This window comes from Alloacidobacterium sp. (assembly GCF_035631355.1).
Classification (GTDB): Bacteria; Acidobacteriota; Terriglobia; order Terriglobales; family Acidobacteriaceae; genus Alloacidobacterium.
Genome location: NZ_DASQIX010000068.1, coordinates 1 through 57,671, shown reverse-complemented (window position 1 = coordinate 57,671; position 57,671 = coordinate 1). Strand labels below are relative to the sequence as shown.

The window sequence follows — 57,671 nt, the reverse complement described above, 5'->3', positions numbered from 1 at the left end:
ACTTCAACCGCTCCCTTGAGCGCCGTTGTCTTCGCATTTCGCTCCGTCACGGTCACAGGTTGGCCGTGCGCCAGGTAGTGGCCGATGACATTCGGATCGGCCCAATTCAGCGGCCACCCATCGTCGATGGCGACGACGGTGTATATGCCGGGAATGACGTCGAGCAGGGCAAAGCTTCCATCCGAGTCGGATTGATCGCGGCGGAAAAGGTGGCAGTTGTTGGCCGGGTCTTGCGGCACGAGCACGATCATCGCACCGGGGGCGGGCTTACCGTCTTTCTTCGCGAAACCCGTCACTTCTAGATTTGGATCGGCATAGACGGTCGCGGCAATCATCACAGGATTGCTGCCGATGGTAATGCGGTCGCCATCAACCTGCGCTCCGGTTGCAGCGAGCTTCGCGACGAAGAAGCGTTTGCCGCTGATCAGTCCCTCCAGACGGTATTTGCCTGGACGGATATTGGCCAACTCGAAGTCTCCATCTTTGTTTACGAGAGAGCCGTTCCCGCCCTGTTCATCGGAAGGTGTCAGGGAGACGACAGTGTTCGGCGGCAGCGATTCGCCGGAAGCCATCGCCAGCTTGCCGGTGACGTTCGCAGTCTGCAGTCCTGTGCCGGCGTCCACACTCTGGTCGGAGGTGACATCGACAGTGGTGAGCCGCTCAGCTGGCGAGGTGGGACCAGCATTGACATGAATTTGGTATTCTCCCGGCGCGACGCTGATTTCAGTGAGTCCTGGCGCAATAAAACGGCTGCTAGTGTCGGCATATTCCGGCATACCGAACACCTCTCTGGAGACGCCGGGCATTGGCGTCCCTTGACGAGGGTCATCGGGCACAGGCATGTGAACGAGCAGATGAATCGCGGGCTGTGGGTGAAGTGCGAAGTTGATCTGTACCCGGTCGCCACCTTTTAGCGGGATGGGAGTGGCGTCGTCTGGGTTGGTGACATCGGCGTAGAAGGTGATTGGGTAGACCAGATCGAGCGGTGAGTGTTGGATGTCTTTTGCAGCAGCTTCCGGCGTTCCTGAGAACCGTACCATGCCTGGGCCATTGTCCGCGTACCACGGGTGTCCCGTTGCGGCGATGAAGTAATCGCCCGGCGGCAGGTTTGGGAACTCATAAGCGCCGTTGTCGTCGGTATTTGTGGCGCCTGCCATCTGAATTTTCTCGATGCCGCTGTTGTTGGTCTGGCGGTAGAGGGAGACACGGGCATTCTCCACCGGATCGCCTGAGTCTTCGGAAACAACGCCGGAGATGACGGCATCGGGAACCAATCGCAGGACGAGGTTTTCAGAGTTGAGTCCTTCACCAGTGACAATGGCAGTCGAATACTGGTAATGCTCGTCATATGAGGCGGAAATAAATCCGCGACGCGAGCCTGTCAGGGCATATTTCGCGGCGGGAAGATGGTCGAAGGTAAATTTCCCGTCGGGGCCGGTCTGCATGGCTTGAACAGTGGCGAAATTGCGCGGAAGAGCAATGGACACGCTGGCACGATCGAGCGGTTCGCCGGTGGCGGAATTCACAATGGTTCCCGTGATGCGATAAGGGCCGTCGCTTTTCTGTTGGGCCGTCAGGCGTGGACTGCCGGTATAGAACAAAGCAGCGGCACATGCGGCGAGAGCTACACAGACGTGAAGCATTCCAGATGGCCTGAACCGCATCATGGTTGCGTAGACTCCGCCGAGGTCACATCAAGATCAATGCTGGCTGTGCCGTTCGGCTCCAGCGTAACTGTCTGCCCTCTGTCTGCGTACTCCTGCAATGCTTTGGGGTTGTGATATTCAAGATCGACCGGATGATCTAGGGCGAAGACGCGGTATGTTCCGGGCTGAAGGTTGGGTATATTCACTGTCTGCTGCAAAGGTATGGATTCCTGCACTCCGGATGATGTAGCAAACTGCGGAACCAAATAGAGATAACCAAGTGGAGCTTGAACAGGAGCTTGCAATAGGAAGTTTTCAGATGGCGATGTTGATTCCATCGGCTGAGGTGATCCGTTCTTCACGCGCACCGACAGTGTCGCCATGTCGTTGCGCAGCACGATGTCGATAGGCGCTGCCGCGCCACCCGGTCCAATGACCAGCGAATCGCGGGCGAGGTCGGTTTCTCCGGAGGTGATCGACGCGACATAGCCTTGATTTGCATAGGCCTGGACCCAGTATCTTCCCGGCAGAGCATTTTCCAGGAGCCATGAAGAGTCGTCGCTGCCCGGTTCGTGGCGGATATTCACGCCGTCAGATTCGTCGCCTGCCACAGAGAAGAACATCAGGTTGACGTCGCGGGAAAACTCAACCTGCTTGCCATTCTCGATTTCGATTATTTGTGGTGGGCTGTTGGTTGACGCGAATTCTTTGTGGATGGTCACGGGTATGGGATGGATTGGCAGGACCGCTAAACTGCCCATCCGTACTGGCGTATTTCGCACTGTGATTGGCTGGCTCATGAAACCCGGCGTGGGTGGATAAGTCTGGATGGAAACGGTATAACTTCCGCTCGGAAGCCATGCGCGGAACTGCTGTTGCCGCGAATCGTAGAACATCGATACGTCGTTCAAGCGGCCGTTTTCATTGGATATCTGCATCGAATATCCTTGGGGATTTGCAACCGGAATGGTTACAGAATAAAAAGGCACGCGCGTCAGGGACAGTTCAGCATTCAACTGTTGTCCGGGGCTGATTTTTAAAAATCCCGCCGCGTTATCACCTCCTTCCTGCGGATAGGAGGCAGAAGGAAATCCCCATCGCACTGGGGCTTGTGATGAAGCGACGTCGGGATCAATGGAAGCGACCGTATTGAGCTTGTAATCACCCGGCTGAAGATTTCCAAACCGGAACGTTCCTTCACTATTTGTTACTTTCATTCCAAAAGGTTGCCAGCGCGCTCGGCCTTCCTGTATGGTGCGGCGCATCAGTTGAACGCGGATATTGCTGCCCGAGTCAGAGGAAGGCAATATGATATGACCTTCAATCACTCCAGCCGGCTCAAGTTGGAGGACATGGTCGGGAACGTTTGGCTCAACTGCGATAGGCAGGTCTAGGTCGCGACCAGAGCCGAGGGCGAAAAATCCGGGACGGCGGGCCTGCAACATACTTCTTCCTGCAGGAATGTTGGCGAAGTCGAAGCGGCCTTCGTTATCAGTTAGCAATGAGCTGGAATTTGCTCCGGCAAGGGTGACCAGGACGCGGGCAATTGGCTCATGTGTGACGCTGTTGAGGACTGTGCCGCGGACGTCGAAAGTTTGCGGGCTGCTGGTTTCCTGTGCCTGGGGGAGGCTGGCAGGAATGATGAGCAGCGCGGCGCACAACACAGAAACTGTTCGCGAGTGAGCCATGCTGATCACAGAGTAGGCTGGAACCGATTCAGGCGCTGTCGTTATTTTATGAAAAAGCAAACGGCGTCAGAAGCTGTTCTTCAGACGGTAAGAAAGTGAAAAGGGTAGACAAAGGTCGCAGATTCGCGGCCAGTGAGGGAAAGCAGATCTTCGTCGCCTTCCCACCCCAACTCGCAAACATCGCGCGAGTCGGGGACCCGGATCGGCTTCTTAGGATGACAGCGCTTCGTTTCTACTCGACGTGATAGTTCGGAGCCTCGCGTGTGATGATGACATCGTGGACATGGCTTTCACGCAGGCCAGCGTTCGAGATGCGCACGAAGCGGGACTTCGTTTGCAGGTCTTCAATGGTGGCGCAGCCCAGATAGCCCATTCCGGAGCGCAGCCCGCCGACAAGCTGGTAGACCATCGCCTCAAGCGGTCCGCGATGGGGCACGCGGCCTTCAATGCCTTCAGGGACGAACTTGGCAAGACGATTCTGTCCATTGCGTTCGCGTGCGACAACGCCTTCCGTGCGTGTTGGCGCTTCTTCGAAATCGCGGCTGCTCTGGAAGTAGCGCTCGCCGGAGCCTTGCGCCATAGCAGAGAGCGACCCCATGCCGCGATAGGCCTTGAATGAACGGCCCTGATAGAGGATGGTTTCGCCGGGGCTTTCATCCACTCCGGCAAAAAGCGAGCCGATCATAACGCTGCTCGCGCCTGCTGCAATGGCTTTGGCCACGTCGCCGGAATACTTGATGCCGCCGTCGGCGATGATGGGAATATTGTGCTCGCGACCTGCGCGGTAAGCTTCGCTGATGGCGGTAATCTGCGGCATGCCCGCGCCCGTGACCATGCGCGTGGTGCAGATGGAACCGGGACCAATTCCAACTTTGACGGAGTCTGCGCCAGCGTCGATGAGCGCTTTTGCGCCTTCATAAGTAGCGATATTGCCGGCGAGCAGCTCCACATCCGGGAAGCGCATTTTCACTTCGCGCACGGCTTCGAGAACGCGGGAAGAGTGGCCGTGGGCCGAGTCGATGGAAAGAACATCGACGCGATTCTGGACCAGGGCGGCGGCGCGCTCCAGGTAGTCGCCGGTAGCGCCAATCGCGGCTCCCACGCGCAGACGGCCCTGAGTATCTTTCGACGCGTTGGGGTATTTCAGCTTTTTCTGAATATCTTTTACGGTAATCAGGCCCTTGAGCTCGTACTGGTCGTTAACGACCAGGAGCTTTTCAACACGATGCTGATGGAGAATCAGCTCGGCTTCTTCCAGCGTTGTGCCGACGGGGACGGTGATGAGATTATTCTTCGTCATCACGTCGCCGATGGGGACATCAGTGCGGGTCTCAAAGCGTAGATCGCGGTTGGTGAGGATGCCGACCAGTTTTTTGTTCTTGGTTACCGGCACGCCGGAAATTTTGTATTTCCGCATGACATCGAGCGCATCAGAGATGAGCTGGTCCGGAGTCATGGTCACCGGATCGACGATCATGCCGCTTTCCGACCGCTTCACCTTGTCCACTTCACTCGCCTGCTGCTCAATGGTCAGATTGCGGTGAACGATGCCAATGCCGCCCTGCTGGGCCATAGCGATGGCCAGACGCGATTCTGTCACGGTGTCCATGGCGGCGCTTAAGAGCGGCGTATTCAATAAGATGCGGCTGGTAAGCCGGGTCTGCGTGCTGACCAGGGCAGGGACAACTTCACTATAGGCGGGTACCAGCAAAACGTCGTCGAACGTTAAGGCTTCGGGGACGGGATGTTCAATCATTGTGTTCCGTAGGTGCGAAGGCTGCTTCGCGGGCTAAAGGCCAGTCTACTGTGGCGTTTCGTTTGAGTTCATTCGATTGTAGAGGGGTTGGGCCTGTACCGCAATCTCGCGGAACCCAGGCGCGGCTGCGTTCGTATCGATGTTTAACGGTATTCATGGGAGTTCCTATGGCATTTCGTGGCGGTCTTCCGGCAGTTCGTAGAGCGGCATGCGTACTGGCTCTAGTGGTTCTAGGAGCGGGTACGGCATTATGCGCTGATGACAAGCAAAGCGGTAATAAGGACTGCGACGGAAGGCCGCTGACTGCTGCTGACCGCGAATTCCAGCAGCAGCCTGGAGATGTGCTTGAGCCCCAACATCTTGAGATCGTCCGGCCCTTCAGCGGAACCGGCAGGCTTGACGTGAACGTTTGCGATGCACGACTGATTGTTCGCGTGAAGCCGGACGCCAAAGACCTGAAAGTCTCAGTCGATCTCGGAGACAAGTCCAAGACGTCTGCATTGGGCTTCGTTCATGTCCTGAAAGTTGCTCCGGACAATGGCGTGCTTCTTTTGAAGTTTCCTGAAGATGCCCATGCAGTTGTGACCTTGACTATCCCGATGAGCAAGGGACTGGAGAGTGAATTCAATCTTGGCAAAGGTGATTTGAATTTCGACGCTATCGGCAGCGCTGGCCAGCGGGAAATCAATGTGGGCTACGGACACGCAAAGCTGCTGGTCGAGGGCGATAAGAGCTACTCCGATATGCAGGTGAACATCGGTATGGGATCGCTCCACGACCACAGGCCCGGGGGACATGATGGGCACTTTGTCGTGAGCAGGAACTATAGCGGCAGCGGTGACGGTTCACTACAGGTGAATGTCGGGATGGGCAGCCTGGACATTGCTCAGGAATAGGAGGCACTTATGTTTTCCAAGGCGTTATGGGCGGGCATTGCTCTAATTTGCGTGAGTGCGGCGTATGCGCAGGATGCTTCCTCGCGGCAGAAACTTGAATTGCCGAAGCCGAACCCTCTGGTTATCAGCAAAACTCTTCCGGCAAACGGCACGCTGGTGATGGAGATGAATGTCGGCGAGGTTCGCGTTGTTCGTAGTGATGATCAGAAAACGATCCGGCTCACGATTGAGCCGGAGGCATTCTACGATGATGCGACGGTGCAGTCATGGGTGAGGCGATTTGATGTAGCAGGTGACCGCGCTTCCATCGACTTGAACTTGCCGAAGCACCAGAACAACCATGAAGGGGCGCGCATCACGATTGCACTTCCAGCGCAGACGGACCTGAAGCTGGAACTCGGCGTCGGCGATTTGTCGGTGAAGGGCATCGAAGGCAACAAGGACCTGCATGTTGGCATTGGGCAGCTTACTGTTGGTGTGTCCGACGGCGCAAAGTACAACGACATCCGCACCGGAACGAAGATTGGCGATGCTGAGGACGCTGTCTCTCATCAACATTCGGGCGGGTTCTTTCCAAAAACGCAGCACACTTCGCTGCAAGGAATCTATAAGCTGCGTGCGACGGTGGGCATTGGTCAGGTGGATGTGGTGCAGGACTGAGCTGGCTTAGGCGTCCGCCGCTTTGCTGGCAATCGCTTCCAGTTGCAACAGATGGTTTACATCGTGACCGGCCATGGTTTCTACGATGGTCTGAAAGGTCATGGTTCCGCGTTCCGGGTGGGTGACTGCTTTCGCGCGGTCTTCAGGCTTCGTATTTCGGATAAGAGCAAGGTTCCAGCGGCGGAGGGAAGAAAAGACAGCGAGCGCTGACGGAGCGTCATAGGCCGCATAGGTTGCGGCCCATATCTCTTGATCAAAAGGCTGGATGACGTGGTTATCTTCCGCTAATGTCTGCCGCAACCGGTAAGCGAAGGTAATTTCGCAATCCGCCAGATGGGTGAAGATTTCGCGGGCGTTCCACTTCCCCGGAGCGGAAGATTTTTCAATGCCGGCGGGGCCAAGCCTGGTAAAAAGTGTGCCAAGCCTGGCGGGAGTTTCAGCGATGATTTCCTGCGCATCGCGACCGCCGAGGAATTTTTCGTAGGGATTCAGCACGAGCGATCACCCGAAGAGAACTACACCTTTGTAGCATAATCCTTTTCGGCTTATATCCGGCAATTAGAGCGGTAGCGATTACGGGCCGTTTGTAGTTTTCGGATGGCATCTTCTTCAAGCAAGCGTGGACAGCCAAGTTCGTGAGCGGCAAGGCACACCTGGGCGAAATGCTCTGTCGTTTCCAGTTTCATGAAAGCATCCAGCAGGTCTTTGCCATAGGTGACGAGGCCGTGGTTGGCCATCAGGATGGCGTCGTGATCGAGGAGGTAGGGTCTAAGGCTGTCGCCCACTTCATTGGTTCCCGTAGTTGCATATTCGGCGAGGGGGATTTTCCCCAAGGTCATGATGAGTTCAGCGCAGAGCGGCATATCGAGTGCCATGCCGCACGAAGCAAATGCTGTGGCAATAGGCGGATGCGCGTGAACGACGGCCTGGACATCAGGGCGCGACTCGTAGACAGCCAGGTGCATGCCGATTTCACTGGTAACGTTGCGCGTACCCGCGAGCAGCTTACCGTCGAGGTCCACGACGACCATATCCGATGGGCGCAGCAGATATTTGCTGCAGCCTGTAGGGGTGGAGAGAATGCGCTCGCTGTCGAGGCGAACCGAGAGGTTTCCCGAGGTTCCCGGTGCGAAACCGAGCCGATACATCCATTTGGAATAACGCGTAAGCTGGCGTCGCACCTCGCGATCGGGCCGTTCGATATTAACAACGTTCGCCGCCGATGCAGAGCGGACCGGCGCAAGAGGTTCTGTCAGAGTGATTACCGGCTGCGACGTCATGCGAATGCGACCTCCCTCTGTAGGCTTCTGTATCTACTGACGTATTTCCCTAGACGTTCTGACAGATGAAACGGTTTTCTAAAAGCAATGCCCAGGTCAAATCCGCGACCAGAGAGTGGATCTGTACCAAGCTGAACATAGATAACGCCGATAGCGCGTTCTGGCAAGTTATTTTCGAGTCTCTTCACGAAATCCCCAAAATTTTGCGGAAAATCATTTCCGTTTTGGATTTGGACTGGCAGGCTGTCCCCCGATAGGAGGGAATGGAAGACTCTCTAGCAGCGCTGGACGCAGCCTGCTTCGCAGGGGGGCAAAAGGCCCGGGACAGGAAAATCCGCAGGCGGCGCCGGCTTGTCTGAATGCCGCGATTTTGGGGACAATATGCCGACGAGCCAGAAGGCAAAGAAGGCAAAAGTGGATATCAGGAAAAGGATGACTTGGAGGGCCTTGAGCGTGGTTTCCGGAGGATCAACCCAAGGCGCGATGCAGAGGGTGAGCACACAGATAAGACACAGCAATACCACAACGACTTTTATGGCACGCCCCATTCTGCAAAAATCGTAGATGGATTTCTTACGGTTGGCAACCGTTGAGGCAGGATTGGACCCATTATTGAGATCATTTATTTGCCGCCAGATTTTGGCAATCCTCATTGCTTAGGAGATGTATTTGGGTTATTCGCACGTTGATGAATTTCTGCAAGGGTCTTATCAACCTGTCCCCTGAGTCGTCTTCATCATCGGTTCGTATATATCGACCACTTGCAAGCCGCGCCCGTACCTTCTCGCACCATTGCCGGCCATTTTGTCATCGTGGCTATATGACAGAGCGAGCGATATCCCGGCACTCCGCTAACCGAGTTGGACGTCCGAATCTGCGACCATGTAGCCTGAATCGCACCCATCGTTCTATGTTGATTCGCAATAGTCTTAGGCTCGGGATTGCCGAATCATTTGCTGGCGGATTGGATGGATATCAAACAACCGCAATTCAACACAAAGAGGTTGCTATCCGATTCATTGCAATCTCCCTTAGACAGTACTGCCACCATATGATAGCGAACGCAGTGCTTTTATTACCTGATCTTCAGTTGCCTTTTGGCGGGGCTGAGAATTTGGCCCAGAATGCCGTTTGAAATCGCGCGCTGACAGGAGTATCCTGAAATAGCAGACGAGTTTGTCCGTGCCTGTTCGTGAGTCAGCCGGGGCGCGGAGGAATGAGTGGGCGAAAGCCCACTTTTCTTTTGCTGCAAACTCAATTCAACGCATGGCATTGCTTCTGGACCAAATTCGCGCCACGGCGCAGCGGGTTGCCGCTTCGCACGGTCTTGATGTGATTGAAATTGAGCACCAGGGCGGCGGCAAACATCGCATTTTACGTGTGTTTATTGAGAAGAACGCCGAGCAACGAGCGAAGCTGGCCGAGGCCACTAAGGCTCGGAATCCGGAAGAGAGTTTTCTCCCGTCGGACGTGGAAATCGACCAACTGGCGGGCATCACGCATGAGGATTGCCAGCAATTCAGCCAGGATTTCGGTACGGTTCTAGATGTGGAAGACTTGGTTCCGGGGGCGGAATATACACTGGAGGTTTCCTCACCCGGCCTGGACCGCAAGCTGTACGGCGAGCATGATTACCGGCGTTTCAGAGGCAGCATGGTGAAGCTGCAGACCTTTGAGCCGGTTGCGGGCAACCGTCATTGGCATGGCAAGCTCACAGAAGTAAATGGGCGTGGCGTTGTGCTGGATTTGTCCGCAATGAAGCAAAAGGGCAGGAAGAAAAAGGACGCGGCGAGCGAGACGGTCGAAATCGAGTTCTCCAATATAGAAAAGGGGAACCTCGTTCCGGAGTTCTGAAAATTTGTAATCTGCCATCCTTTCGCAAGTGCTCGAAAGGATGGGGTACCCAAGGGTTTGGAAGAGAGAGCAGCATGGCAAGTGTGTTGTATCAAAGCATTGAGGCGCTGAGCCGCGACAAAGGCATTGACCCGGGCATCGTTGTGTCCGCGGTGGAAGACGCGATTGCGCTGGCAACGCGCAAGTATTACAAGACGCAGGAAAACATGCGCGCCGAGCTCGATAAAGAGACGGGCGAAATTCGCGCATATATCTACAAAACCGTCGTCGAAGCGCCAGAGCAGATTGAAGACCCGGTGAACCAGATCGCCCTTGGCGAGGCGCGCGAGCTTGCGCCCGAGGTCGAGATTGGCGGCGAGATTCGCTATTACAAGCCGACCGACGTGCTTGGACGCATTGCCGCGCAGATGGCCAAGCAGGTCATCTTCCAGAAGGTGCGCGAGGCCGAACGCGACACGGTTTTCCAGGAATATAACCATCGCGTCGGCGAGGTCCTTAACGCGACGGTCAAGCGTCTGGAACCGCAGGACGTGATCTTCGACCTGGGCAAGGCGGAAGCGCGGATGCCCAAGCGCGAACAGTCGCGGCTGGAGCAGTTTGCCGTGGGCGAGCGCGTTCGCGTCGTGCTGCTGCGCGTGGATCGCGCGGCCAAGGGGCCGCAGGTGATTGTCTCGCGGGCCGCGCCGGAGCTGGTGCAGAACCTCTTTCAGAGCGAAGTGCCGGAGATTTACGACGGCACGGTGATGATTAAAGCCATAGCCCGCGAAGCGGGTGAGCGCACCAAGATCGCCGTCACGTCGCGCGACAAGGATGTTGATCCGGTCGGCGCGTGCGTGGGCATGAAGGGCATGCGCGTGCAGTCGATTATCCGCGAGTTGCGCGGGGAAAAGATTGACATCATCGAGTTCAGCGAAGAGGTCACAACCTTTGCAGAGAAGGCGCTGCAACCGGCGAAGGTAAGCCGTGTCAGCATTACTGATCTGGGCGAAAAACAGTTGGAAGTCATCGTCGATGACACGCAGTTATCGCTGGCCATCGGCAAGAAGGGCCAGAATGTACGGCTTGCCGCCAAACTGCTGGCCTGGAAGATCGACATCAAGAGCGAGGAAGAGAAGCGCCAGGAAGTGGAGCAGCAGATGCAGGCCATGTCTGGCGGTCCGACTACACCCATCGAGCAGGTTGGCGAGCTGGGTGAGGCCATTATCCAGAAATTGGTTGCGGCTGGAGTGACGACAGTGGAAGCGCTGGCCGATATGACGCCGGAACAGCTCGAAGAGATTCCCGGCATCGGGGAGAAGACACTGGAGAAAATCAGCTCTGCTGTTCGCCACTATTTCGGACAGTATGAGGAAGGCGAAGAGCGCCCGGGGCCTGCTATGCCAGAGCTCGCTGAAGCAGAGCACATTGCGGACGCTCAGGCAGAGGAAGAGATTGCCGCGCTGGAGCAGGACCTGACTCAGACCGGTGAAGAGCGGCCCTCAGAAGATGGTTCCGGCCTCATCACTGATGAATTGGCGGAAGAACGGCTGGCTGAAGTAACAGAAGAAGGTCCTGCGCTGGCAGACGAAGGCGCAGAGTCTCTGGAGCCAGGACGGGAAGACACCAGTGAAGTGCTGGCCGAGCATCATCCCAATACGGAAATCGCGCGCGCCGAAGCAGTTGTCGAAGGCAATGTGGACGAGCCGAAAGATGAGGCGGTCGAAGGCAAAAAGGTTGATGAGGGCGGCGCATAAGATGCGCTGCCATGAGATATGCAGGTCTGAGATGATGGGCGCGAGGCGCGTTATTTCAGGCGATAATACAAACAGGATTGACTTCCACAGGCATGAGGTTGCTATGAACAGCTGAGCGCTTGGGACGTAGAAACGCAAAAAGGGACGGATGAGCAAAGTTCGAATCAACGATCTGGCACGCGAGCTGGAAGTAAAGAGCAAGGCCATTCTCGACGTGCTTACAGATGTCGGCGTGACCGAGAAAAAGACGCACTCCAGTTCGCTGGAGGCGGATGAAGCCGAGCGTGTGCGCGCACATTTCAACCGCGGCGGCAAGACCGCAGGCGCATCATCACAGGCGCGGGCTGAAGCCGAGCCAAAGCCGAAGATTGACTGGTCGCGCGTTTCCAAGCCCGGCGATGTGCTGAAGGCAATCCAGGAACGCAAAGAGCAGGAAGCGCTTGCCGCCAGCCGTCCCGCGCCGCAGCCTTCCGCAGTGAAGCCTGCTGTTGCTCCTGCTGCTCCTGCTGCTCCGAAGCAGCCTACTCCGCAGGCGCCGGTAGCTCCTCCCGTGGAAGCAGCCAAACCGGCTCCGCGCAGAATTGTTCCTCAGCCCCGGCCTGCGCCGGCGGTGGTGGCGCCCCCTCCACAGACTCCAGCCATCGCAGCCAAGCCCCCGGCTGGTCCGGTTGTAGCGAAGCCTCCGGTTGTTCCGCCTGAAACCAAACCGGCGGTTGTCGCTGCTCCGCCTGCTGTCGCGTCTGTAGCCGCCAAGCCGGTAACGCCGACTGTGGCTGTTCCTGCGCCGGTGAGTGCTCCGGCTCCTGTGGCTGCTGCTCCGTCTGCGCCTGTCGCCACATCTGAGACAGTCGAACCGCCGGCTCCAGCAACCGCAGCGGCTCCTCAAGCTGACACAGCCGCATCTTCAGCGCCAGCCCGCCGCGTGATTATGCCGCAGACGGGTCCGCGCCCGGTATACACGGCGCCGCCGCCGTCACCTGCGCCGACAGGGCAGACTCAGGGTGGTTTGCAGCGCGGCCGTCCAATCTTTGATCGCCGCCCCGGTGGCGCTCCCGGACAGCGTCCGCAGGGTGGTCCTCCGGGACAGTTCCCCGGCGGCCGCCGACCCATGCACCCCACGCGCACTCAGCCTGGAGGCCCTCCGGGAGCAGCGCGCCCCGGCTTTGGGCAGCGGCCCGGCTTCGGAGGTCCGCGTCCTGGCTTCGGTCAGCGTCCGGGAATGGGCGCGCCCGGACTCGTTCCGCCTCCGGGTGAAGCGCCGCGTCCGCAGCGGCCTGGCGGCCAGCAGCGTCGTGGCCGTCAGCAATATCCAAAGACCAAAGAAGGCCCGATGAAGGGCTTTGCGCCGCCGTCGCGTTTTGGCGGCGCGCAGGTTCCCGCCGAGCCAATGCCGATCACGCGTACTATCACTGTGACGGAAGGCATTAGCGTCAAGGACCTGGCGGAAAAACTGGAAGTGCGCGGCAAGGACCTTATTGCTACCCTTCTCATGCGCGGTGTCTTTGTCACCGTCAATCAGTCCCTCGATGCGGAACTGGTGAAGGATGTGGCGCGTCAGTTTGGCGCAGACACGCAATTCATTACCTTTGAAGACCAGATGGCCAATGAAGCCATCGAGAGCATGTTGCAGCAGGAGAACCCGGACGAGCTAGAAGTCTCGCGGCCTCCGGTGGTTACGGTAATGGGCCATGTCGATCATGGAAAGACCTCCCTGCTCGATGCTATCCGCGAGACCGATGTTGCTGGTGGCGAAGCTGGAGGTATCACGCAGCACATTGGTGCTTACAAGGTCCGTATCGGCAAGCAGGACTCGCCAGCGTTCGGACGCGAGATTGTCTTCCTCGATACTCCAGGCCACGAAGCCTTTACCCGTATGCGCGCTCGCGGCGCCAAAGTTACTGACATCGTTGTCATTGTTGTTGCCGCCGATGACGGGGTGATGCCGCAAACGCTCGAAGCCATCGACCATGCCAAGGCTGCGAACGTGCCCATGATCGTAGCGGTGAACAAGATCGACAAGCCGGAAGCGCAGCCCGACCGTGTGAAGAAACAGCTTGGAGATCGTGGGCTTGTTCCGGAAGACTGGGGCGGCTCGACGGTCTTCGTCGATGTGTCCGCGAAGAAGCGGCAGAACCTCGACCTGCTGCTCGAAATGATCTGCCTCGTGGCTGATCTCGGAAATCTGAAAGCGACGCCGGGGCGCTCGGCTGTGGGCACGGTCATCGAAGCGAAACTCGACCGCGGACGCGGTGCTGTCGCCTCCGTCCTTGTGCAGAACGGCACGCTCAAGAACCAGGACAGCTTCATCGTCGGCAATACGTTCGGCAAAATCCGCGCCATGTTTGACGATCGCGGACGAGCTATTGAAGAAGCAGGGCCATCGACACCGGTTGAAATTCTTGGTTTAGAAAGCATGCCGGATGCAGGCGATACCTTCCTCGTCGTCAGCGACCGCGACAAGGCCAAGAACATCGCGCAGTACCGCAAGATGAAGGAGCGCGAAGCGCAGCTCGCGAAGTCATCGCGCGTTTCGCTTGAAGGACTGGCCGAGCAGATCAAGCAGGCCGGGGTCAAGGAATTGCCCCTCATCCTCAAGGGCGACGTGCAGGGATCGGTCGAAGTGCTGGCCGATTCGCTGCAGAAGATGTCCACCGAAAAGGTGCGCATCAAGGTCATCCGTTCTGGTGTCGGCGCAATCACGGAAAGCGATGTGCTGCTGGCCTCGGCATCGAACGCTATCATCATCGGTTTCAACGTGCGTCCGGAGCGCAAGGCTGCCGATCTGGCCGAGCAGGAAGACGTCGAGATTCGGCTGCACTCGATCATCTATGAGTTGCAGGACGAGATTCGCAAAGCCATGCTTGGGCTGCTGGAGCCAGTCTTCAAGGAGAACTACCTTGGCCGCGCCGAAGTGCTCAATGTCTTCAAGATTCCGAAGGTGGGCACCATCGCAGGCTGCCGCGTCCTCGACGGCGTGCTGCGGCGGGACGCCGACGTCCGCCTGATGCGCGATGGCGAACAGGTTTACAAAGGCAAATTGTCATCACTCAAGCGCTTCAAGGATGACGCCAAGGAAGTCACCAACGGCATGGAGTGCGGCGTCGGACTGTCGAACTTCAACGATGTGAAGGTTGGCGATACGATCGAAGCGTTTGTTACCGAGAAGGTCGCGGCGGAACTTACAGCCAGCTAACGTCTCAACCTGAGAAAAGCTCGTGGGTCATCCACGCGCTTTTTCTGTCCCTATTCAGTCTGAGCTGATTCGCAATACGCGGCATAATAGCGCGGGCCGGTGGCCATCAGGCTCTCAATCTCCTCTACTGCCTGAATACCGCCCCTCGCCCCGGATGCCATGCAGTTCAAAGCGGCGGCGGCGCAGGCGAAATCGAGTTGCCGATCAAGCGGCCAGTCTTGAAGCAAGCCGTAGATGAATCCGGCGTGAAAGATGTCTCCGGCCCCGGTGGTATCGACTGCCGGAACGCAGAAGGCGGGCGTGTGATGAAACTGCCTGCCATCCCAGGCAAGAACGCCGTCCGGCCCTAGAGTTGCGGCGGTAAGCTGGCATCCGTAGCGGCGCTGCATGCGGCGCAGCGCTTTTTCGAGGTCGACCTCGCCGGTGAGCTTGCAGGGAAAATCCCTGCTCACGATGAGGTAATCAATGTTCTCAAGAAGCTCCTCGACGCCGGGATACGGTTCATCAAGATCAGCGACGACGGGAACTCCTGCGGTGCGCGCCCATCGCGATGCCAGAGTTGCCGCAGCAGTGTCATGGCCATCGACATGAAGCGCCCTTGCATTCACGATCCATTCGCGATTCAGCTCACTGGGCTGAAGGACGAGCCGCTCATCACGGCGACAAAGCACGGTACGTTCGCCAGCACCGTCAACGAGAATCAAAGATTGCGGGCTCGCGCCTCCCGCGACCGTAATGAGCTGGGCTTCAACTCCAGCGCTCTGGAAGGCTTTGTGATGAAGCCTGGCTGCGTCATCGTCGCCGAGCTTGCCGACATAGCGCGTCCGCAGACCCCAGTGCTGGCACGCAACCACTGTGGTCGCGACCTGTCCGCCGGGCGCCACGGTTGCGTCTCGATACTCAACTTTGGAGCCGAGAGCAGGATAGATGGCGAGGGGGATCAGCGTGTCTGTGGCGTTCAGTCCTACGCCGACAAGGTCAACCTTCGACACTTTCGTCATAGTTTCAATGTAAATGATGTGTGAATGCGAGATGCCTGGCTGTTTAGGTGAGAAGCCAAATCCTTATATGACATCAAGGAGCCAATACAAGACAAACGATTGTTTGCAGCCATAAGCCTTGACATCTCTTCGGCATTTTTGGCCCAATGGGTTGGGTTTATTTTGTTGGAAATCAGATAACTTGTCGCACATAGGAAAAAACGGTAATGAAAAAGGCCGTCATACTTGGAGTTGCTCTGCTTGGATTTGCGCTTCCTCTAAGAGGAGCGTCGTACTATCCGCTTCGCCTCGATGATCCGAAGGCCATCTATCTGACCAAAGAGCAGTTCCACGCCATCGGAGACGGCAAGGCTGACGATAGCGCCGCCATCCAGGCCGCAATCGATAAAGCAGAAGGTGAACACGGCGAAGGCATCGTCTTTATTCCTGAGGGACGTTACCGCATCACGCGCACCATCTATGTATGGCCGGGAGTGCGTGTGATTGGCTACGGCGCGAACCGCCCAGTGTTTGTGCTGGCGGACAACACCCCCGGCTATCAGCAAGGCATCGGCTACATGGTTTTCTTCACTGGAGGACGGCCCGGCGGGACGCATTGGAGAGAGCGTGCCGGCAGTGGTCCGCGTCCGGTCATGGAAGGGACAGTGCCGCCCAGTAACAATATCATCGATGCAAATCCGGGAACGTTCTACTCCGCAATGAACAATGTCGATTTCGAAATCGGAAACGGAAACCCTGCGGCGGTTGGGATCCGCTTCCATGTGGCGCAGCATTGCTTCCTCACGCATATCGATTTCCACATCGGCTCCGGGCTTGCAGCACTCAAGGACATCGGCAACGAGGCGGAAGACCTGCACTTCTACGGCGGAGATTACGGGATCATCACGCAAAAGCCTTCGCCGGGCTGGCAGTTCACGCTGCTCGATTCGACTTTTGAAGACCAGAGGAAGGCGGCCATCCGCGAGCACGAAGCTGGACTCACGCTGATTCATGACACATTTCGCAACGTCACGGAGGCGATCTCCATCGATCCGGATTATGCGGAAGAGCTATGGGCGAAAGACGTGCGCTTTGAGAACATCAGCGGTCCGGCCATCACCATCAGCAAAGTCAATAACCCGCGCACCGAGATCAATCTTGAAAAGATTGCCTGCCGTAAGGTTCCCGTTTTTGCCCTGTTGCGAGAAACGCAAAAGAAGGTTGCCGCTCCCGGCGAGAGCTACATGGTTAAGTCGTTCTCTCACGGTTTAACGATGAGCGCTCCGGGCGTGGATGGCAAGATTCAGACAAATTTCGATGCTGACGCAGTGAAAGAGCTGCCGCCCTTTGGATATAACGCAGTCCGTTCATTGCCGCCTGCAAATACATGGACAAACCTGAAATCGCTGGGCGCAAAAGGCGATGGCGTGACCGACGACACCGCCGCAGTGCAAAGGGCGATTGCCGAGCATCGCGTGATTTACATTCCCATGGGCCGATACGTCGTCAGCGATACGATCAGGCTTCGTCCTGACACCGTGCTTTTCGGGCTGCATCCGAGCATGACGCAGTTTGATCTGCTCGACTGCACGCCTGCCTTTCAGGGCCCGGGCACGCCGAAAGCGCTGCTGGAAACGCCGCAAGGCGGGCACAACATCGTCACTGGAATCGGCCTTTATACCAACGGTATTAACAGCCGCGCTGTGGGAGCGCTGTGGATGGCGGGCGCGGATTCCCTGATGGACGATGTGCGCTTCCTCGGCGGTCACGGAACCAATGCCGCGGACGGCACACGCATCAATCCTTATAACAACACGCATACTGCCGATCCGGACATTCGCCGCCGGTGGGATGGGCAATACCCAAGCCTGTGGATTACAAATGGCGGCGGTGGAACGTTCGCTGACATCTGGACGCCGAGCACGTTCGCACAGGCCGGACTCTACATCTCGAATACAACCACGCCTGGACATGTGTACGAGCTTTCCAGCGAGCACCACGTTCGTAACGAGGTCAAGCTCGACCGGGTGGAGAATTGGGAACTCGACGCCATCCAGACCGAGGAAGAGCGCGGCGAGAGCGGCTTTGCGCTGCCGCTCGAAATCTCAAGATCGAAGAACATCACGATTGCCAATTATCACGGCTATCGAGTCGTGAGCAGCTATCAGCCGTTTCCTTATGCAATCAAGATATCGGAATCGCATGACATCCGCTTCCGCAACGTGCATGTGGACAGCGACAGCAAGGCCGGCTTCGATAATTCTGTTGTCGACTCAACGAAACACGCTGAAGTGCGGGCATACGAATTTGCATCGCTGAACGTGCCGGAGCAATACACTCCACAGAAGCAGAGTCCACTTCCGCCGACGCTTGCTTCGGGCGCGCAATTGGAGCGGCTGGCGACCGGATTCTTCAACATCTCCGGGGCGGCTGTTGATCCTGATGGCCAACTCTATTTCGTAGATGCGCACTGGCAGCGGATCTACAAGTGGTCGCCGGAGACGCGCGAAGCGGTCGTGGTGCGCGACAATCCGCTGGATCCGGTGAACCTGGGATTTGATAAAGCGGGAGACCTTCTGGTGGTGTCCTATGCGGGGAAAGGGACGGTATATTCCTTCCGCCCAGGTACGCCGATGGACCAGGCAACGTTCCTCAAGCCTGAGCCGGCCACGGCGCGTCCTAGCATGGCGCCGCTGCTGCCAGTAGACGTATGGAGCGCGCGCAGCGTTCCCGGCGACAGGCCATATCAGTATGTATCGCCCGACGGCACCGTATTCATTCCGGCGGGCGAGGACTTCGTGCAGGGCCAACTTTACTATGGGACGAAGATGGCCGATATTCTTCGCGCATTCAGCTTGGGGAAAGCTGTGCCGGGAAATCCGTTTTATGTGAGCGACGAGTCGGATGAAAAAACCTACAAGGGAAATGTAACTGACAAAGGCACAATTACCGGTTTGCAACTCTTTGCCGAACGGGGTGGCGAGAGCGTTACGCAAGACCGCGGAGGGAACGTATATCTTGCGGCTGGACAAGTGCTCGTCTACAGCGCGAAAGGCGAACTGCTGGGCCAGATCGATGTGCCTGAGCGGCCTATCGATGTCGTATTTGGTGGACGCGACCGCAAGACGCTCTATATCCTGACGCACACGTCACTCTATTCCGTGAAGACGGGAGTTCCGGGTTTGTAGCACGCCATGGCGAAAAAGAAAACCAGCAACAACGGAGCTGCGGAGCCAGTCACGCTCAAGGTGCTTGCGGCCCATCTCAAGCTTGATCCGGCCACGGTTTCGGTCGTGCTCAACAACGTGCCCGGCCGCTCGATTCCCGAGGCCACGCGGGAGCGCATCCGCTCGGCGGCGCGGAAGTTCAACTATCAGCCCAGCTTCGTCGCGCGGTCGCTGCGCAACCGGCGCACCATGACCATCGGCATTCTGGTTCCGGTGCTCGCTGATGGGTACCACACCGAGGTGATGAGCGGCATAGGTGACCATCTCCTGGAAGAGGGCTACTTCTACTTCATCGCGCACCATCGGCACCGTCCTGACCTGATCGAGCAATATCCGCGCATGCTGGTGGGCCGCGGCGCCGAGGGGATCATCGCCATCGATACGCATCTTGATCACAAGCTTTCGGTTCCGGCCATTGCCGTTGCCGGTCATCGCCGAATCAACAGCGTGACCAATGTTGTGCTCGATCACAACATCGCTGCGGAGATGGCAATCAGGCATCTGTATGATCTGGGCCATCGTGCGATAGCCTTTATGCGCGGGCAGCCCTACAGCTCAGATTCGGAAGTACGGTGGCAGGGCATAGTCAAGGTAGCGCGCGAGCTTGGTCTGCCAATCCATCCGGAACTGACGATTCAGCTCACCAAAGACCTGACCACGCCCGAGCTCGGCTATCCTGTAGTCCAGCAATTGCTGGCGCATCATCGTAAATTTACCGCCATGGTCTGCTTTAATGACATGGCGGCGATTGGCGCGATCCGCGCACTGCACGATGCCCAGCTACGCGTGCCCGAAGATATCTCCATCATCGGTTTCGATGATGTGCCGCAGGCTGCGTTTCAGACGCCGAGCCTCACCACTATCCGCCAGCCCCTGCACGAAATGGGCAAGCTTGCGGCGCAACTGCTGCTGGAACGGCTGCGCTCGCCGGGCGATGTTCCGCAGGAGGTCGCGGTCAAGCCGCGTCTTATCGTCCGCGAGACCACCTGCCCTCCACGGCAAGTGGGCAGCAAAGAATCTATCAGAACGAGAAAAGAAGCTGTCCAGATCTAGGTCGCTTATATTTCGAAGCTCTTCTTCCCGATGGCAAGGATCCATCCTTTGCCGGTTTCCAACGTGACTTGCACGTTCGTGTAGCCGGCCTCGACCAATAGATCGCGATGTTCACAGGGAGTCAGCAATTTCATGCCTGTCTTTGGAAGGTATTTTTCGACGAGCCTTGCTGTGGTGGTATTGGCCCCTTTGTAGACTTCGGCAATGATGGCAAGCGAACCTCCCGGTTTCAGAGTGCGGAGCAATTCCCTTAGATCGCCAGGCAAATCCTGCCACCAGAAATGTGTCTCGACAGCGACAACAAGATCGAAAGTGGCCGACGCAAACGGCAATTGTGATACAGATCCCTCACGGATATCCACGCGGCCTTTCTTGATCCAATCCCTGTTTGTCTTAGCGGCGAAGGCGACACTGGCCGTCGAGTAATCAAGGCCATAGACCTTACCCTCCGTCACGATCGCAGCCAGCTTGCTCACCGTTCGCCCACCGCCGCAACCAATGTCCAGAATCGTAAAGTTCTTTTCGATAGGAACTTGCGAAAGACCCCAATCAGTCACGCCTGAATGCCGGGAATTCATGTTTCGCAGAACGAGCCGGCCAAGCCAACCTGTGGGTTTTTGGCATTGAGTTACGCGAGGTTTTGTGCTTTGAGCCAGCTTCATGATTCGTTGACGTTGAATATTACCATTGAGCATTGTCGTTATCAGAGCGTACGGTGCTCCTAACTCAACGATTGCGGGCATACTACACATGAATTCACAGCGAAAAATCCAGGCGCTTTTGCTGGCTATGATCTGCCTCGTTTGCAAACCTGTCTATAGTCAGCACGCCGGGTTAGTACCGCCACTCCACACGGAAGGCCATCAGATTCTGGATGCGTCAGAAAATCCAGTGCGGCTTACTTCCGTGAATTGGTACGGCTTCGATCAAAAAGAATATGTGGCAGGCGGGCTGGATCACGCTCCGCTGGCGACTATTGTCGAGCAAATTCGGCAGATCGGTGTGAACTCGGTGCGCTTGCCCTGGGCGAATGAAACGCTGGAACGCAATCCGCTGGTGCCTGACTACGCAGTTGCCGCAAACCCGCAGTTCAAAGGCAAGCACGCGATGGAAGTGATGGACGCAGTGATTGCGGCGTTGGAACATGCACACGTCATGGTCATTCTCGACAATCATGTCAGCAGGGCTGACTGGTGTTGCAGTGAATCGGACGGCAACGGGCTCTGGTACAACCATGAGTACCCGGAGGCGAACTGGCTTGCAGACTGGCAGACGATTGCGAAACGATATCGAAATCAAAAGTGGGTTGTAGGCGCAGATTTGCGCAACGAACTGCGCAATGGCGCAGCATGGGGCGGTACGGATCCCAAGCTCGACTGGCATGCGGCGGCAGAGCGCGGCGGCAGAGCTGTATTGGCTGCTAATCCGCGGCTGCTGGTCATTGTGGAAGGCCCCGAATATTCCACCAACTTCGCCGGATTCGACAAGCTCCCGGTAAATCTGCCGGTGCCGTACAGGCTCGTCTACTCGCCTCACGCCTACTATGCGGCAGAACAAACCCCATCCAGCTTTGAGGAGCTAAAGGAAGTCTACGAGGCGCGCGCGACGTTTCTACTGCACACCGAGCCCGGAGTACCCCTTTGGGTTGGGGAGTTCGGCACCTGTCAGACGCTGGACTGTGGCGCGGAGGCTGATTGGTTTAGGCAGTTTGTCCGCTTACTGAAAGAAAATCCGCAGATATCGTGGAGTTATTGGCCACTGAATGGGACGCAATCGACGGGCGTGAGCAGGAAGTACGATGCGATTGAAAGTTTTGGTCTGTTATCGGCCGACTACAAACACATAGCAGCGCCAAAGATTGTCGAACTCTTGCGCACGATTGAAGGGCAGCCACCCCGCTAGTGAACCGAAGCAAACCTGCTCCGGTCATCCCGAATCAGGAGACGGCTCTGGAATGGCGCATTAACTTAGTATGACAAAGCCCACGTACTACCAAGCGAGCGTTGTGACCGAATCAGGCGGCAGAGAGATGGTCATCGACTGGTCACGGAGCGCGCACTGGACGCTTTGTTCGCGGCCTGTGTTGGTGAGGACGAGGACATGGCTACCGTCGGGGTTCTCAACGGCGACATGGTCGATGTCCTTGAGGTCTCCCCATGAGGCAATGACACGCGCGCCGCGCTGGATCGCTTTTGAGTAGTGAGCGAAGGCCCAGTATTGACCGCTGCGCGTAAACTCCTGCGTCTTAGAGTTGATGGTAACTACGCCTCCGCAGGAAAACGGGCCGATATTTGGCTCGCCATGCTCGTCCAGCACCAGATTCCAGCTCACAATGCACCGCGCCCAATTGCGCAGGATACCGGTGAAAGTACTCGACCACTTTGCCCAGTTTGTCGCGTAGTCAGGTTCGGTGATGTCTGGGCCGCCCTCAGTCCAGTAGGCATTTTTTGCGGGAAACATGTCATGCACGCGCGTCATTGCGGACGGCGGACCGTAATAACCGTGCCATGCCACTCCATCGACATATTTGTAGACGTCGGGATCGCTAAGCTCATCGACAGCGCGGCCCCAGAGGTTGTAATTGTGGTCGAGAATCCAGATTTTTGTGTCGGGCACGGATTTTTCCAGCGCCGGCCCGAGATAGCCCTTCACAAAATTCATCTCGTATTCCTGACCCCACAGCGCCTGCGGCATGCGGCCGTCCTGGTCGGTATCGACTTCGTTCTGCACGGTGACGGCATTGATCTTGACGCCATCCGCGGCGTAGCCGTCAAGGAACTTCACAAAGTATTGCGCATAAGCATCGAAGTAGTGACTGCGCATGTTGCCGCCCAGCAGGGAGTTGCTGGCTTTCATCCAGCCAGGAGGGCTCCACGGCGATGAGAAGTAGAACAACTCAGGATTGGTTTGTCGCGCTTCCTTGAGCAGCGGAAGGATGTACTTGCGGTCGTGCTCGATGCTGAAATGGGTGAGCGACGGATCGGGCGAGGGAGTGTCGTCGTAGCTGTAGGCGTTCAGCGAATAGTCGCTGGAACCGATGGTAGTGCGCGCGACGGAGAAACGCAGGCCGGATGGGCCAAAACATTCGTCCAGCAATGACTTGCGTTTCGCGGCGTCGAGTTGTTCCAGCAGGTAGCAGGATGAGTCAGTAAGCGCCGCGCCAAAGCCCAACACTTGTTGAAAGTGCTGGTCCGGGTCGAGCCGAATGCTCATGGCAGAGATGGTCTCGCCGGTGCGCCACGCAGGGGCCTCGATGGGCGCATAGCGCTGCTGTCCGGTGGTGCGCCATGCCTTCAGCGGAGAGTCGGGCGCGGCCCATGCGGCGAGTGGACGCGAGGCAGCCGATGAGGCGGCGAGGGCGGCAAGCTTCAGGAAATCGCGGCGGTTTGTATTATCCATGATTCATCAATGGGTTGTGAAACGGCACGGGCTAACTTCGTTTGCGTGTAATCGCAAGGCAAAGGTTTGTCTAAACGCTACACGAGAAGAATTCGCTTGACAACTGTATTCATGAGTTGCTTTCATCGTCACGCTCCAGAGTTTTGGAGATTTTGCGTCCCTAAACAAACGGTTGTCTTTTGCGTGGTGGAAGGGGCGTTTGGAAGCGTTACTTAGATACGACCGGCACAATCCACGTGGAATAGGCAGAGGCAATTCGCAATTCTGCTCACCGCAATGGAAACAGTTGATCGCTACGGTCGCGCGCACACAATGGGGTTCAACCCTAAACGGGCCGCGTCTTCAGTGAAGCGGAGACAGGCCAAGCAGATGAATCATTTCAGGAGGCAATATGTGGAAATTCATTCGCGGCAGCCTCGTTATTGCTTTGACGCTGTCGAGCGCAGCAGTCGTTGCGCAGAACACAAACTCCGGTGACATTCGCGGGACCGTGACAGATGCCTCAGGCGCTGTCATTCCGAACGCCACCGTTAAGGTCGAGGATGTCGACAAGGGAATAACGCACATCTACACAACTGATGGAGCCGGTCTTTACGACACTGGCTCGATCGTTCCGGACAATTATCTGATCACGATTACGGCATCAGGCTTTCAGACTTATGTCCGCGGTCCCATCACGCTGCACGTAGAGACGGTTACTGTGAACGCATCGCTGGCTGTGGGAGCGGCCACCCAGGAAGTAGTCGTCAAGACCGATGTTCCACTGTTGAAGACTGAAACCGGCGCGCAAACGAACACGCTTGAATCTCAACAACTGCTTCAGTTGCCGCAAGTAGGCGCGGACTGGCAGAATTTCGTGCAGTTGCTGCCTGGCGCTTCCAGCGTAAATTACCGGACAGGCCAGACAGCATCGATCAACGGCAATCTACCCTACAACACGGTGCTGGCTGATGGCGCGACAACCACGTTGCCGATGAGCCAGAACTCTGACGTAATGGTGCTGGAGACGGTCGCTGAAGTGAAGATCGACACATCGGCGTTCTCGGCGGAATACGGTATCGGCGGCGCGACCTTTAACCAGATCAGCAAGGGCGGCAGCAATCAATTCCACGGTGCGGGCTATGAGTACTTCCAGAACAATGCCTTAAACGCCGCCAACTATGCCTTCGGCGCGAAGACCACGGTCGGGCTAGTCCGTTACAACAATTTCGGCTTCTCGATTGGCGGTCCGATTCTGAAGGACAAACTGTTCTTTTACTTCAACTACGACAAGACGATAAACCCTGGAAGCGCCAACACCGGGTTCGAGAACGTCCCAACGGCAGCATTGCTCAGTGGCGACTTCACGGGTTTCCCCACCATCTATGATCCAACGACGCAGACCGTCGACGCGAATGGCATTGTCCATCGCAGATCCTTCGCAGATGAGTACGGCAATGGCAACAAGATTCCCGCGAACATGATTGATCCAGTCGCCGCTGCAATCGGAACGTACTTTCCAGCGCCGAATACAGGCACGGGCATTACCAATAACTTCTTCTATAACGTACCCAGTTCAAACCCGTTCACGAAGTATTTCGGACGGCTCGATTGGAATATCAATCCGAGCAATCACATTATTATTTCCGAGACGAACAGCGACAACCCGGCGACCTATCGCAATCAGGGAATCTGCCCGGTCAATTGCCAGAACGGCGATGTTAGCCGTGATAACGCGCAGGTCTCCTGGGTGTGGACTCTCAGCCCAAATCTCATCAACGAAGCCCGCATGGGTTTCACAGACCAGCTGAACTTCTTTACGCCGTTCTCGATCAATCAGGGCTTCCCCGCCAAACTGGGCTGGCAGTTCGCCAAGGCGGATACCTTCCCGGCCATCAACATTTCAGGAAACGGGGACTTTTACGGGCTAGGCCCGCAATCGAATGCGGTGTACAAGGAATTTGTTTTTGATCCTTCGGACGTAGTCACGCTTATCCGGGGACGGCACGTGTTGCACTTCGGAGGCGAGTTCCTGATCAATCGTGCGGACTCCACGGCCTGGGGCAACCTGAATGCAGGCACGATGGGTTACACAGGCGTGTATACAGCCGCTACCAACGGAGATACGTCCACCGGAATGGGCTTTGCGGACTTCCTGCTTGGTTATACACATGACTGGAACGCCAATGTGACGCCGGAGTGGGGCGGCCGCCTGAAGAGCCCGCAGCTTTTCGTTCAGGACGATATCAAGCTGCGTCCCAACTTGACGCTGAATGTCGGGATACGCTGGCAGGGCATGACCGGCTGGCATGAAGTAAAGGGCAATATGGCATCTTTTGATCCGAGGGTGACGAATCCCGCCAACGGTTCACTGGGCGCCATGTGGTACGGAACAACGAAGGCAAACGGACGTGACAGCCTGCAGGCGCCGAACTGGAGCACCTGGCTGCCTCGTTTTGGGTTCTCGTATGCCTACAAACCGACGACTGTGCTTCGCGGCGGTATTGGACTGTATGGCTATACCTGGAGCGACGACACGTATGGTCCGGGCATGGGCGGCGCGTTCGGATCTCGCGGCAATCTTTCAGACAATACAAACGGCAACTTCCCTGTCGTAATTCTCGCCTCTGACGGAAGTACGAATTATCAGGGGCCGGGAGGGTTGAGCGTCAACCAGGCCTATGTCGCTGCCCCAACGACTCCGGACGCCTTTAATGGCCAGAGTCCTCCCGCATATCAGGCCTACCATACGCCAGTTCCAAAAATCCTCGAGTGGAATTTCGAGATTCAGCAGGAACTCACTCCCACCACGATGATGACGATGGCCTATGTCGCCAGCCATGGCCATAATTTGCTTTTCCCGGTTGACATTAACCAGGTGCCTGAAGGCAGCCTGGGACCAAATGATCAGGGATCGCGGCCATATCCGTTGTTCCTGGGAATTAACAGCGGTAGTGGCGCAGGCGGAACCAATAACGCCGTCTCCAACTACAACTCACTGCAGGCCACGATCCAACAGCGTCTCACACGAGGTCTCCAATTCAATGCGAACTACGTTTGGGCGCATATGCTGGATACCATTGACTCCTCCGGATGGGGCAGCAGCGCCGGGAACCTAGCTTACCAGAGGTCCTACAATCCGGGTGCGAACTATGGAGCGTCGAACTTCGACGTTCGCAATTCTTTCAAAACCGCGGTGATCTACGATCTGCCGGTGGGTAGAGACCGTCAATTCCTGAACCATAATGCGTTCCTGGATGCGCTGGTCGGCGGATGGCAGATTTCACCAACCATTGTCTGGACCTCGGGCAGTCCGTACACCATTAACATGGCAACGGACAATTCCTTCTCGCTGGCAGGTAACAACCAGCAGTATCCAAACCAGGTTGGAAGTCCGCTCCCAGCCCACCAGGACCTCAATCATTGGTTCAATACTGCCGCTTTCGTGCAACCGGCTGCTGCTACATTTGGCGACACGCAGAGGAATAACCTATACGGGCCGAGCTTCTTCCTGTTCAACGCCGCACTTGGCAAGACGTTCCATATTCCCTGGGAGAATATGGGGGTTGAGATTCGTGCGTCGGCAAATAATGTGATCAACCATCCCAGCTTTGCCACACCGAATTCAACCATCAACAGCGGAAGTGAGGGCACGATCACCAATCTCACTGTCTTCGGCCGTACCATGCAACTTTACGGACGAATCTTTTTCTAAGCTTGGCTCTATAACCGACAAGGACGGCGCAACCCGCCGTCCTTTCGCATTTATCCCCCGGTATGATGTGATTGCTATGTCCTTCAGGGTTGTTCTGCTCACCTTGCTTCTCCTGCTAATTACCACTTTTTCAGCTTTTGCTCAAACAGCGCCGAGTAAGCAGGACCAGATCAATCAGCATCAGCAGCTCGCACAGCAGTATTTGCGGGAACAGCGACCTGACCTGGCTATTCCTGAGTTGCAGGCGCTGGTCACGCTCGATCCCGACAATACCAACGCCCAGGGAAATCTTGGTGTGCTCTTGTTCTTTCGCAGCGATTACGCAGGCGCTATCCCGCACCTTAGCGTTGCTGTAAAAGCACAGCCGGAGCTATGGAAGATTCAAGGATTGCTGGGGCTGGCAGAAGGAAAATCGGGCGATGCGGATGCCAGCCGTCATGACATGGAAACAGCCTTTCCCCATCTCACGGAAGAAAAATTCAAAGTCGATGTGGGACGCGCTCTCATCGACAACTACGTCGCAACCGGAGAGTTGGAGAAAGCCGCGACGCTCGCATCCACGCTGCTTGCCCTGCAGCCGACCGATACCGCTTTGCTCTACGTCGCATACCGCCTCTATAGCGATCTGTCAGTAAAAACGATGCTGACGCTGGCGCTCGCGGCCCCTGACAGCGCGCAGATGCACGAAGTGATGGCGCGCGAGTTGGCGCGACATGAAGACGATGTTCCAGCGGTTGCCAACTATCGCGAAGCCATTAAGCTGGACCCGAAACTTTACACCGCGCATTTCGACCTTGGAACGCTTCTTTATAACTCCACAGAAGAAAACCTACGGGCGGAGGCGGAGCCCGAATTCAAAGCGGCCCTGGCAATCAATCCAAACGATGAGAAGTCGCTGGTCATGCTGGGCATGATCGCTGAACGGCGCGGGGATGAGAAAACCGCCTACGACAACTTCTCCCGCGCACTCGCATTGCAGCCTGATGACGGCAATGCGAACCTGGAAATGGCGAAGGTGCTGGTGACGATGCACCAGAATGACAAGGCGCAACAACTTCTGGAGCGCGCCATCCAGATTGATCCCTCGAATGAAGTCGCTCATTACCGGCTAGCCACTCTGTATCGCTTGCAGGGAAAACACGAAGAGGCCGCCAAAGAGATCGCTGACTACAAGAAATACAAGGGCATGAAAGATAAGCTGGAGAAAATTTTTCACGACATGCGGGTCCAGTCTGGCCAGCAAAATTCCGGCGACGCTGATCTGCCGAAGTAAGCGTGCCTCTTTTATCATGCCGATAAACAAGCCCTGCTGATTCAGCATGGACGCGCGCATCTGCCGCCTGTATCATCGGCTTCGCCGGGAAATGCAATCATCACACGTTAAGCTGCTTTGTTTTCTTCTTCTGGGCCTTGCTGTTCCGATTTATGTCGCCACGCGAACAGTCAAGGCTGCGCCGCAAAACAGCACGCAGAGTGAAATGGCGCGGGGAGACCGCGGCAAGTATGTGGAAGACGCCGCCTGCCTTAAGTGCCATCAAACGCAGGGCCTGTCTTATCTGCACACCGCGCATCATCTGACCTCGCAGATTGCAGGCAAAGACTCTGTGCTTGGCTCATTTCAGCCGGGATCGAATGTGTTGACCATTGTCGATCCAGCACACGCGACAGTTGAGCCAGGCCTGCTCTTCAAAATGGAGAAGAAGGATGGCAGCTACTACGAAACCGCCGAAACCGGCTTTGGCACTGACCTTGAAAAGCGCACCGAACGCATCGACCTCGTAACCGGATCGGGCGTGCGCGGCGTGACCTATCTCTACTGGCAGGGAGACCAGCTTTTTGAACTGCCAGTCAGCTACTGGAAAAACGGCCATAAGTGGATCAATAGCCCCGGATACGATGACGGATCAGCCAACTTTTCGCGTCCGGTCAATCCAGGCTGCCTGGAGTGCCATGCGACATACATCAAGGCGCTCTCGGCGGACCCTCTGACCAACTCCTATGACAAAAACACTCTGGTCACCGGGATTTCGTGCGAGGTCTGCCACGGTTCGGGCGCAGACCACATCGCAAAACAAAAGGCGGGAACGGCGGCATCTGCAGACCAGGCAATTCTGAATCCGACGAAGTTCTCACGCGACCGGCAGATCGATCTGTGCGCATTATGCCATAACGGCATTCAGCGAGAGGCCCTGACGCCGGCATTTTCCTATATTCCAGGCCAGCCGCTCAGCGACTATTTCAAGCCAATGCCGTCCGACAATGCTGAGCATCCTGACGTGCATGGCAATCAGGTTGGCCTGCTGGAGAGGAGCCGCTGTTTCCGCGATTCCAAGACGATGACCTGCTCGACCTGCCACGACGTGCACGCGCCGGAGCGGGTTGCGGCTTCGTATTCGGACCGGTGCCTTACCTGTCACAAGTGGCAGAGCTGCGGCGCAGCTAAAACAATGGGTGAGAAGATTAAATCCAATTGCATTGATTGCCACATGCCTGTGGAAGCTACGAATGTCATCGTTGCCGAGACTGCGGGCAAGGAGACGCGGGCAACGATAAGGAACCACTGGATCAAGGTCTATCCGCAGGCCCACAGCAGGCCCGGACTCTGATTTCGACTGGGAGAAAGCGACTTATGTTGATGGGTACATTTTGCTGGACTGGTGTTCGTGTTGTTTGTTTTCATGGATGAAGGGGTGAGTCCATGCCTAGCCTTCATCCCATCCTGCGCGCGGGCTCGATGATCCTGTCATCTGTCATTCTGATAATTGGTGAGTGCGGTGGCGTGGCTGCGCAGTCTACCAAACCGCCGCCGCAACAACTTAACCTGCACGATCCAACTCCACGGCCACCCGATCTTGAGCAGAAATATTCGACCGATCCTGCAGAAGCGGCGCGCCAGGAACAGCTTGCAGCCATCAAAGCTGCTCAGATCAGGCAGCAGGTGATTGCCGCCACCGACAAACTGCTTCAACTGACGGAGGAACTGCAGACCGGTGTTGCCAAGCACGAAAAGGACACCCCGATGACGCCCCAGGTGGTTGAAGTAGAACAGATTGAGAAGCTCGCGAAGACAGTAAAAGAAAAAACGAAGGCACAATAGCGAAGATGGCCATGAGAATGCGAAGCAGAAATATGAAACCAAACCTGTTTTACGCGGCGCTTGCCGCACTGCTTCTGCTCGCTTTGTGCCCGAGCCTTGCAACAGCTCAACAAGGGCAGCAACAACAGGAACAGCAGCAACCAGGCGATCAGGCGAGTCCTCCAGCGCAGCCGCAATCAGCGACACCTGATGCGAAAGCGAGCGATACAGCGAATCCGAAGCCGGAAGCGAATAAGGCCACGTCGCCTGAAGAGGCACGTCAAGCGCAAATCGTTGCCGACTCACAGAAGCTGTATCAGCTGGCCCAGGAGTTGAAAGCCGAAGTGGCCAAGAGTAACAAGAATACGCTATCCATTGCTGTGACGAAGAAGGCGGAAGAGATTGAAAAACTCGCTAAGAGCATGAAGGAAAGAATGCGCAAGGAATAAAGGAGATATTAATTGAGTGTCATTTTGAGCGCAGCGAAGAATCCAGAGGATGCGAGTATCGGTAACTCACTTAAATAATTCCGGGTAAGAATCTTAAGTCCTTACTTAATGAAGTCGTATATAGATTCTTCCTCCCGCTGGTCGTCAGAATGACGGCGTTATTGCGGTATTAGTTTTAGTGCAGATTCGATTGGTTCTTTCCCATCTTCTCCACCAGGGTCTGATCGGCTTGCTTATTCATTGAGCTGGCCCTGTCAAACTCAGCCTTGGCCTCTTCTTTTCTGCCCATCGACTGATAGAGGCGCGCCAGGCGCCAATGCGGGGTCACATCTTTAGGGTCGAGCGCGATGGCTTTCTGCAGTTCATTCACAGCGTCTTCTTTGCGGCCCAGATCGGAATAGACCACGCCCAGATCGCGATGCACAAATGCCGTTGATGGATCTGCAGCAGCAGCCTTTTCCAACTCGGGCCGCGCCCTGGCATAATCATTCAATTCGACATAAGTATCACCCAGATATGCGCGCGCCTGTACGCTTGTAGGGTCATTCTCAAGTTCAGCCTGGAACTCCTTTGCCGCCTCGTCATATTTTTTCTGTTCCCACAACAGGTATCCCAGGCCGAAATGCGCGTTGGGTTCTTTAGGATTGGCCTTCACTGCCGCGCGAAACTGCTCTGTAGCGCCTGAGATGTTGCCTTCAGCATCCAGCGCTTCGCCGGCGAGCATGTCCGCTTCTGCGGAGTTCGCGTTCAGCGCAAGAATTTCTTTGTAAGTGTCAAGCACGCATTGATATTGCTTGCTCCACAGACAACTGTTCGCCAGCGTCAGACGCAAAGGCAGGCTCTGCGGGTCCATCTTCACCGCCCGCTTGAGATAAGGGATTGCCACGAGGTAATCGCCCATGCCGTAGTGGGACATGCCCAGCAGAATTGTGAGCCGCATGTCTCCGGGGTGCTTTTCCAGTTCGTCGGTAAAGGACTTGATGGCTTCCTGAAACCTGTTGCTCTTGAACAGGGCCAGGCCGAGATTCAGTTCAAGGCCGGGAAAGGAAGGATCAATTGCGAGAGCTTGCCGATAGTAAGTGATGGCCTGGCTGTAATGTTCCTGTTTTGCTTCCAGCAGACCCATGTGGGCCAGCGCCTCAGCATTGCGCGGATCGCTCTTCGCAATCTCCTGCCATATCTGCTTGGCTTCCGCATTCCGTCCTTGGCTCTCCAGCAAAAGCGCGTCCCGGCGAGTGCTTTGGGCGAATGCCGGAAGACCCGTAACCAAGGTTGCCAACAGAAAACATATTTGCAGCCTGATGCGGCAAGCCCGATGCACTTCAATTCCCCCTAATGGATTACAAAACTACGCTATCGGTTTGGATCAACTGGTGACAACCAATGATTTAACGTGCAAAAAAAAAGCGCGGCAAAAACTCTGCCGCGCTTTTGGTTAAGGTTGGTTTAGAAGCTGAAAATGCCGCCGAGTTCAAGAACGCGTGGATCCCACGTGTTCGTCGGTTGTCCGAAGTTTCCGGAGCCCGGACCCTGATAACCCGAGCCGACATTGTTAAACTCCGTATGGTTGAAGGTGTTAAACGACTCGAAGCGCAACTGGAAGTTCGCCCGCTCTTTGATGGAGAAACTCTTGTAAAGCGAGGTATTGAAGTCTGTGCGTCCCGGACCCAAAGCCACGTCCTTGCGAGCATTTCCGAAGCCCTGGTTTGGTCCGCCCGCCCACGCCGGAGTCGGCGAGCTGAAGGGAGTCGTGTCAAACCACTGCTTGGGGCTCTTCGTGTAATGCAATTTACCGGCAACGTTGGGACGGTTGGTATAGCCGCCGCCCAAGCCAATGGGGTCAAAATTGATTGATAGGTTGGGGCCTTGATTCGCGATAATCACGCCCGATTGGAAAACTGCCGTACCGGCAATCTCCCATCCTCCCAGGAGAGCTTTCGTTAAACCAGCGCTCTGCTCGAAGAACGGAAATTTGTAAATGTAGTTTCCGACAAGGATATGACGACGGTCCAGCGCGCCGGAACCTTTGTCATATTTCAGGTTATAGGGGTTGCTTACCCCGCCGAGGTCATAGCTGGTGATATCGATTTCGTGGGAGTACGTGTAATCGAGTTCGCCGCTGAAATTACGCCAGTTCTGTGCACGGATTCCAGTCTGGAAGCCATTGTAGTTTCCGTTAGTAGTGTTTTCCTGCTGGTTGATGCCCGTATACCCCTGGTAGGTCCGATAGATGTTCCCATTGGGCAAGGAAGAGCCTCCAGGATTGGTTCCGGAGTGGTTGCTGGGGTCACCAGCATCCGCGCGAATCGCCAGTGGAGTGTTCAGTGAATAGTTGTTGATCTGGCGGTCGACGTTCTGATGCCACGCCAGGTTGCCGACGTACTGCACAACCCAGAGGACTGACGGAGCGATTTCGCGTTGTACTCCCAAGCTGAACTGAGTAACGCCGGGAGCAGGATAAGTACGGGCCAAAGTGGTGAGGCCCTGCGCGAAGTTCGGGGTGGTTGCCGTTTGTCCCGTCACCCACGAAGTATGCGGATCAGAGAGAAAAACGTTGCTCGCCGAAGGATCGTTGGCGAACGGAGGGTTGGTTGCAGTGTTGTAAATATCGTTCCCCTGCATGCGCTCATAGAACGATCCAATACCGCCGCGCAGCACGGTTTTGCCGGATCCACTTATATCCCAGGAGAATCCGACGCGAGGTTGAAAGGTCTTGTAATCATTGGTGACCAGGCCATGTGGGTAGCCGTTCACCCCGGCGAAATACATGCCGTTCAGATAGAACGGTGTTCCGTTTACTACCTGGAAGCCAGGCCCTGTGGGATCAAGAGATCCGTCACTCTTCCACACGGGAGTTTGAGCGGCGAGATACTGATTCGGGTCAAAGTTTGCGATGTAGTTGCCGCGTTCCCACGCGTGTGGCAGCGCATCGTAACGGAACCCGAGCTGCAGGCTGAAGTTCGGCGTCGTGCGCCAGTTGTCGTTGACGTAAACTGAAGGAGTTTGGTTCACGTAGTGGCGGATCGGAAGGTCCTGATGCTGGTCATAGTTGCTGGATAGCCCGAGCAGCATGTCCATCATCGAGTCGCCGGTCAGAGTGCCGAAAGAGAAGTTGCCGGCAGGTTCGCCGAAGAGCTGCTGGTTCTTGGTGTAACGGTTGTAGCTGAAGCCGTACTTCATGGCATGGCGTCCCACTGTGTAGGAGACATCCACTCTCGGCATGTAATCCTGAGCGGCGTTGTGCCATGGAGCTGAACCGGGGTTTTCCTGCGTGTTGTAAGGCGCGCCCCAGTGCATGTTGGGGAAGCTGTTGAATCTGTTGCTGAAATACTTGTTCACTGCCCAGCCGCTGGGGACCAGCGAGTTGGAACTGTTCACGATGTTGATGATGTTGCCGTCATAGTTAAAGCTCGCTTCGAGCAGGAGGTTTGGCGTAATGGTGCCGGCCAGTTTGACCGTTGCGCTGTAGGAGGGATTCGACAGCGTGCTAGTGATGGTGTTGTAACTCGCACCCGACCAGCCAAGCATGGGTTGCGCATAAGCCTGTGTCACCGCATCGTGCATGTAATGTCCGAGCAGGTGCCATTTGTCATTGATGTTGTGATCGATCCGGATGATGTCATCCCGCACATCGATTGGCTGATTGGCCGAGGTGATCACATTTCCATTCGCCAGGTTCGGCTTGGGAATGATTCCAGAGTTCATGAACAGCACAGCATTTGGATCGAACAAGGAAGCTGGAATTACGTTGCCTGGAAATGGATCTCCAGGAACAAGACCCAATGCAGCCAACTTAGCATTGAATGCAGGGTCGCCAACTTTTGGAACCACCAACTTCGTGCTGGAAGCGAAGGCCGGTGCTACATACGTCAGGTTTGTACCTGCCGTAGCAAAATCCTGCGATGGAAGCGTCTGCACTGAATTAGGGCTGCTGCCCTGAATCAGTTTCCGCCATTCCTCGTTCCAGAAGAAGAAGGTCTTCGACCTGCTCTCGTTGTAAACCTTGGGGATGAATAGCGGCCCACCGAGATTGAAGCCGTAGATGTTGTAATTCAGCTTTGTTCTGGGAGTGATCGGCGTGGATTGCTTATTGAAGTAGTTATTAGCATCATAAGCCGTATTACGGTTGAATTCCCAGAGCTGTCCGTGGAATGTGCGTGTTCCGCTCTTGAGGGCCAGAGTAATCGTTGCGCCAGAGGAGATGCCATAGTCCGGTGGATAGTTGCTGGCGAGTGTTTCAAATTGGGCAATAGCGTCCTGCGAAGGCATGATGTCCATGCCGCCGGCGCCACCACGGTCATCTGCTTCACCACCGTCAATCAACCAGATATTGTGGCTTTGGCGCAGACCGTTCACGCTGATGGTAAAGTTCGACGCGACTGAAGTTGGCGTGTTGTTGCTGGGCAGGGCCGAGCTTACGCCCAGGCCGAGGGCTGCCAAAGCGGCAAAGTTGCGGTTTTCTGTGGCGATTTCGCTGATTTGTTCAGAATTGATGAGAGTGCTCACCACATTCGAATCAGCTTGCACCTGCAAAGCATTTGCGGTGACGGTGACTGTTTGTTGGACGGCGCCTACTGTCAAGGAAATATCGGCGCGCAGGGTTTGAGAAACGTTCAAAACCAAGCCCTTCTGCACATAAGTGCCGAAGCCGCTGGCCGTGGCCGTCAGATCGTATGTGCCGACGTTTAGGCCCGGGAAATTATAGACCCCGTTTGAGTTGGATGTTGTGCTGAGTTGCGCCCCAGTGGCTTCCGAGGTGAGGGTAATTTGTGAGTTGGGGACAACAGCCCCGTTATTGTCGGTTACTGTGCCGCTAATTGCTGAGTTTTGCTGCGCGAACGCGCCAACCGTTGCAAATATCAGAAACAGAGGCAACAGAAGCAATGTGTGCTTTGCGTCATTTCTCCATTTCATTTACTTCCCCTCCCGAATTTGCTCGCAGTTCCATTGGGTACGAATTGGAAACACGCGGCACAGCTTAATCGCGAGCACTTAACGTTTTACTAAAGCGATTTATAGCTGTGCGCGGAACTGTATGTGGACTGGAGAACCACTGTCAAGGAAAATTGCATAGGTCGTTCCATGTGATGCATTAAACAAAAGGCAAACGTTTTGCCTTTATGCAGCGATGGAAAACATTTTTGAAATATGGAACGATTTATGGAAATGAATCCTGTAGCTGTGGTAACTGGTGGAGCGCAAGGCATTGGCCGTCGAACGGCGGAAGTGCTTGCCAGCCGTGGTTATTGTCTCGCGGTCATCGATCTGCGCGAGCCGGAAGACACAATGAAATCCGTCGTGGCAAATGGCGCAGAGGTGATCGGCTTCGCTGGCGACATAACCGATGAAGCAGCGATCGAAAGCTTCGCCCGACAGGTTTTCGATCGATGGAAACAAGTTGATGTTCTGGTGAACAATGCTGGAATCAGCTATATCTCGCCTGTCGAGCAGACAGCCGTGAGCGACTATCTCCGCGTATTGGAGGTAAACCTTGTGGCCCCGTTCCTGCTGGCGAAGGCCTTCGGGGAAGGGATGCTTGCAAAGGGCAGCGGCTCCATTGTCAATGTCGCTTCAATCGCGGGGCTTGTGGGGATTGCCGACCGTGCAGCCTACAATGCGTCAAAACATGGTCTGATCGGTCTTACGCGAACCCTCGCCGCCGAATGGGGTGGCCGCGGAGTGCGTGTCAACGCAATTTGCCCAGGCTGGGTGAAGACCGAAATGGATGCAGCCGATCAGGCAGGGGGCAGCTACAGCGACGCCGACATTACCGGACGGGTGCCCATGGCTCGCTTCGCAACTCCGGACGACATTGCTAGAGCCATCGCATTCCTCGCCGACAGCAAGGAAAGTAGTTTCATCAATGGGCATGCTTTGGTCGTAGATGGAGGCTGGACCGTCGATGGAAGTTGGGAAACTCTACGTCTGCGAAAGCGCTAAACCGGGCATGTGAGTAAGCGTCGAGCCTTGCTAAATGATTCAAACAAAGTCAGATAGCCTTGCAGGGCAAGAGAGTGCGGAAACTTGGGAAGTTCAGTAGTTAAAACCTCGTACTCGATACAATAGACACTAATCCTTTTGTTTTCAGTGTAGAAGTCTTGAGCATATGAAATTGCGGCTGTTCTGCCGGTTGACAGTCCAGGTTACTTTGGGCAAAGTTAATTGGAGGAAAGTTACGGAGACAGGCAACCCTTTTGTTATGTTCGCATCTCACCCTTAGCGTTACCTGACTCCAAATCAATCATCGTTCGAGGTCAAGGTACACGTAAGGTAAACGCTGGAAGTTCCCTCACATTTTACATGTTGCTTGCCGTGTGGAGTCTACCCTGCCGTCGTCTATGGTTACTGCCTTAAAAATGGAGGTTAGCAGTCGCTGTCTGTCTGTGGGAAAGGGCTATAGCGACAGTCTTTTAAAGAAGTCGTATGCGACTACTTATTTCGACTATTTCGGTCATTGCAGTGAATTGGTTTTGAGGAAAATCATATGGCGGTTGAATCAAAATCTGGAAATGCTGATCCACGTCCTTTTGTTCTGCAAACAACATCTCATAATGAAGCGCAGAATTCACTCAGTACTTTGGCGGGACCAGAGGGAGAAGAAAAAGCCGAGATTCCGAAACATCCGAGGGGATCTTACGGAGAACATCGACGAAAACTTCAGACAGAGAACGAGAACGATAACGCCGCTGAAACAAGGCCGCTACGGCTGCTGATTTCAGACCGGACAGCGTTAGGCTGCGAGCTCATGCTCCTTGGCCTTAGCAGGCGTCGTAATTTGATCGATAGTGTCGTGTGCGCCACCAGTAGCACGGAAGTAGAGCAGCTCGTTCATACTCAACAACTGGACGTCGCACTTATCAGCGCCGCCTTGAGTGATGGGCCGTTGGCCGGCTTCCGGGTCTTGCCTATTTTGCAAACCATTCTGCCAACGTGTTCCGTCATTGTACTGCTCGATGATAATAGCGAATATCTGGCGATAGATGCGTTTCGGGCACGGGCTCGAGGGGTCTTCTATCGCGCGGAGCCGATGGAGCAGCTCGTCAAGTGCATCTGCCAGGTGCATCAGGGACAAATCTGGGCTCGAACGAATGAACTGCGTGCTGTATTTGACGCCTTCGCCGAATCCTCTCCATTCTCTGGCCGGACTTGCACTGACTTCCATCTGAATGATCGGGAACTTACGGTTGCACGGCTACTGGCTACGGGCCAGACAAATCGGCAGATCGCGCGGCAGTTAAACCTGAGCGAACATACAGTGAAGAATTATCTGTATAGGCTCTTCGAAAAGGTTGGAGTCAGCAGCCGCGTGGAACTAGCTGTCTTAATGATGAATGATTCTGTGCGAAACGGGACTCATGGCTGAGGCGAGTGCGCCGGGCGTTCTTATTACTTCTTACCCGTTACCCAGATGAAACTGCCTATTCTCCCAAGCAGACAGAAAGCGCTGGCCTGCACTGTCGGGAATTATCCGACTCAACCCTTTGGGACAAGTGTGCATTTTTTGCCATCACCCTAGATGCTTGGTGTAGAGACTAATAATGAGAAATCCAGACCAAAGTATCGCAGCGTGAGAGAAGAAAGACTCTACAGTACTTGTAACCGGTAGTACTTGTTTCCACTTAGCTCGACAGAGCTGGATCGTGCGCCTTGGAATCGAATTGTTCCTTTCATAACAGTTCATTCATAGCGCGTTGAGATGTCTCTCCGACTATGAAGACAGTGCGCATTTCTCTACAGGTTGAACAAACAAAAGACCTTATGGACGGCTTTCTATCCAAAAGCGTTGGCGAACAGGGCTTGCTGGAAAGCAACCGCAAGAGTAGTTTCGCCTTCTTATTACGAGACGAATCTCGCAGACCAGAAAAATGAGAAATGAAGCCTCTTGCCTTCCTCATAGAGATTCACTTATTGTGTGGTCAGTTGGTCGATGCGCTTGCAATGAGCGGTGTTCCGTCGAACTAAGCTCCTGTTTGTTCTGAAATCCTGATCTAGTTTGTCTGCCTGTGGATAAACACCTCGTACGTTGAGGATGGCGAAGCCTTGTCTAAGGGACAAAATGAAGCTCAGTCATAACGAACAACCAATCTGTGAAGCAAGTATCGATAATTCAGAACTCCGCCCGTGTGTATCAGATTACCCGCGATGGTATGCAGTCTATACTTGGGCGCGCCACGAAAAGAAGGTGGCACAGCACTTTGAGGAGCGGGGTATTACTTATTTTCTCCCCTTGTACACAGCAATCCACCGTTGGAACAAGAAGACCGCCCGCGTCTCTTTGCCTCTCTTTCCAGGGTATGTTTTTGTTCAAACCGTGCGGCATAGTCATCGCCCGCTGGAGGTTCCGGGAGTAGTGCACTTTGTCGGCTCGCATAAATCGCCTGCTGAAATACCGGCCGACGAAATAGAGTCATTGCAAAGAACGATGCGCATGGGACACAGAATGGAGCCTCACCCATACCTCGCGCCTGGCAACCGCGTGCGTATCAGCTCCGGACCAATGTCAGGCATCACCGGAACTATCCAGAGGACCGCTGCGGGATGTCGAATTGTAATCTCTGTCGACATGATCATGCGATCCGTAGCAGTTGAAGTCGACGCTGCCAGTCTTATGGCGGCATAGTTTCGTCCGCGTAGGCGCAATTGTGTCTGCGTCTAAAGGTGTTAAGGCCCACGTTGAAGGACACGACATATCCAGCCCACCACCCAATAGCTTTCGAATCAGAAGTGTCACACCGGAGGCACAAGATGCCTGGAAAATCCACACTTAATTTTGTTCTGGCGTTCGTTACACTCATCTGCGCTCCAATGCTCTTTTGTCAAAGTTCTGAGCAAAACCCATCGGACCAGACGGCGAATGCGGGAGTTGACACGCAGTCTGGAAACAAAGTGCCCCCCCCTGGGTTCCAGGAGCGCTATCCGCGATACCAACTCGTTACCGGAGACACCATGGATCTGATCTTCGAGTTCAGCCCGGAGTTCAACCAGACTGTCTCTGTGCAGCCAGACGGATACATCAGCTTGCGGGGGATTGGAGATGTACATGTCAGTTCATTGACGCTACCGCAGCTGACCTCAACATTGGAAGCTGCATACAGCAAGATCCTTAACAAGCCGTCCATCTCAGTAGTGATGAAAGATTATGAGAAGCCCTATTTCATCGCCAACGGCCAACTAGGCCATCCGGGCAAGTACATCCTGCACGGTGATATGACCGTCACTGAAGGGATAGCAGAGGCTGGAGGATTTACGGAGAAATCGAAGCACTCGAATGTAATTCTATTTCGCCGTGTATCGTCCCAGTGGACCGAGGCAAAGGTGTTGGACGTAAAAAAGATGCTCAGTGACAAGAACCTAAGCGAGGACTATGTGCTCCACCCGGGAGATATGATTTTCGTTCCCCAGAATACGATATCGAAGATCTCAAAATTTATCCCGACCAGTGCGGTGAACACATATATCGCTCCTCAAACCTTTTAGTTAGTCAACGACCTAGTTAGTCAGCGACTGAGGAGATTTATCATGATCAGTCAACCATATACTCTCAGATCGGCTTCGTTGCGCGATGCTCTGTCGGTCGTGTTTCGCCGCAGGCGCCTAGTTGTGGCCTGTGCGGCAGCAACCTTCGTGGCGGCTGGACTTGCTGCTTTCCTGCTTCCGCGATACCACGGTGAAGCGAAAATAATGGTAGATCGGGCGCGCGTCGATCCGGTTTTGTCCCCCACTCCAGAGATGAACAGCTATGAACTGAGTGCGCAGCCCATGATAACGGATGAGGATTTGCGGTCCGAAGTCGATCTGATGAAATCAAGCGAGGTGCTCACCCAGGTGGTTAGAGATTTGGGTCTAGCCGATTCAACTGTTCTTTCATGGTGGAAACGACTGACAGGACATTCAGGACAAGTTGTAGCCGACTATCTTGACCGCAAGCAAAAAACTCTGTTGCCGAATGGGCTGCCGTGGCCTATAGGCAGCTCGACGACCTATGACGAAAGGGTAGCGGCCAAGGCGAATCAACTAGCGCATGACCTCGATATTGAACCCTCCAGGGGAAGCTATGTCATCGACATAGTCTACAAATCCAAAGATCCGCAGCTTGCGAAGCAGGTGCTCGACAAACTGTTGCAGGTATATATCGCAAAGCACACCGAGGTGCGCCACCCTGCGGGCGAATATGCGTTTTTTGAGCAGCAGACAAATGAATCCCGCAAGAAGATGGAGGCGGCGGAAGCTGCTCTAGCCTCTTTTGACGCAACGAATGGTTCAGCAGCGCCTGGAATGGACCGAGAGCTGACCATGCAGAAGCTCTCGGAATTTACGTATTCCCTGAACCAGACGCGCGCAGAAATCGCCGAAACAAGCCGGCGAATGCAGCGGCTGATACAGCAGGAGCGTTCTATTCCCAACCGCGTGACAACGCAGGTGCGGAAAGCAGATAACCCCCAATTACTCGAGCAGCTCAAGAGTACCTTGCTCAACCTGGAACTCAAGCGATCTGATCTACTTACTAAATATCAACCCAATTATCGCCCTGTGCAGGATCTCAATGAGCAGATTGCACAGGCTCGCGCAGCTATCCAGCACGAATTGAATACTCCAATGAACGATGTGACTACTGACCTGGATCCGACGCACGAGATGGTCCGCACGGAGCTTGCAAAAGCAACGGATGATTTGGCGGGCTACAATGCGCGCGAGAAGGAAACAGAAGCGATTGTAAATAGCTATACAGCGAAGGCCCGGGAACTTGACGCCGGCAGCCTGCAGGAGGCAAGCCTCCAGCGTGAACTAAAGGCTGCTGAAGACAACTATCTCCTTTACAAGAAAAAGAGTGAAGAGGCAAGAATCTCGGATGCGCTGGACGCACATCGCATGGTGAACGTTGCTGTGGCGGAGTATCCGTTTGTGCCTGCGCTTCCGGCGCACTCACCGCTGTTTTTCGCCGCGCTGGCAACAATCGCGATGTTGACGGCAAGCGTCGGACTGATCTGGGCACTGGAGAATATGGACCGGACATTTCATCGGCCACATGAAATCGAAGCTTATCTCGGAATTCCGGTGTTGGTTTCTATCCCGCGTCAAACCGGACCAGCTACATTGCTGCGTTTGATTCCGGATGGTGAGCAGAGAAGAAGCTCGTCCTGGATGGCGGACGGTTCACCTGGCCGCGAATCCATACATGGCCACAGCAGTGGCGATAAAGGAGCCTTGTGAACAGAATATTTGAAGGTTTGGAGAGTACCGGCAGCGAGCCTATCGGACACTCGAATGGAAACCATGCGGGAATAGAGGAAGAAGTTGACCGTTTCCCTGGCCGCAGGGCATCGCAAACCACGTCCGCAGGCACTGTGGTCGTCGACGAGCCAGCAGCTTCGCGAGTAGAGTTCATGCCGCCGCCTGTATTGGAAATGGATCACGCAACACGGCAAGAACTCATCCGGCTAACTCACACGGTATTTCTGAGATCAGGCGGTTCACGGGTTGTAGCCTTCTCAGGCGTAGAACCAGGTGTGGGATGCAGCTGGCTCCTGGTTCGGGTTGCGGGCCTGCTGGCAGCTGCCGACGCCGGCTCAGTGTGCGTGGTAGACGCCAATCTGCATGCCCCCTCGTTGCATACATATCTTCGTGTCGGCAACCGTTGTGGCCTGTCCGACGCTCTGATTGATCCTCATCCCGTCTGCGAATACGCTCTGCGGATCAGCAGACGTTTTCATCTGCTCAGTAGTGGCTCAATGGCCTGGAAAGCGGAGCGGCTGCTCGCTTCCTCCACATTTCGGGCCTGCGTGGATGAACTTCGCACTGCTTACGATTTTGTGCTTCTTGATACGCCACCCCTGGCAGAAAGCTCCGATGCGTTGGTCGTTGCGAGCACAGCGGATGGCCTGGCCATGGTGGTCGAAGCGCATTCCACGAGCCGAGACATAGCCTTGAAAGCGGCGAGGGAAGCTGTCACTACCAACACCCGTGTGCTCGGCGTAGTGCTGAACAAGCGCACATATCCAATACCCAGGACTATTTACAAGAAGCTCCGGTATGCCTGAAAGATTTCCGATATGCCTGACAAAATGCCCGTGGAGCCTATTGCTGTTCTGCCTGAAGAGAAAGCGCGCGTGCGAACTACCATGCAAGCGCTTCTTGAACAGCTTGAGTCGAACCGAGTACGGCACTATGCGATCGACACCGGAACGGCTGAGGTGTCCATAGCAATCCATCCGGATGATATAGGCACATTAAGACGCGCCTGCCGGACTCTGGAACAAGTGAGGCTCATCCGGGCCGAAGGGACGGACGGTGAATCGCGGATCATTCTAGAGGACACCGCAAACGGGAAGCGCCGATACTCCGCCATCCGGGTGGTCCCCACAGCAAATGACCCGGAGATTGCACGGAGTCGGCGGTACTTGAGTGGTGTTGCATTGGGCTTGTTCAGGTGGGTTCGCGCCTGGCTTCGTCCTGACGGTCTGTTCTGCGTGGTGCTGGGTCCGGATGGCGTAGGAAAAAGCACAACCGTTCGACATTTGCAGCTGGAGTTGCAGACCCTTTTCGGCTCCTGTAAGAAACAACGGTGGAGACCCGGCATAATCCGAAAGATCGCCCCTGACAGCTCCAACCGCATGCCCCACTCGAAGCCTTTGCGCGGGCGCATCAAATCCACACTCTTTGTCTTTGGGTTGGCGCTGGATTTCAGTCTTGGATATGCGGTTTCCACCTATCCTGCAATGGCGAGATGCGAAACGATTATCTTCGACCGCTATTTTCATGACATCCTCATCGATCCCCGGCGTTACCGTTATTCCGGTTCCATGTGGCTCGCACAATTCCTCAGCCGGCTCACCCCGCCACGTAATGCCTTATTCATCATTCTCGATGCTCATGAAGATGTAATTCTGAGTAGAAAACAAGAGCTGACTCCCCACGAGCTTAGGCGGCAGCTGGGAGCATATAGGACCTTCGGCACACAAGCGCCAGGCTCAATGATCATCACCACCGACAAACCGGTCGATGAAACAGTCGCGGAAATCATCGATAAGATACTCGACGTTCTGGCTTCGCGGAATGGTAATGGTTCACGATATCGCGAACGAGCGGTCTTGAACCTGACATAATTCAGCGGCTGTCCGCCTGCAAATTTATAGGACCCTCAGGCATTTGCCCTGCAAGTGATTGGAACTGTGAATAACGAATCTCAGATCGACTATCTGCTGCAACTAAGCTTGGGATGCGCTAACGATTCGGAGACACTGCTGCCGGATCTGACGAAGGCGGACACTCAAGAAAAGGCAAAGTTTCTCTCCTTAGCGAATTCCCATCACGTCGTGATGCGTGCACTCAATCCACTTCGCGAGCGCGCGCAGAATGTGGGAAATGTTGAGATCGCGGATTGGTGTGACGAGGCCCTGTCACGCGAACGAGCAATGATCGCAAACTCGCTCAAGTTCCTGGCGGACATCTGTCAGAAACTTGAGAGCGCAGGAATTCAAATTACGGTCATTAAATCACTCGATCACTGGCCTGACTTAGGTAACGATCTGGATCTCTACACCCCGAGTCATCAGGAGGAGGTCAGCCGGGTCATGCGTCAATCCGTCGCTGCCCAGCTAAAGTATCGTACGTGGGGCGACCGGCTCGCACACAAATGCAATTTTGGCGTACAGGGACTTGCCAAATCGGTCGAAATACACCATGGCTGCCTGGGCCAGACAGGAGAGCACATAGCTCTGGCCAGGAGATTCTACACGCGTCGCATTCCGCAGAGGATTGCGGAGTACACTTTCATGATTCCTGCGCCGGAAGAGCGAATCATTGCGGCAACCCTTCAGCGCATGTATCGCCATTTCTACATACGCGTATGCGATATCGTAAATACGCACGCCATACTTGAATCCGGGAATCTTGATTTTGCGGAGCTGCGATCTGCGGCGGACACTGGTGGCATCTGGCCTGGAGTCGCCACCTATCTGCGAATCGTAACGGAGTATGTCCGATTCTTTCGGGGAACCGCCTATGAACTGCCATCAGAAGTGCTGGCCGCGAGCCGATTCGGAAAGAATCAGGTGTTTGTACGTGGTGTATGGTTGCGGGTGCCCGTGCGACGGGCAGCGCGATTGTATGGCCGGCAAGTCTGTCAGATGGCCAATCGCCGCGATCTGTATGGACTGCTACGTCTAAGTCTTTTGCCGCCCCTTGCCTCAGCGGCGCGCCTTTCTTACATGCTTACAGGCAATCCCAGCGGGATCTGGTAGTTGGAAATGTTACGGCTCAAATGACTTTGGTCGTGGAGTTCTGCTGTATACAGAGATTTTTATGTGGAAACGCTTGGAAATGATCTTTGCGGTTTGTGCGCTTTTGTTCTGCGCCGGAGCCTTCGTGCCGCTCTTAAATCAAAACCAGCAAGTTTCCGATGTGCCGCCTCAAAATAAAGTGACTGCCGCGGTTCAGAAGCAGGCGCGTAACGAGAGCAGCGATCCAACAAACGCTAATCCCGCAATATTGGCCGGGCAGATAATTGTTTACGCAGTAGTCGCGGTACTGCTGCTGTTTCATCGTCGCGAAGCTATACGTCAACTGCGCGACACGAAACTAATCTGGGCGGTCGTCGCCATGGCTTTCGTTTCGGTGCTGTGGTCGCAAGTACCGGGCTTCGCGTTACGGCGGTGCTTGAACATGGCAGCAACCAGTGGGTTTGGGCTTTATCTTGCTTTCCGTTATTCCCCGCGACAATTGTTGCGGCTTCTGGGTTGGGCATTTCTAGTTGCCATCGTCTGCAGCATCGTGGTCGTGCTTATCCGCCCTGACCTTGGAGTTGATTCAGCCTTCACCAATTTTGGGTGGAAGGGTATCTTCGTGCAGAAGAACACGTTTGGTCGATTTATGGCGCTCGGCGTTCTCGTGTTTTGGTTCTTGGCATTCGAAAGCAGGACGCATCGTTTTGCGTACGGCGCTGCCTCAGTCCTCTGCGCGTGCATGATTTTCGCAACGCGCTCAGCTACCTCCGCCCTGTCAGTTCCTATTTTGCTGGGCCTGATCTGGTTATTCGCACTCGCCCGCCGACGCTCTTTGCGGCTGGTACTTACGTCAACAATCATCTCGATGATCGGGATTTCATGCTGCCTGATGCTGTTTGTTGACCCAAGCAATATTTTTTCGCTGGTCGGGCGCGATTCCACAATGTCGGGGCGGCTTGAAATATGGAACGCGGTCATACCGAAGATCATGGCGCATCCGTGGCTGGGGTATGGATACAGCAGTTTTTGGCTGGGGATGGAAGGCCAATCTTCCGCGGATATCTGGTCGATACTGCGCTGGCCTGTGCCCCACTCGCACAATGGATTCCTCGATCTACTAGAAGAGCTTGGGGTGGTGGGCCTGGGTCTTTTTCTCGCAGGCTTCATCATGAGCCTCAGGCACGGACTTCAGTGGGCGCGTAATCAGCGCACAGCAATCGGGCTGTGGCCGCTTGCGTATCTGAGCTTCATGTTCCTCTTCAACCTGAGCGAGGGATCCATTTTGAGACAGGACAATCTCTTCTGGGCGCTCTACATAGCTACCTCCGTATTTGTGGTGGTCAAAACAAAGGAACTGTCGCCAGAATTACTGCAAGACTCTTTAACTCAAATCGGGACACCGATGCCACCTCAATATGCACCTCTAGGGCGTGCCAGCGAAAATGCCATGATGTAAGTCTGCCAGTAGCCTGCTAGACAGAACCAGCGGGCATCTCCCGTAAACAGAACGCCAATTTTTAAACACTTTAACTCTTAGTTTTTTCCGACTAGCCGAAAGCGCAATCATATGGTGTTGCAATCGTGATGAATACATTCAGCATTGCGGCGCGTAAAAACCGCCCATCAGTTCTGATATACCGCACCACCCTCCTCCCGCTTTCCGAAACATTTGTGCTTTCCCAACCCGAAGCTTTAGAGCATTTCACCCCATACTTTGTGGGATGCAGCCGGGTGGATGGCCTTCGGACTCCAGAGGGGAGGTCTTACTTTATTGGCAATGATGGCGCCCTCGGCCATGCACACAAAATGATGTATAAGGTTTTTGGTTTTGCACCTGGTTTGATGCGTGAATTGCGCCGTCTGAACCCGGTGCTGGTTCACACACATTTCGGGGTAGACAGTGTTCAGGGATTGAGATTAGCCCGTCGACTGGGAACTCCTCTGGTAGTCACCTTTCATGGCTATGACGCAACGATGAAAGAAGAGTATGCGCGCTCATTCTCTTATGACTTTCGGCGGTACCTGCGTTGGCGTCCAATCATACAAAAGGAGGCTTCTCTTTTTGTCGCGGTCTCAGAATTTGTTCGTAGCAAACTGATCGAGCAAGGTTTTCCGCAGGAGAAGATATCTGTTCACTATGTAGGAGTCGACACAGAATTGTTCGCTCCGGACCTGTCCGTCCCACGCAAGCCCATCGTGCTCTTTGCCGGACGTCTCGTAGATAGCAAGGGCTGCGACTATCTCATTCGGGCAATGGCTCTGGTGCAGCGAAAGATGCCGGATGTCCGGCTCATCGTTATCGGTGATGGGCCTCTTCGACACGAATTGGAGCAAATGGCATCAGCATGCCTGCACAACTTCAGTTTTCTGGGCGCTCGCTCTCAGAGTGAAGTGCGTCACTGGATGAATCGCGCCAAAGTGTTCAGCGTTCCCAGCTTTACCACTCCAATGGGAACCTCTGAAGGATTTGGCCTGGTGTTCGCTGAGGCGCAGTCAATGGGTCTTCCGGTCGCAAGTTTCGCTACCGGCGGGATCCCGGAAGCGGTTGCACACGGAGTCACAGGCTTATTGGCACGGGAACGCGATGTGGAGAGTCTTGCCAGCAATATAAGCGCACTGTTCAACAATGATTCTTTATGGCACCGCTTCAGCGCAGCCGCCATAAGGCGAACGCGCGAACAATTTGACCTCAAGGAGCAATCGGCGAAGCTGGAGGAAATGTATAGCCGGCTGCTTACGCGCCAATCCGTGGCTACCATCCGTAACTCCGTTTCAATTCCCTTGCAAGGTTAGGGCACATTACGAGTCACGCCGAATGCAATCAAAATCCAATCCATTGATTTCCGTTGTGATTCCCACTGCCGGGCGGCCTGTACAAGTCGCTGCAGCCGTGAATTCAGCTCTGCAACAGACCTTTAAAGATCTGGAAGTGATCGTCGTCATCGATGGGGATGATCAGAGTCTAGCCGCCCTCAAATCCGTGGACTCCCCGCAATTGCAGATATTGCAATTGCCAAAACAAGTGGGAGGCGCACGCGCCAGAAACGAGGGAGTACATGTGGCTAAAGGAGAATGGATAGCCTTTCTGGATGATGACGATGCATGGGTTCCAGAAAAACTGGAGAGGCAGCTTGCAGTTGCGCGGGCATCTAGGATGCCCGATCCTATCGTTTCCTGCAAAGTAATGGCCCGTACACAGACTGGAGAATTTGTATGGCCACGGAAACTTCCCTCCGAGCCGCTTTCGGAATATCTCCTCGCACGCAACTCGTGGAGACAGGGTGAAGGACTATTGCAAACCTCGACCCTTCTTACAACCAGGAGATTACTGCTGGAGATCGGGTTCGAGGATGGTTTGCGAAAACACCAGGATTGGGATTGGCTGCTCCGGGTTGTCAAAATGCCGGGAGTCGGAATCGAATTCATCGATGCTCCCTTGGTGATCTGGAATCTGGCATCGTCTCCCAGCAGCGTGAGCAGAAAATGTGATTGGCAAGGTTCCCTGGCTTGGATCCGCCAGCGGCGCGAGTTGGTTACGCGTCGCGCTTACGCGGCATTTATTGCGACATCGATTGCATCCCAGGCCGCCAGGCAACGCCAATGGAGGGCATTTATACCGCTTCTGACCGAAATGTTTCGACTTGGCAGCCCCAAGGCTATCGACATTTTTCTCCTAATGGCGATGTGGTTTGTGCCCGGTACATTACGTGAACGGCTGCGCACGTCTTGAAAGGCAATTGCAGCTTGCAACCTATGACAAATCTTCTAACGATCGGACTGCCTGTCTTTAACGCAATGCCTTTTCTGGAAGAAAGCATGGAAAGCCTGCTCGGGCAGACAGATAGAGATTTCGCGATCCTAGCTATCGATGACGGATCTATAGACTCAAGCCTCGGGTATCTGCGCTCTATACGGGACCCGCGCTTGACCGTCGTGACGCAGGCACACCGCGGCCTGACGTTCACATTGAATCGAATGCTATGCGAGGTGACCACGCCGTGGTTGATGCGCCATGATGCGGATGACGTGGCATTGCCTGAACGGGTCGCCATCACTAAGAAGGCCATCAGACAGTTCCCGGATGCCGGAATGTTCTACTCCGAAGCTCGCTACTATCAAAACGGACGCAGTATTGGAACTTTCCGCACGACGAGAGCTACGCCTGATCAACTCCGTCAGATCACGAGTCGAGGATATTTGCCAGCCATATGCCATCCTACCGTCACGCTAAATGTGGAAAAGGCAACAGCATTGGGAGGCTATCGTTTCGATTTACATATTGAGGACATTGATCTGTGGTGGCGAATGGCATTGTGCCATGACATCCGGTATCTGCCAGAAATAACGATATACTTTCGGCACAACACTGCGAGCGTATCCACAGCCAATCTGGAATGTCAGTCGATCAACACGCTCTATGTACAGTATCTCCTTCTGTCGCATCTGCATGATCTGCCCGCTCTCAGCTATGAGGATGTGCGCGACCATTTGGCGCGAGATGTAGACAAACCGAGACTGTTATGCCGCGAAGAAATGCGCCGCGCCAATATTTTCTACAGTCAGAACTATTACTGGAAGGGGTGCAGGCATTTGGCGAAGGCTGTGAGGGCACATCCGCTCTATTTTATTGGACGTGTGCTTTATGAATTGCGTCGCAGCGAAGCTGTCTTCAATGGGGAAGATCCCCAAAAATTCCTGGAGCAATGTGATGTGCTATGGCCAGAAACGGGAGATTCGACAGCCCGGGTCAATTCCACAATAGCGATATCCAGCAATACAAAGAGGGTGGAGTGCGCATGACAACTAGTGTTGCAACTCCGATTACCCCTCGAGCTTCAGCGCGCATGGAGGTTCTAGGCGTTCAGGTCGAGGCGCTCAGCATGGCTCACCTCAACTCAATTGTTGCGGACGCCGTTGAGAATAGCAAACACATCATCGTAGCCAACCATAACCTTCACAGTATCTACCTATATCATCATGACCCAAAGATGCGATTGTTCTATGCCGCCGCGAACCATATCCATATCGACGGCATGGGGGTTATCGGCTTGGGGAGATTACTGGGCAAACGTTTGAACCGTGACCACCGAGTTACATTTGTTGACTGGATCGGGCCTTTGGCAAAGGCAGCCGCGGATAATAGTTGGCGAGTTTTCTACCTGGGATCCCGGCCCGGTGTGGCAGAAACAGGAGCTGAAACTCTTCGCCGCAGCTACCCGGGATTGCAAATTAAAACTGCTGATGGCTTTTTCGATCCAGATCCGGGCTCGGCAGAAGCCCAGGCTGTAGTCGATATGATTGAGGCGTGGCATCCTCACGTGCTGATTACGGGGATGGGGATGCCGAGGCAGGAACATTGGATTTTAGACCATCTAGATAAACTTTCGGCCAACGTCATTCTGAACGGAGGAGCTGCTCTGGATTACTTCGCCGGAGCAATTTACACGCCGCCGCGCTGGGCGGGGCGATGTGGCTTCGAGTGGCTTTTCCGGCTCATGGCAGAGCCGCGACGGCTCTGGTTTCGCTACCTTATCGAGCCTTGGTTTATTACTTACAAGCTATTGGTTGAGATAGCTTCGAGATGACTATCCACTCAGAGGTCCTATGAGTAAATCGGGTCTGACTTTGATTGGACGGAACCGCGGGAAGGGCGCTATGTCGACGCGGCAGCAAATGTCATGCTCGCCAATTTGCTTCGAGAAATACGGAAGGAAATCGCGACGCGAACTGTTTCTCGATGCAATGAACGAGTTAGTGCCATGGGCGGAATTAGAAGCCATGGTAGAACCGCACTATCCTAAGTCCCTTAATGGGGGCCGTCCGGCTGGGCTTTCGGTCATGTTGCGTGTCTTTTTTGTCCAGCAATGGTTCAAGGTGTCCGATGCCGGGGTGGAAGAAGCCTTGTACGATTCCGCCTCATTGCGGCGCTTTGCGGGGGTTGACCTAACCCGCGCTCCCGCACCGGATGTAATAAATGTGAGCCGGTTTCGCCATTTGCTTGATGCTCATGAGCTAGGCGACAAAATTATTGATACGGTATCTCGCCATTTGGACGAGAAGGGTATCCGCGTCAGTGCTGGATCCATTACCGATGCAAGCATTATGTATGCGCCGAACTAACCTCACACCTGTCCCAGTCAAAACCTAAAAAGTCGTTTGGGCACGGCTCTGGCTATGCGGACAAGCCGTGCAGCCGGATCACTGTCTATTCAGAAACCGCACTTGTTACGTGGCGTGAAACGCCGCGTTGAACGATTAACATTGTGTCTTTTTGTCAGGGGTGGCCAAATTGAATACAGAAAATGCAGGTGATGTCTCGACATTTCAGCACGACACGCAACCCGTGACGGGGAGTGGCCGTCATCCCCGCTTTCGTGGACTTATTTCATGCCTGTGTTGCGCTCTGGCCTCTGTGCTTATTAATTGCGCCTTGATTCCCGGACCCATCGGGTGCGGGATTACTGTCAATGCTCATTCAGATCCTGGGACCGCCCCACCGACTACTCCTCCGACCGCTCCTCCAGCCGATCCTACAGTCACACTGACTTCAATCAATCCTCAATCGGGCAGTACTGCTGGAGGAACTTCGGTGACCCTTACGGGAAGCAACTTCGTTGCCGGAGCAACAGTCAACTTTGACAGCAGCCCTGCTACGAATGTGACCGTGGTAAATGCCTCGACCATCACTGCTGTTACGCCGCCTCATCCTGCGGGCCAAGCCAACGTAACGTTAGCGGAGCCAGACGGTCAGAGCGCTACGCTCGTCGGTACGGTCAGTCCATTATTGAACCCCGGATTTGAATCAGGCGCGGTCAACTGGGTTCAGGCTGGGTCCGGAGGAACAGTCACAATCGCTAATAATTCCGCCAACGCTCACAGCGGCAATTACTATGCCGAATTGAGCGCGCCGGTTGCCGGCGCGCATGCCGTTCTGTATGCAGCCGACGCAAGCAACAAAGCGTTATATGTTCCTGTTAATCCAGGCGACGTCATCATGTATGGCGGCTGGGGCTATTACGTATCCGGTGATGCAAAGGCGCGCTGGGGCATTGAGGTCTCAGACAGTAATAAGGCGAATCCTATTTATGTGTCCGCCCCTCCATTCAACGTAAAAACATCGTCGTGGACCGAGTTTCAGAATAGCTATACGGTGCCGGCCGGCATGTCCTTTGTCCGCCTTTATTGCGAGGTTGGCTCCGGCACTGTCCCCGCCGTGGACCGCTTCGACGACGCTTTTCTAGGACGGGTCATTCCTGGCGGTGGATTCAACTATGTTGCGCCGCTCGCTCCGCCCGTCATCAGCTCAATTTCGCCAACCCAGGGATCAAGCAGCGGCGGTGACACCGTCACCATTTCAGGCTCCAACTTCGCCTCTGGAGCGAAGGTTACATTTGGCGGCGCAGCCGCGACTGCCACGGTTGTCAACAGCACCACAATTCGCGTGACCACACCCGCGTCTGCCCCAGGTTCGGCAGACGTCGTCGTGACAAATTCAGATGGGCACAGCTCCACGCTGGCGAGCCTACTGCATAACCAGTCGTTTGAATCAGGGCTTACTTACTGGCAGTCTTCTGGTTCAGGTGGCACGGTTAGCCTGGGGACAACCACTGCGAACGCGCACATAGGCACACACTATCTTCAATTGGCCTCAACCGGAGGAACGAGTCATCCAGTCGTATATGCGTCTGCCGCCAATGGATCTGCGCTTTACTTTCCTGTGACCCCGTTACAGACGGTCAGCTTCGGCGGCTATGCATATCTCGTTTCCGGAAGCTCGAATGTTCGCTGGGGTCTGGAGATTACTGATGCCAACAAGGCCAATCCGACCTATGTATCTGCTCCGCCCTACAGCGCTTATGAGCCTTACTGGGTGTCGGAGCAAGGCTCCTATACCGTTCCTACCGGTAAGAGCTTTGTGCGGCTCTATGCCGAAGTAGGGTTTGGTAGCACTGCGACTACCGCGCGTTTTGATGACGCATTTCTTCAGGTCGGCTCCGGTAACTCCAGCGGCTTCACGTTCCTGGCTCCTCCCATTATTACCTCTGTGTCGCCCAACTGGGGTGCTCCGGCCGGCGGAACAACGCGCACGATTTACGGGACCGGCTTCCGGACAGGGGCCACGGTTTCATTTGGCAATCTCGCCGCCTCAAATGTTCAAGTTGTCAGCGCGAATGCGATTGAAGCCTTCGCCCCGGCGCAGGGTGCTGCAACCGTAAACGTCACGGTAGATCAAAGCACACAGTCTAATTCACTCCCAAATGCGTACACATATAAAGTCCCGCCTGCGCCACCGGCAGCGATGCTGGGACTGAAACACATCATCTACGAGCTGCAAGAGAACCGTTCCTTCGACCAGTATTTTGGCCTGATGGATGAATATCGTGCGACGAAAGGCATCAATGACAACGCTGTTGAAGAGCGCAACAACAGCATCAAACTTCCGGATATATCCGGGCAGCTCGTCGCTCCATTTCATTCCCAGACAGGCTGCCAGGAAAACCTTCCACCGAGTTGGAATGCTTTGCACTACGACTACGACGGAGGGAAGATGGACTTCTTTATGAAGTCAGGAAACGCCTTGGGCAATTCCACATATGACCCTAATGGTCACCGCGCCATCGCATATTTTGATTCGACCGATCTACCGTATTACTACAGCCTGGCGTTTCAGTTTGCTACGAGCGATCGATGGTTCTCTCCAATGCTTGGTCCTACTGATTCAAACCGGATGTATACCTATGGGGCCACCTCTTTGGGATGGGTCGCAACACCACATCCACCAACCGGCGGGTTTCCGAACCTCACCATCTTCGACCTATTGGATCAGGCGGGTATTTCATGGAAGTACTATTACCAGTTTACTTCGCCTCTGCATATCACTTACTGGTCCATTTATCAGAAGGACCCTGGAAAGTTCGTTCCCATTTCTAACTACTTTAATGATGTGAAAAGTGAAAGCACTTTCCCATCTGTAGTGTTCATCGAAGAGGGCGAATACGATGAGCATCCGGAACCTAACGCTGGCACAAATGGTCGCACCGAAAACGTCCAACAGGGCGCAACTGTCGTCAAGTCATTCATTGATGCTCTCATGCAAAGTCCGACTTGGAAGACATCAGCGTTCATCCTGACTTGGGACGAGGGTGGCGGTCTTTACGATCATGTTGCCCCTCCGGCGATAACACAGCCCGACGGAATTCCGCCCCTCATTACCCTTGGGCAGGATGCGCCCGGACTATTCAACATGGCTGGGGAACGGCTGCCTGTTGTCGTGGTTTCGCCGTGGACAATTCCGCATTTCGTCTCCCATGTAGCTCGTGATCATACGGCGATTCTCAAGTTCATCGAGACGCGCTTCAGCCTCCCGCCGCTGACTTCGCGTGACGATGCAAGCGACAACATGACAGAGTTCTTTAATTTCTCGTCGCCGTCTTATCTCACTCCGCCCACGTTGCCGGCGCAGCCCACTTCTGATTCGTGCAATCTGGGGCTGGAGGCTACGCCTGGCCCGTAGTCTCAGATAGCAAGCCAGACGGGAGATGGCGTATTTATAGGACCTCATCATGGAGAAACAATGGCCTTCAATCCAGTGGAAAATGCCATAACACAGAGCAGAAGACAATTCTTGTTGACACTTTCCGGGGTAGCTGCAGGCGCTATGTCGAACGCTCTGCAACCTCACTTGAAAGCGGTCTTCGCCGCCGAGAATCGTCTGCGGGATCTCGCCGCAGAGAAGGGGTTGATCTACGGTTGTGCGGCCACTCAGGACTTTCTGCAGAGCGACCCGCAATTTGCTCAGCTTGTAGCGGATCAATGCGGGCTTCTGGTGCCGGAAAATGCGCTGAATTGGAAATATGCCGAGCCGAGCTCCGGCCAGTTTGACTTTCACCTCGGCGACTGGATGATGAACTTTGCCAAAGAGCACGCCATGAAGTTTGGCGGGGCCAGTCTGGTATGGAACCAGGCGCAGCCGCCGTGGATCAGCAGCCTGACCCAGCAAAACGCCAGACAAGTGATGCTGGATCGCGTCACACGCACGATCAGTCACTATCGCGGGCGGGCGTTCTCCTGGGCCGTAGTCAACGAAGCAACAGCTTTTCGCGGCACGGGAGCGGATTTGAAGGACACTCCCTTTCTGCATCTGGTAGGGCCGGATTATATTCCGGCATCGTTCCGGGCCGCTGCGGAAGCCGATCCCGCAGCGCTGCTCATCTACAACGAAAACCGCCTCGAATACGATGATCCCGATGGCAATTACCGGCGCGCTACAGTGCTGAAACTACTGAAAGGCTTCATCGCAAACAAGGTCCCGATTGGCGCTTTAGGAATTCAATCCCACCTGCGCACCGGGGGCGCGCCTTTCAGCGGCAGCAAGCTGAAAGATTTTCTTGGCCGCGTCAGCGACCTCGGCCTGAAGATCGTGGTGTCTGAGCTGGATGTGACGGAAAAGGGGCCCGAAACAAAACTTGCCGATCGCGACCAGGCCGTCGCGCAGGAAATCGATCGTTATCTGGGTGTAGTGTTGCAGGAAAAGTCAGTGGTTTACGTAGTTACCTGGGGCCTGACCGCACGCTATAGTTGGCTGACAAATTATGCGCCAAGGCCGGACGGTCAGCATGTGCGTCCATTGCCTTATGATTCGGACCTCCGTCCGACGCAGGCTTGGCAGGCTCTGGCAACGGCTTTCGAACGAGCCCCCCAACGCTGATCTTCTCTGACTGAAAGGAGTGTCTGCATTGTGAGCCTAAAGCAGATCTATGCCGCGATTTATAAGCCGTTCTTTAAGAAATTTCGATCGGAGCGGCTACGGTACATGTGCGAAATTTGCGGTATCTCGGAAAATAGTAGGGTCCTGGATGTAGGTGGAAGTTACTACACATTCTGGGTGTACTGCCCAATAAAGCCCCGAGTGACGCTCCTCAACCCGAAGGCCTCCTGGTTGGAATGTGATGAGCCTACGTTTTCTACGATGATCGGAGACGGCCGAGCTCTTCCGTTTGAGAACAACAGCTTCGATATAGTAGTGAGCAACTCGGTCATTGAGCATTTAGGAGAATGGCGGCAACAGAAAGTCTTCGCTGAGGAGATCAGAAGAGTAGGGCGCAATTACTGGGTGCAGACGCCTAATCGAAGGTTCTTCATTGAGCCTCACTTCCTTGCGCCTCTCATTCATTTTCTTCCGAAGAGGTACAGAAAACTCCTTGCCCGCTACTTCACTGTATGGGGTCTTACAATCAAGCCGACTCCCAGGCAAGTGGATGAAATGGTAGAGGAGATCAGCCTGCTGAACAGACCTGAAGTAGAAAGGCTTTTCCCAGACGCCAGAATCATCTGCGAAAAGTGGTGCGGGATGACAAAGTCGATTATTGCTTGCAGACTTCAGTCGTAAGTCCGCTGAGTAACAGTCAGCAAAAGTTTTTGCAATTCAGATCACAGCTTCAAAGTGGTTTACCTGGAGCTGAATCGCAGCTTGAACGTCTGAGGTGAGGCGCAGTGGAATCCATTGTGCAAAGAGCAAACGATCTATATCTATTTCGCGAACTTTCGCGGCTTGGTCCGGAGGCGCTTTTGCATGCTGCGGGCCTGACGCCCGCTCAGGCGCAATCACGAGTGCACGTGCGGGCCCTCAAACGGCCGGGCATTCATCCTGTCGGCGTCGTGCACATGACCGATGGCTTGGTGAAGCTATGCCTTTTTGCCAAGGTCCAGAAAGCGGATTACTGCGGTGCCCAGAATCTAGAGCGTGAGTTGCATTATCTCTCAAGTGTGTCGCCGCGAATTACTGCCGAGAACCCGGCACTCCGGTCGCCTATTCCGGTTGTCTATTACCCAGAGCAGCGTCTGCTGCTTATGGAATTTGTTCCTGGGCACTCGCTTAAACACCACCTGTTCGACCTAAAGTTCACTATTGGCAGGAGCGACAGGCATGATCTTACCGAACTGCTCTTGAATGCTGGTCGCTGGTTGGGGAGCTTCCATAGACTGACGCTCCAGAGTACTTGTGGCAATCCTCTGGAATGGGTCTTGCAGGAATTTGAAAGCAAGCGAACGCAGGAAGCCTTTCTCTACTATTCACAAAAATATTTCTATGACGAGATGCTGTCTATCTTAAAGAGATATCTCGATCAAAACCCGAACTTTCGACGTACCCTATGCAATGTGCACGGTGAATTCACGCCTATCCACGTGATGGTTGCTGATGACGCGATTTACGTGATTGACTTTGGAAATAGTCGTCTAGGTTATCCCTATGAAGATGTCGGTATGTTTGCAAGCTTTTACGATCGACTTCTACCCTGGCGCAGGCTTGCAGGCTCAATGCGTATCGGACTGCAAATGCAGAAGGAACTATTTCTTCGTGGGTACTTCGAGCAAGGGCCTTCGGCTTTTAACGAATCTGACCGAGCGATTATGCGATGGGTGCGGCTCATCTCGTTCGGTCGCATGCTGAACGCTGGACAAGACAGTTCCACTGGATGGGGAAAGTGGATGTATTCGCGTCTGACTCTAAGAGCGCTGCATAAGAGGTTTGCAACTCTCTGCGGTACTGAACTTGCAGCACTGAGAGAACTACGTCCGGATACCTTCAACGAAGATTCTTTTGTTGACCATTCTGCTTGCGGCTAGCTCTCTTATCAATGCCAGGCGCTCGACAGGTCAGTTAGAACTGTTCATTACCCATCATTATCTCTAATCGGTTTTGATCGGAACTCGGGTGAACTGTGGATCAGTGAGTCCCCCACGTCCCTTGTGCGGCTTTATCTTCTGCATGGCCGTTCTATTCTGCTCAATTGACGGACCCGTTGCCTACACAAACCCGTGAGATTTCTTCCAGTATCAGCACGCTCATTCACTAAAACATAGA

The 57,671-nt window shown here is 54.8% G+C and carries 42 protein-coding genes (1 of these 42 running past the window's edge); 32 read left to right on the top strand and 10 right to left on the bottom strand.

Going from position 1 to position 57,671, the window contains the following annotated elements; all coding sequences use genetic code 11:
* From VEV40_RS12485 to guaB, 3 genes are all read right to left on the bottom strand, one after another.
* A protein-coding gene (locus tag VEV40_RS12485) for a carboxypeptidase regulatory-like domain-containing protein (RefSeq protein ID WP_324832722.1) crosses the window boundary here: on the bottom strand, positions 1–1,643 show its 5' portion. The gene continues 13 nt to the left of window position 1, outside the view; the window shows 1,643 of its 1,656 coding nt (coding positions 1–1,643); its start codon is at positions 1,641–1,643; its stop codon lies beyond the left edge, outside the window.
* Positions 1,644–1,663: 20 nt separating this feature from the next.
* The gene (locus VEV40_RS12480) at positions 1,664–3,334 is read right to left on the bottom strand and encodes a carboxypeptidase-like regulatory domain-containing protein (RefSeq protein ID WP_324832720.1); all 1,671 of its coding nucleotides are present in this window, start codon (positions 3,332–3,334) and stop codon (positions 1,664–1,666) included.
* Between the two features lie 232 nt (positions 3,335–3,566).
* Positions 3,567–5,090 carry an IMP dehydrogenase gene (gene guaB / locus VEV40_RS12475; protein WP_324832718.1) on the bottom strand — a complete coding sequence of 508 codons (1,524 nt, stop codon included), beginning with the start codon at positions 5,088–5,090 and terminating at the stop codon, positions 3,567–3,569.
* Positions 5,091–5,257: 167 nt separating this feature from the next.
* Here guaB and VEV40_RS12470 point away from each other — a divergent pair, with 167 nt between their 5' ends.
* Together VEV40_RS12470 and VEV40_RS12465 are read left to right on the top strand one after the other, a co-directional pair.
* Positions 5,258–5,986 (top strand): hypothetical protein, encoded by a 729-nt coding sequence (locus tag VEV40_RS12470; protein ID WP_324832716.1) that lies wholly within the window; start codon positions 5,258–5,260, stop codon positions 5,984–5,986.
* Positions 5,987–5,995: 9 nt separating this feature from the next.
* Positions 5,996–6,646, top strand: coding sequence for a hypothetical protein (locus VEV40_RS12465; RefSeq protein ID WP_324832715.1), 651 nt, complete (start codon positions 5,996–5,998; stop codon positions 6,644–6,646).
* A gap of 6 nt (positions 6,647–6,652) precedes the next feature.
* Here VEV40_RS12465 and VEV40_RS12460 read toward each other — a convergent pair whose 3' ends face one another.
* Positions 6,653–7,141, bottom strand: coding sequence for a DinB family protein (locus VEV40_RS12460; protein WP_324832713.1), 489 nt, complete (start codon positions 7,139–7,141; stop codon positions 6,653–6,655).
* 50 nt (positions 7,142–7,191) lie between these two features.
* The gene (locus VEV40_RS12455; protein ID WP_324832712.1) at positions 7,192–7,926 is read right to left on the bottom strand and encodes a class II aldolase/adducin family protein; all 735 of its coding nucleotides are present in this window, start codon (positions 7,924–7,926) and stop codon (positions 7,192–7,194) included.
* Between the two features lie 359 nt (positions 7,927–8,285).
* Between VEV40_RS12455 and VEV40_RS12450 the strand changes: the two genes are divergently transcribed.
* The 4 genes from VEV40_RS12450 to infB all read left to right on the top strand — a co-directional run bounded on the left by VEV40_RS12450 (position 8,286) and on the right by infB (position 14,706).
* Positions 8,286–8,519 carry a hypothetical protein gene (locus VEV40_RS12450; RefSeq protein ID WP_324832710.1) on the top strand — a complete coding sequence of 78 codons (234 nt, stop codon included), beginning with the start codon at positions 8,286–8,288 and terminating at the stop codon, positions 8,517–8,519.
* A gap of 673 nt (positions 8,520–9,192) precedes the next feature.
* Positions 9,193–9,780: a ribosome maturation factor RimP gene (rimP, locus tag VEV40_RS12445; protein ID WP_324832709.1), complete on the top strand. Its 588-nt coding sequence runs from the start codon at positions 9,193–9,195 to the stop codon at positions 9,778–9,780.
* Positions 9,781–9,854: 74 nt separating this feature from the next.
* Positions 9,855–11,513 carry a transcription termination factor NusA gene (nusA, locus tag VEV40_RS12440; protein ID WP_324832708.1) on the top strand — a complete coding sequence of 553 codons (1,659 nt, stop codon included), beginning with the start codon at positions 9,855–9,857 and terminating at the stop codon, positions 11,511–11,513.
* Positions 11,514–11,661: 148 nt separating this feature from the next.
* A complete protein-coding gene (infB, locus tag VEV40_RS12435; RefSeq protein WP_324832707.1) occupies positions 11,662–14,706 on the top strand; it encodes a translation initiation factor IF-2 in 3,045 nt (1,014 codons plus the stop codon).
* Between the two features lie 50 nt (positions 14,707–14,756).
* Here infB and VEV40_RS12430 read toward each other — a convergent pair whose 3' ends face one another.
* Positions 14,757–15,707, bottom strand: a complete 951-nt coding sequence (locus tag VEV40_RS12430; protein ID WP_324832705.1) for a carbohydrate kinase family protein — start codon at positions 15,705–15,707, stop codon at positions 14,757–14,759.
* Positions 15,708–15,913: 206 nt separating this feature from the next.
* On the opposite strand from VEV40_RS12430, the gene VEV40_RS12425 reads away from it, so the two are divergent.
* Together VEV40_RS12425 and VEV40_RS12420 are read left to right on the top strand one after the other, a co-directional pair.
* On the top strand, positions 15,914–18,874 hold the full coding sequence (locus tag VEV40_RS12425) for a glycosyl hydrolase family 28-related protein (protein WP_324832703.1): 2,961 nt from the start codon (positions 15,914–15,916) through the stop codon (positions 18,872–18,874).
* A 6-nt stretch (positions 18,875–18,880) separates the two neighbouring features.
* Positions 18,881–19,966, top strand: a complete 1,086-nt coding sequence (locus VEV40_RS12420) for a LacI family DNA-binding transcriptional regulator (protein WP_324832701.1) — start codon at positions 18,881–18,883, stop codon at positions 19,964–19,966.
* Positions 19,967–19,971: 5 nt separating this feature from the next.
* Here VEV40_RS12420 and VEV40_RS12415 read toward each other — a convergent pair whose 3' ends face one another.
* Complete coding sequence (locus VEV40_RS12415) at positions 19,972–20,544, bottom strand: class I SAM-dependent methyltransferase (protein ID WP_324832699.1); 573 nt, start codon at positions 20,542–20,544, stop codon at positions 19,972–19,974.
* Between the two features lie 172 nt (positions 20,545–20,716).
* On the opposite strand from VEV40_RS12415, the gene VEV40_RS12410 reads away from it, so the two are divergent.
* Positions 20,717–21,868: a glycoside hydrolase family 5 protein gene (locus tag VEV40_RS12410; RefSeq protein WP_324832698.1), complete on the top strand. Its 1,152-nt coding sequence runs from the start codon at positions 20,717–20,719 to the stop codon at positions 21,866–21,868.
* Between the two features lie 87 nt (positions 21,869–21,955).
* Here VEV40_RS12410 and VEV40_RS12405 read toward each other — a convergent pair whose 3' ends face one another.
* Complete coding sequence (locus VEV40_RS12405; protein WP_324832696.1) at positions 21,956–23,365, bottom strand: glycoside hydrolase family 30 protein; 1,410 nt, start codon at positions 23,363–23,365, stop codon at positions 21,956–21,958.
* A 391-nt stretch (positions 23,366–23,756) separates the two neighbouring features.
* On the opposite strand from VEV40_RS12405, the gene VEV40_RS12400 reads away from it, so the two are divergent.
* The 5 genes from VEV40_RS12400 (at position 23,757) to VEV40_RS12380 (ending at position 30,584) form a co-directional block, all read left to right on the top strand.
* Positions 23,757–27,059, top strand: coding sequence for a TonB-dependent receptor (locus tag VEV40_RS12400; protein ID WP_324832694.1), 3,303 nt, complete (start codon positions 23,757–23,759; stop codon positions 27,057–27,059).
* A gap of 76 nt (positions 27,060–27,135) precedes the next feature.
* The gene (locus VEV40_RS12395) at positions 27,136–28,332 is read left to right on the top strand and encodes a tetratricopeptide repeat protein (RefSeq protein ID WP_324832693.1); all 1,197 of its coding nucleotides are present in this window, start codon (positions 27,136–27,138) and stop codon (positions 28,330–28,332) included.
* Between the two features lie 46 nt (positions 28,333–28,378).
* Positions 28,379–29,665 carry a multiheme c-type cytochrome gene (locus VEV40_RS12390; protein ID WP_324832692.1) on the top strand — a complete coding sequence of 429 codons (1,287 nt, stop codon included), beginning with the start codon at positions 28,379–28,381 and terminating at the stop codon, positions 29,663–29,665.
* 92 nt (positions 29,666–29,757) lie between these two features.
* Positions 29,758–30,156, top strand: a complete 399-nt coding sequence (locus tag VEV40_RS12385) for a hypothetical protein (RefSeq protein ID WP_324832691.1) — start codon at positions 29,758–29,760, stop codon at positions 30,154–30,156.
* A gap of 32 nt (positions 30,157–30,188) precedes the next feature.
* The gene (locus tag VEV40_RS12380) at positions 30,189–30,584 is read left to right on the top strand and encodes a hypothetical protein (protein ID WP_324832690.1); all 396 of its coding nucleotides are present in this window, start codon (positions 30,189–30,191) and stop codon (positions 30,582–30,584) included.
* 175 nt (positions 30,585–30,759) lie between these two features.
* Here the strand turns inward: VEV40_RS12380 and VEV40_RS12375 are convergent, their stop codons facing one another.
* Both VEV40_RS12375 and VEV40_RS12370 read right to left on the bottom strand, forming a co-directional pair.
* On the bottom strand, positions 30,760–31,863 hold the full coding sequence (locus tag VEV40_RS12375) for a tetratricopeptide repeat protein (RefSeq protein WP_324832689.1): 1,104 nt from the start codon (positions 31,861–31,863) through the stop codon (positions 30,760–30,762).
* Between the two features lie 167 nt (positions 31,864–32,030).
* Positions 32,031–35,498, bottom strand: a complete 3,468-nt coding sequence (locus tag VEV40_RS12370) for a carboxypeptidase-like regulatory domain-containing protein (protein WP_324832688.1) — start codon at positions 35,496–35,498, stop codon at positions 32,031–32,033.
* Between the two features lie 234 nt (positions 35,499–35,732).
* On the opposite strand from VEV40_RS12370, the gene VEV40_RS12365 reads away from it, so the two are divergent.
* From VEV40_RS12365 to VEV40_RS12285, 18 genes are all read left to right on the top strand, one after another.
* On the top strand, positions 35,733–36,524 hold the full coding sequence (locus tag VEV40_RS12365) for an SDR family oxidoreductase (protein ID WP_324832687.1): 792 nt from the start codon (positions 35,733–35,735) through the stop codon (positions 36,522–36,524).
* A 544-nt stretch (positions 36,525–37,068) separates the two neighbouring features.
* A complete protein-coding gene (locus VEV40_RS12360) occupies positions 37,069–37,947 on the top strand; it encodes a response regulator transcription factor (RefSeq protein ID WP_324832686.1) in 879 nt (292 codons plus the stop codon).
* Between the two features lie 666 nt (positions 37,948–38,613).
* Complete coding sequence (gene nusG / locus VEV40_RS20735; protein ID WP_414637843.1) at positions 38,614–39,204, top strand: transcription termination/antitermination protein NusG; 591 nt, start codon at positions 38,614–38,616, stop codon at positions 39,202–39,204.
* A gap of 125 nt (positions 39,205–39,329) precedes the next feature.
* Positions 39,330–40,061 (top strand): polysaccharide biosynthesis/export family protein, encoded by a 732-nt coding sequence (locus tag VEV40_RS12355; RefSeq protein WP_324832684.1) that lies wholly within the window; start codon positions 39,330–39,332, stop codon positions 40,059–40,061.
* Between the two features lie 42 nt (positions 40,062–40,103).
* A complete protein-coding gene (locus VEV40_RS12350) occupies positions 40,104–41,795 on the top strand; it encodes a GumC family protein (RefSeq protein WP_324832683.1) in 1,692 nt (563 codons plus the stop codon).
* Positions 41,792–42,622, top strand: coding sequence for a CpsD/CapB family tyrosine-protein kinase (locus VEV40_RS12345; RefSeq protein ID WP_324832682.1), 831 nt, complete (start codon positions 41,792–41,794; stop codon positions 42,620–42,622). Before VEV40_RS12350 ends, VEV40_RS12345 begins: the two co-directional genes overlap by 4 nt.
* A 12-nt stretch (positions 42,623–42,634) precedes the next feature.
* On the top strand, positions 42,635–43,687 hold the full coding sequence (locus VEV40_RS12340) for a hypothetical protein (protein WP_324832681.1): 1,053 nt from the start codon (positions 42,635–42,637) through the stop codon (positions 43,685–43,687).
* Between the two features lie 66 nt (positions 43,688–43,753).
* A complete protein-coding gene (locus VEV40_RS12335; RefSeq protein ID WP_324832680.1) occupies positions 43,754–44,824 on the top strand; it encodes a hypothetical protein in 1,071 nt (356 codons plus the stop codon).
* 61 nt (positions 44,825–44,885) lie between these two features.
* The gene (locus VEV40_RS12330; RefSeq protein ID WP_324832679.1) at positions 44,886–46,262 is read left to right on the top strand and encodes an O-antigen ligase; all 1,377 of its coding nucleotides are present in this window, start codon (positions 44,886–44,888) and stop codon (positions 46,260–46,262) included.
* Between the two features lie 128 nt (positions 46,263–46,390).
* Entirely contained in the window at positions 46,391–47,599 is a 1,209-nt protein-coding gene (locus VEV40_RS12325; protein WP_324832677.1) for a glycosyltransferase, read from the top strand.
* 22 nt (positions 47,600–47,621) lie between these two features.
* Positions 47,622–48,536 (top strand): glycosyltransferase family 2 protein, encoded by a 915-nt coding sequence (locus VEV40_RS12320; RefSeq protein WP_324832675.1) that lies wholly within the window; start codon positions 47,622–47,624, stop codon positions 48,534–48,536.
* A gap of 23 nt (positions 48,537–48,559) precedes the next feature.
* Positions 48,560–49,606 carry a glycosyltransferase family 2 protein gene (locus tag VEV40_RS12315; RefSeq protein WP_324832770.1) on the top strand — a complete coding sequence of 349 codons (1,047 nt, stop codon included), beginning with the start codon at positions 48,560–48,562 and terminating at the stop codon, positions 49,604–49,606.
* Positions 49,607–49,686: 80 nt separating this feature from the next.
* Positions 49,687–50,391, top strand: coding sequence for a WecB/TagA/CpsF family glycosyltransferase (locus VEV40_RS12310; RefSeq protein WP_324832673.1), 705 nt, complete (start codon positions 49,687–49,689; stop codon positions 50,389–50,391).
* Between the two features lie 70 nt (positions 50,392–50,461).
* Positions 50,462–50,926 carry a transposase gene (locus tag VEV40_RS12305; protein WP_324832672.1) on the top strand — a complete coding sequence of 155 codons (465 nt, stop codon included), beginning with the start codon at positions 50,462–50,464 and terminating at the stop codon, positions 50,924–50,926.
* 160 nt (positions 50,927–51,086) lie between these two features.
* Complete coding sequence (locus VEV40_RS12300; RefSeq protein WP_324832671.1) at positions 51,087–54,320, top strand: alkaline phosphatase family protein; 3,234 nt, start codon at positions 51,087–51,089, stop codon at positions 54,318–54,320.
* 144 nt (positions 54,321–54,464) lie between these two features.
* The gene (locus tag VEV40_RS12295; protein WP_324832669.1) at positions 54,465–55,514 is read left to right on the top strand and encodes an endo-1,4-beta-xylanase; all 1,050 of its coding nucleotides are present in this window, start codon (positions 54,465–54,467) and stop codon (positions 55,512–55,514) included.
* A 30-nt stretch (positions 55,515–55,544) separates the two neighbouring features.
* A complete protein-coding gene (locus VEV40_RS12290; protein WP_324832668.1) occupies positions 55,545–56,195 on the top strand; it encodes a class I SAM-dependent methyltransferase in 651 nt (216 codons plus the stop codon).
* A 104-nt stretch (positions 56,196–56,299) separates the two neighbouring features.
* On the top strand, positions 56,300–57,433 hold the full coding sequence (locus VEV40_RS12285; protein ID WP_324832666.1) for an aminoglycoside phosphotransferase family protein: 1,134 nt from the start codon (positions 56,300–56,302) through the stop codon (positions 57,431–57,433).
* Positions 57,434–57,671 lie beyond the last annotated feature (238 nt).

Coding starts and splice junctions, on each gene's coding strand:
- VEV40_RS12480 (WP_324832720.1), bottom strand. CDS start 3,334: ATGGCTCACTCGCGAACAGTTTCTGTGTTGTGCGCCGCGCTGCTCATC.
- guaB (WP_324832718.1), bottom strand. CDS start 5,090: ATGATTGAACATCCCGTCCCCGAAGCCTTAACGTTCGACGACGTTTTG.
- VEV40_RS12470 (WP_324832716.1), top strand. CDS start 5,258: ATGGCATTTCGTGGCGGTCTTCCGGCAGTTCGTAGAGCGGCATGCGTA.
- VEV40_RS12465 (WP_324832715.1), top strand. CDS start 5,996: ATGTTTTCCAAGGCGTTATGGGCGGGCATTGCTCTAATTTGCGTGAGT.
- VEV40_RS12455 (WP_324832712.1), bottom strand. CDS start 7,926: ATGACGTCGCAGCCGGTAATCACTCTGACAGAACCTCTTGCGCCGGTC.
- VEV40_RS12450 (WP_324832710.1), top strand. CDS start 8,286: ATGCCGCGATTTTGGGGACAATATGCCGACGAGCCAGAAGGCAAAGAA.
- rimP (WP_324832709.1), top strand. CDS start 9,193: ATGGCATTGCTTCTGGACCAAATTCGCGCCACGGCGCAGCGGGTTGCC.
- nusA (WP_324832708.1), top strand. CDS start 9,855: ATGGCAAGTGTGTTGTATCAAAGCATTGAGGCGCTGAGCCGCGACAAA.
- infB (WP_324832707.1), top strand. CDS start 11,662: ATGAGCAAAGTTCGAATCAACGATCTGGCACGCGAGCTGGAAGTAAAG.
- VEV40_RS12430 (WP_324832705.1), bottom strand. CDS start 15,707: ATGACGAAAGTGTCGAAGGTTGACCTTGTCGGCGTAGGACTGAACGCC.
- VEV40_RS12425 (WP_324832703.1), top strand. CDS start 15,914: ATGAAAAAGGCCGTCATACTTGGAGTTGCTCTGCTTGGATTTGCGCTT.
- VEV40_RS12420 (WP_324832701.1), top strand. CDS start 18,881: ATGGCGAAAAAGAAAACCAGCAACAACGGAGCTGCGGAGCCAGTCACG.
- VEV40_RS12415 (WP_324832699.1), bottom strand. CDS start 20,544: ATGAATTCCCGGCATTCAGGCGTGACTGATTGGGGTCTTTCGCAAGTT.
- VEV40_RS12410 (WP_324832698.1), top strand. CDS start 20,717: ATGAATTCACAGCGAAAAATCCAGGCGCTTTTGCTGGCTATGATCTGC.
- VEV40_RS12405 (WP_324832696.1), bottom strand. CDS start 23,365: ATGGATAATACAAACCGCCGCGATTTCCTGAAGCTTGCCGCCCTCGCC.
- VEV40_RS12400 (WP_324832694.1), top strand. CDS start 23,757: ATGTGGAAATTCATTCGCGGCAGCCTCGTTATTGCTTTGACGCTGTCG.
- VEV40_RS12395 (WP_324832693.1), top strand. CDS start 27,136: ATGTCCTTCAGGGTTGTTCTGCTCACCTTGCTTCTCCTGCTAATTACC.
- VEV40_RS12390 (WP_324832692.1), top strand. CDS start 28,379: ATGGACGCGCGCATCTGCCGCCTGTATCATCGGCTTCGCCGGGAAATG.
- VEV40_RS12385 (WP_324832691.1), top strand. CDS start 29,758: ATGCCTAGCCTTCATCCCATCCTGCGCGCGGGCTCGATGATCCTGTCA.
- VEV40_RS12380 (WP_324832690.1), top strand. CDS start 30,189: ATGAAACCAAACCTGTTTTACGCGGCGCTTGCCGCACTGCTTCTGCTC.
- VEV40_RS12370 (WP_324832688.1), bottom strand. CDS start 35,498: ATGAAATGGAGAAATGACGCAAAGCACACATTGCTTCTGTTGCCTCTG.
- VEV40_RS12365 (WP_324832687.1), top strand. CDS start 35,733: ATGGAACGATTTATGGAAATGAATCCTGTAGCTGTGGTAACTGGTGGA.
- VEV40_RS12360 (WP_324832686.1), top strand. CDS start 37,069: ATGGCGGTTGAATCAAAATCTGGAAATGCTGATCCACGTCCTTTTGTT.
- nusG (WP_414637843.1), top strand. CDS start 38,614: ATGGCGAAGCCTTGTCTAAGGGACAAAATGAAGCTCAGTCATAACGAA.
- VEV40_RS12355 (WP_324832684.1), top strand. CDS start 39,330: ATGCCTGGAAAATCCACACTTAATTTTGTTCTGGCGTTCGTTACACTC.
- VEV40_RS12350 (WP_324832683.1), top strand. CDS start 40,104: ATGATCAGTCAACCATATACTCTCAGATCGGCTTCGTTGCGCGATGCT.
- VEV40_RS12340 (WP_324832681.1), top strand. CDS start 42,635: ATGCCTGACAAAATGCCCGTGGAGCCTATTGCTGTTCTGCCTGAAGAG.
- VEV40_RS12330 (WP_324832679.1), top strand. CDS start 44,886: ATGTGGAAACGCTTGGAAATGATCTTTGCGGTTTGTGCGCTTTTGTTC.
- VEV40_RS12325 (WP_324832677.1), top strand. CDS start 46,391: ATGAATACATTCAGCATTGCGGCGCGTAAAAACCGCCCATCAGTTCTG.
- VEV40_RS12320 (WP_324832675.1), top strand. CDS start 47,622: ATGCAATCAAAATCCAATCCATTGATTTCCGTTGTGATTCCCACTGCC.
- VEV40_RS12315 (WP_324832770.1), top strand. CDS start 48,560: ATGACAAATCTTCTAACGATCGGACTGCCTGTCTTTAACGCAATGCCT.
- VEV40_RS12310 (WP_324832673.1), top strand. CDS start 49,687: ATGGCTCACCTCAACTCAATTGTTGCGGACGCCGTTGAGAATAGCAAA.
- VEV40_RS12305 (WP_324832672.1), top strand. CDS start 50,462: ATGTCGACGCGGCAGCAAATGTCATGCTCGCCAATTTGCTTCGAGAAA.
- VEV40_RS12295 (WP_324832669.1), top strand. CDS start 54,465: ATGTCGAACGCTCTGCAACCTCACTTGAAAGCGGTCTTCGCCGCCGAG.